Here is a 56,388-nt window from a genome sequence, read left to right as displayed (position 1 = left end):
CCAAGGGCGACCTCGGGCCCGCGATCCCGGCGGTCGAACGGATCGGCGGCGTCGACGTGCTGGCCCGCACCGGGCCCAGCCCCGACGTGCTGCTGGTCGCCGTCGGCCCGATGGCCGCCGCCTGCCTGGACGCCGCCGCGCTGCTGGCCGCCGACGGGATCACCGCCACCGTGGTCGACCCGCGCTGGGTCAAGCCGGTCGACCCCGCCCTCGTCGCGCTGGCCGCCGCGCACCGGATGGTGGTCACCGTCGAGGACAACGGCCGGGCCGGCGGCGTCGGCGCGGCCGTCGCCCAGGCCATGCGGGACGCCGAGGTCGACACCCCGCTGCGCGACCTGGGCGTCCCGCAGGAGTTCCTGGCGCACGCCTCGCGCGGTGAGATCCTCGAGGAGATCGGGCTCACCGGCACCGGCGTCGCCGCCCAGACCGCCGCCTACGCCCGCCGCCTGCTGCCCGGCACGCGGAGCGGCGCCCAGGAGTACCGGCCCAGGGTGCCGCGCAAGTGACCGATTGGAGCGAACCAGCGTGACCCAGGCCGAACCGCTCGACCTCGCCGCCCTGCTCGACGCCCGGGGCGGCGAGCGCTACGAGCTGCACGCCCGCTACCTCAACCCGCAGCTGCCCCGGATGCTGCACACCATCGGCTTCGACCGGTACTACGAACGCGCCAAAGGCCCGTACTTCTACGACGCCGAGGGCAACGAGTACCTCGACATGCTCGCCGGGTTCGGCATCTTCGCGCTCGGCCGGCACCACCCCGCCGTCCGGTCCGCGATCGAGCAGGTGATGGAGCTGGAGACGGCCGACCTGACCCGCTTCGACTGCTCCCCGCTGCCCGGCCTGCTCGCCGAGCAGCTGATCGCCCACGCGCCCGGCCTGGACCGGGTGTTCTTCGGCAACAGCGGCACCGAGGCGGTCGAGACGGCGCTCAAGTTCGCCCGGTACGCCACCGGGAAGCGCCGCGTCCTGTACTGCGACCACGCCTTCCACGGCCTGACCGCCGGCTCGCTGTCCGTCAACGGCGAGGGCGGCTTCCGCAAGGGCTTCGACCCGCTGCTGCCCGACACCCCGATCCCGCTCGGCGACCTGGCCGCGCTGACGAAGGAGCTCAGGAAGGGCGACGTCGCGGCGCTGATCGTCGAGCCGATCCAGGGCAAGGGCGTGCTCGCCCCGCCGCCCGGCTGGCTGGCCGCCGCCCAGGCGCTGCTGCACGAGCACAAGGCGCTGCTGATCTGCGACGAGGTGCAGACCGGCGTCGGCCGCACCGGCACCTTCTTCGCCTACCAGGCCGAGGAGGGCGTCCACCCCGACCTGGTGTGCGCCGCCAAGGCGCTCTCCGGCGGGTACGTGCCGATCGGGGCGACGCTCGGCAAGTCGTGGATCTTCGAGAAGGTGTACTCCTCGATGGACCGGGTGCTGGTCCACTCCGCCAGCTTCGGCTCCAACGCCCAGGCGATGGCGGCTGGCCTGGCCACCCTGCACGTGATGCGGCAGGAGGGCGTGGTGGAGAACGCCGCGAAGGTCGGCGAGCTGTTCCGGACCAGGCTCGCGGCGCTGACCGAGCGGTACGAGCTGCTCGCCGAGGTGCGCGGGCGCGGGCTGATGATCGGCATCGAGTTCGGCCGCCCCAAGTCGCTCAAGCTGCGCACCGGCTGGACGGCGCTGCAGGCCGCCCGCAAGGGCCTGTTCGCGCAGATGGTGGTCGTCCCGCTGCTCCAGCGGCACCGGATCCTCACCCAGGTCTCCGGCGACCACCTGGAGGTGATCAAGCTGATCCCGCCGCTGATCGTCACCGAGAAGGAGGTCGACCGCTTCGTCGACGCCTTCACCGAGGTGATGGACGACGCCCACCGCGGCAGCGGCCTGATGTGGGACTTCGGGCGGACCCTGGTCAAGCAGGCGGTCGGCTCGCGCTGACCGGGCCCCCGGCGCCGGCCTGACGGCGCCGGGGGCTCACAGCTCGGTGCGGCGGCGGCGCACCACGACCCACAGGTCCGCCGCCGCCACCAGGGTCAGCACCCCGCAGCCCCCCGCGAACACCACCAGCGTCCCGCTGCTGGGCGCGCCGTGCGGGGAGGCCAGCGCGGCCCACACCGCGAACCCGGCCGTGCACAGCGCGAAGAACGGCACGAACAGCACCGACAGCAGGAACCGCAGCTTCAGGTCACTGCGCGCGGTGACCGGCTCGCTCCCGCTCCGCCACACCTTCGGCGTCCTGGCCCGCCGCATACGCAACCGCCTCCCTCGTACCCTTCCAGGGTAGGACCCCTCGCGGGGCACCACCCTTTCGGGAACGGGGAGGCGGGACGATGGACGACCGGCTGGACGACTACCCGGGGCTGCCGGTGGAACCGGCCCGGGCGCTGGCCGCCGAACGCGGCTGGCGCACCGTGCGGGTGCTGGCGCCGGAGGTGCTGCTGACCATGGAGTACCGCTCGGACCGGCTCAACCTGACGGTGTGCGACGGCGTGGTGGAGCGCGCCTGGGCGGGCTGAGCGGAGGACGGCAGCGGGTGCGGCGGCCACGCCGGGCGGGCCGCCGCCGCCGGGCGGGGCCGGGGCGCGGCGGCCGGGCGGGCGAAGCGGCCCTCCCGGTGCCAGGCGGCCAGCACCCGCCGGTCCAGCGCGGCGACGGCCGGCTCGGCCAGCGGCAGCGAGAGCAGCACCAGTGCGCCCGCCGCCCAGCCCGCGAACACGTCCGAGATCCAGTGGGTGCCCAGGTAGACGGTGGTCAGCCCGATCGAGGCCGCGGTGAGCCCGGCCAGCACGGTGCCGGTGCGCCGCCAGCGGGTGGCCAGGTAGGCCAGCACGCCCCAGGTGACCACGGCGTTCGCGGTGTGGCCCGAGGGGAAGATGCTGCCGCCGGAGAACAGCTCGGGCGAGCCCACGTAGTGCGCGTAGTGCGGGCCCAGCCGGCCGGTCAGGATCTTCACCCCGCCGACCGTGACGTTCAGCAGGAGCAGCGCCATCCCCATCACCAGCAGCGGCCGGGCGGAGTGCGAGCGGTAGCAGCGCCAGCCCAGCCACAGGCAGGCCGCGATCGCGGTCGGGCCGCGCTGTCCGGCGATCACCCAGATGTCGAGGTACGGCAGTGCCCCGGGCCACTGCCGGTACGGCCGCAGCTGCTGGAGGGACCAGTCCAGGTCGACCAGCGGGGAGTCGTACAGGATGGCCAGGACCACCACCAGGTAGAGCACCCCGACCAGGCCGAAGAGCAGGGCGTGCCGCCGACTGATCGACGGGAGCGCGGAATCGGTCGTTCCGGTGAGGGAACCGTGTCCGGATCGGACCGGAACCGTGCGCGGTGCGGTCGATATCGGTTGCTCGGGGGATTCGGGCTTGGCTGGCACGGCCTCGACATTACCGGTCGGCCCGGAGAGACCCGGGCTATTCGGCCGATCTGTCACCCGGCGGTGACGTGTCGTCCCCGGTTTCTCCATAGCGGCAGTTCAACCCCCGGGGCCGCGGCGGGGGAAAGGGGCGGAGGGTGGGGGAAATCACGCTCCCCGGCGCTCCGGAGCGCCGCATTCCGGCAGTTTCTCCAATAGGCCAGAGGGTAGTGCGGGAACGAATGAGGCGGCCGATTTCCCGTGACCCAGGTCACTTCCGGGTCGCTTCCGGGAAATCGGCCGCCGATTCGAACGGGCGGCGCCGGGCTCAGGGCAGCAGCCGCTCGACGGCCGCCGCGCCCTGCTCCTCCAGCTGCTTCTTGGCCTTCGCGAGCAGCTCCGGGGTGGGGGTGCGCCCCGAGGCCATCACCAGGTCCTCGGGGTCGACCGGGTGCTCGGCCCCGGTGTGCAGCAGGTTGTCGGGCGTCGGCGTGGACTCGCTGTCCGTGGAATCGGTCATCAAGATCCTCCGTGGGTGGAGCGCCGGAGGGACCGGCCCGGCCCCTCCGGCGGGGCGCGCCCGCCGCCGGGCCGGCGGCGGGAGGTCTGCCATCGAGTCTGGACCCGGGCCCCGGACGGCGCACCACGAACGCGCCGCGGGCGTGTCGCACGCCGCCCGTCCGGCCGTCCGGCTAGTCGAGCGGGCCGCCCGCGACGTAGATGACCTGGCCGGAGACGAAGCCGGCGCCCTCGGAAGCCAGGAAGGAGATGGTGTGCGCGATGTCGTCCGGCACGCCGACCCGCTGGACCGGGATGGCGGAGGCGGCGGCCTGCTTGAACGCCTCGAACTCCATGCCGACCCGGGCCGCGGTGGCCGCGGTCATGTCGGTGGCGATGAAGCCGGGGGCGACCGCGTTGGCGGTGATGCCGAACTTGCCGAGCTCGATCGCCAGGGTCTTGGTGAAGCCCTGGAGGCCGGCCTTGGCGGCCGAGTAGTTGGCCTGGCCGCGGTTGCCCTGGGCGGAGGAGGAGGAGAGGTTGACGATCCGGCCGAAACCGGCCGCCACCATGTGCTTCTGCACCGCGCGGGTCATCAGGAAGGCGCCCTTGAGGTGGACGTTCATCACGGTGTCCCAGTCCGACTCGGACATCTTGAACAGCAGGTTGTCGCGGAGCACGCCCGCGTTGTTCACCAGCACCACCGGGGTGCCCAGCTCGGCGGCGATCCGGTCCACCGCGGCCTGCACCTGCTCCGCGTCCGAGACGTCCGCGCCGACGGCCAGCGCGCGGCCGCCCGCGGCCTCGATCGCCTCGACGGTGTCCTTGGCGGCGTCCTCCGCCAGGTCGACCACGGCGACGGCGTAACCGTCCGCTGCCAGTCGGAGCGCGGTGGCCGCTCCGATCCCACGGGCCGCACCCGTCACGACGGCCACCCGCACCGGAGCGTCGGCGGTCACGGACGTGCTCTGCTCGGTCATCTTCGTACTCGTCTCTCTCGAAGTCGGACGACGGGACCGGCGCGGGCCGGTGACCCGTGGATGAGAAATAAAGGAGGTGCGCACAGCGCAGCCCGGCAACCTTACCGACGGGTAGGGTTTCCGACCAGGGGCAGCGCCGCAGGTGACGGAGGGTGAGGGCGGAAAGCGGCCGAGCGGGTGAACCGGATTGGTCGTGGACCCGACATACGGGGGAAATATGCCAACTTCACCGAACCTGCGACTACTCTGCGCCCCTACCTGCCAGTCCAGGCCGACCGTTTGTATAGTGTGCGCCAGCAGCCACCGGCTGCACGGCCGGCGCGTCCTCACTCACAGCGGGATGCTCACTCGCCGTTACTGCCCCGCTCGGGTGTCCCACACACACCCGGGCGTGACACCGGGACGGATTTCATGGTGCTGGGGGAGATCCCGACAACCCGCGTGCCCGGCCGACTGCAGCAGTCGCCCGGTCACCTCATCCGCGTGGCCCAGCAGGTGCACACCCGCTTGTGGTCCGAATACGTCGGTACCGAGCTGACGGCCCCGCAGTTCGCGGTGCTGCTGGTACTGGCCCTGGAGCCCGGAGCCGACCAGCGCACGGTCGGCGAACGGGCCTCGCTCGACAAGGCGACCATGGCCGAGATGGTCGCCCGGCTGGTCCGGCGGGGCCTGGTGCTCCGCCGCCGGGACCCGGCCGACGGCCGGCGCAAGCTGCTGGCCCTCTCGCAGAACGGCGCTCAGGCCGTGCGCGAGGCGACCGGCGGCGTGGTCCGGGTCCAGCGGACCCTGTTCGAGCCGCTCAGCCCCGAGGAGCAGCTGGAGATCGTCCGGGTGATGGCCCGGATAGCCCGGCTGGAGCCCTCCGCGGTCGCCGTGATGGGGGACGCCCGGCCCACGCTGGACGCCCAGCGGGCCATCGGCTACCTGATCCGGGTCGCCCAGCAGGTGCACACCAAGCTCTGGTCGGAGAAGGTCGGCACCGAGCTGACGGCACCTCAGTACGCGGTGCTGGACGCGCTGGAGACCGAGCCGGGCGCCGACCAGCGCACGGTCGGCGAACTGGCCTCGCTGGACAAGGCGACGATGGCCGAGATGGTCAGCCGGCTGGTCCGGCGCGGCCTGGTGCTGCGCCGCCGCGACCCCTCGGACGGTCGGCGCAACCTGCTCTCGCTCTCCCCGACCGGCCAGGAGCTGCTGCACCGCTCCACCGCCGGGGTCCGCGAGGTCCAGGAGGCGCTGCTCTCCCCGCTGGAGCCGCAGGAGCACGCGCAGGCGCTCGCCCTGCTCGCGAAGGCGGCCCGGCTGTAACGATTCTGCAAAGCGTCGCCCGGTCGTTCGGGCGGCGACCGCGCCCCGGCCGGTAACGCGGCACCGCCCGGGACGTGTCGGAAGGGGCCGACACCCTCGGGTGTCGGCCCCTTCCGACGTTCACGGACCCGCTCCTTGCTGACTCTGCGTCAGCGGACGGGGCGTCAGTTCCAGTCGAAGGCGGCCGGGTCCGGGCCGATCCGCTGCCCGGTGGCGATCCCGTCGATCGCGGCCAGGTCCTCGGCGTCCAGCTCGAAGCCCGTGACGTCCAGGTTCTCCCGGATCCGGGCGGGGGTGACCGACTTCGGGATGGCGATCACGCCGGACTGCAGGTGCCAGCGCAGCACCACCTGGGCCGCGGTGCGGCCGTGCTTGGCGGCGACGGCCAGCAGGGCGGGCTCGGCCAGCAGGTCCTTGCCCTGGCCCAGCGGGCTCCACGCCTCGGTGGCGATGCCGTGCTCGGCGTGCAGGGCGCGCAGCTCGGCCTGCGGGAAGTAGGGGTGCAGCTCGATCTGGTTGAGCACCGGCTTCACCTCGGCCTCCTTGAGCAGCAGCTCCAAGTCCGCCACCCGGAAGTTCGAGACGCCGATCGCGCGGACCCGGCCCTCGGCGTGCAGCTGCTCGAAGGCGCGCCAGATGTTCAGGAAGGTGTTGCCGTGCATCGGGCGCGGCCAGTGGATCAGGTACAGGTCCAGCCGGTCGAGGCCGAGGCGGCCGAGCGACTCGTCGAAGGCGCGCAGCACCCGGCCCCGGCCCTGCTCGCCGGACCAGTCGACGGTGCCGGAGTTCCACAGCTTGGTGGTCACGAACAGCTCGTCGCGGGCCACGCCGGACTCGGCGATCGCCTGGCCGGTGCCCGTCTCGTTCTCGTAGATCGCGGCGGTGTCGATCGAGCGGTAGCCGGCCTCCAGCGCGGTGCGCACCGCCGGGACGGCCTCCTCGTCCGGCACCTGCCAGACGCCGAAGCCGAGCTGCGGGATGCGCACGCCGTTGTTCAGTGCGATCGAGGGGACCGCGGGGACCGCCTCGGCCGAGGGGGTCGAGGAGGTCGAGGTGGTCGGGGGTACTGCGGGGGTGCTGGTCACGGAAGGAGTGCCCTTCGGTTGCGGTTGGCTTCTGCTTCTCTGCTTCCGGAGCGGTGGCAACGGCGGTGAACTCCGGCTTATTCCCCGCACCGGAGAGTTCCCCGGAACGGATGAAAGTGGACGGGGCCGACGGCCGGATCGGGCCGATCCGCCGGAAAACCTGTTGCGTGCGTCACAGCGGGACGGCCAGGCTCACCGCATGTGACGAGCTGACCACGCCTTCCGCCGCGCACCTCCGACGCGCCGGAGCCCGCACCGGGCCCGGCCGACCGACGCCGCCCGCCCGTGTTCCCCCGGCCGGACGTCCTCCCTCCCTCCTGCTCCCCGCTTCTGGCCTGCTGTCCCGCCGCGTCCCGTCCGGGCGCTCCCCTGCCCGTCCCGTCCCCGTAACGGAGCGACCATGCCGCTCGTCCCCCTTCCGCTGCCCGATCCCGGCAGCCCGGACCTCAGCTCACCGCTCGGCTTCCTGCGCTGGCTCGGCCGGGCCCAGCGCCGGGGCCAGTTGCTCGCCACGCTGTGGTGCACCCTGGAGCTCGGCTCGATGGCCGCGCTGCCCGTCGCGGTCGGCCGCGGCGTCCAGGCCGTCGTCGACCGGGACACCCGCGCCCTGCTGACGGCCGGGCTGCTCGCCCTACTGCTGTCCGCCACGCAGACCGCGATGACGGTGCTGGTGCACCGCCAGGTGGTGTGGAACTGGATCCACGCCGCCTCCCAGGTCCGCCAGTTGGTGGCCCGCCAGGCCTCCGCGCTGGGCGGCGGCCTGAGCCGGCGGATCGCCACCGGCGAGATCGTCGCCGTCTCCAGCGGCGACGTCGAGAAGATCGGCTGGTACGTCGAACTCACCGCCCGGCTGCGCGGCGCGGTGCTGGCCTGGCTCGGCGTCAGCGCCGTGGTGCTGTGGCGCCAGCCCGGCCTCGGGCTGGCCGTGCTGCTCGGGGTGCCCGTGCTGGCCGTCGCAGTGTGGCCGCTGCTCGGGCCGTTCGAGCGGCGCTACACCGAGCAGCGGGCGCTCGGCGGCCGGGCCTCCGAGCTGGCCGCCGACACGGTGGCCGGGCTGCGGGTGCTGCGCGGCATCGGCGGCGAGGAGCTGTTCCTGCGCCGCTACCGGGCCGCCTCCCAGCGGGTCCGGGCCGCCGCCGTCCGCACCGCCCGGACCTGGGCGGTGATGCAGGCCCAGGAGGTGCTGCTGCCCGGCCTGTTCGTCATCGGCGTCACCTGGTACGGCGCCCGGCTGGCCCTCGACGGGTCGATCGGCGTCGGCGAGCTGATCGCCGTCTACGGGGCCACCGCCTTCCTCGCCGCCCCGCTGCGGGTGATCGGCGAGGCCGCGCACGCCTGGAGCGTCGCCCGGGTCTCCGCCGGGCGGGCGGTCAAGGTGCTCTCGCTGACCCGCGAGGGCGGGGCGGCCGGGGGTGAGGGTGGCGGATCGTCAGATCGGGTCTTCGCGGACGGCGTTGACGTTCCGGGTGGGGACGGCTCTGGCGGGGCGGCCGAGGGCAATGGTGACGAGACGTCAGATCCCGTCTTCGCGGACGGTGTTGAAGGCGCTGACGTGCCGGGTGCGGACGGTTCCGGCGGGGCAGTGGACGCGGACGGTGCGGGGGTGGCGGTCGGCTCGTCCGGGGTGGCGGAGCTGGTGCGCCGGGCCGCGCGGTCGGACCTGCACGACCCGGTCAGCGGGCTGACCGTCCGGGCCGGTCGGCTGACCGCCGTGGTCTGCGGGGACCCGGACGCGGCGGGGGAGTTGGCGGCCCGGCTCGGCGGGCGGCCGGTGCTCGCCGAGGGCGAGCGGGCCAAGCCCTCCGTCCGGCTCGGCGGGGTCGCCCTGGACGGGGTGCCGCTGGCCGCCGCCCGGGCGGCGGTGCTGGTCCACGACAAGGAGCCGGTGCTGCTCTCCGGCACCCTGGCCGACCTGTTCGACGTCCCCCGCTCCGGCCGGGTCGGACCCGCCGAGGCGCTGGCCGCCGCCCGCGCGCAGGACGCGCTGGAGGCACTGGTCGAGGGCTCGCCCGAATGCGCGGACGACCCGATGGCGGCCCGGATCACCGAGCGCGGCCGCTCGCTCTCCGGCGGCCAGCGCCAGCGCCTCGCGCTGGCCCGCGCGCTGGTGGCCGACCCGCCGGTGCTGGTGCTCGACGAGCCGACCAGCGCCGTCGACGCCCACACCGAGGCGCGGATCGCCGCGGGCCTGCGCGAACTGCGGGCCGGGCGCACCACGGTGGTCTTCGCCACCAGCCCGCTGCTGCTCGACCAGGCCGACACCGTCCTGCTGCTCCAGCGGGGTCGGGTCGCCGCCACCGGCACCCACCGCGAGCTGATGGCCGTCGAGCCGCGCTACCGGGCCGTCGTCACCCGGGACGAGAGCGCGCCGCCGGAGACCGGCGCGCCGGAGCCGGTGGGCGCATCGGAGCCGGTGGGGCCGGGCGGTCCGGCGGGGTCGGCCGAGGTGCCGGTGGGCTCGGTGCTGCCGGGGGGTGCGGAGTGAGCGGGCACCCGTCCGGCCCCCGGCCCGGCCCGGCCCGGCGGCCGGCCGCCGTCCGGACGTCCAGCCGATCCGCAGTCGTAGCTGTGGCCGCAGCCGTGGCCGTAGTCGTCGCCGCAGCCGCGGTCGAAACCGAAGGAGCACGCCGTGAAGCCCCCGAAGATCCACGAGCAGGGGCCGGCCACCACGCTGCCGGTCGGCTCCACCGCGGCCGTGCGGGCGTACGGGCGGATGCTGCTGCGGCGGCACCGCGGGGGCCTGGCGGCGGTGGTGGCGCTGCACGGGACGGCGACGGTGGCGGGGCTGGTCGGGCCGGCGGTGCTCGGGTCGCTGGTGCAGTCGCTGTCGGCGGGGAGCGGCGGCGGGCGGATCGCCGCCGCGATCGGGTGGTACCTAGCCGCGCTGGTGGTGCAGTCGGTGTTCACCGGGCTGTCGCTGCTGCGCGGCAGCGTGCTCGGCGAGGAGGCGTTGGCCGAACTGCGGGAGGACTTCCTGGTCCGCTCGGTGGCGCTGCCGCTCGGCGTGCTGGAGCGGGCCGGCACCGGGGACCTGGTCTCCCGGGGCACCACCGACATCGACCGGCTGGCCCGCTCGGTCCGCGACGCGGTGCCCGAACTGGTGGTCGCGGTGGTCTCGGTGGTGCTGGTGCTCGGCGCGCTGCTGGTCACCTCGCCGCTGCTGGCCGCCACCGCCGTGCTCGGCCTGCCGCTGCTGTTCTTCACCTCCCGGTGGTACTTCCGCCGGGCCCCGCAGTCGTACCGAAACGAGTCGGCCGGGTACGCGGCGGTCAACACCGTGCTCGCCGAGACGGTCGACGCCGGGCGGACGGTCGAGGCGCTGCGGCTCGGCGACCGCCGGGTGCAACTGACCGACCGGAAGATCCGCGAGTGGGTCTCCTGGGAGCGGTACACGCTGTGGCTGCGCAGCGTCTGGTTCCCCACCGTGGACGGCACCTACGCGCTGGCCGTGCTCGGCACCCTGGTGCTGGGCGGGCTGTTCGCCCTGCACGGCTGGGTCAGCCCGGGCCGGCTGACCACCGGCGTGCTGTACGCCCAGGCGCTGGTGCACCCGGTCTCCCGGATCCTGCGCTGGTACGACGAGTTGCAGGTCGGGCAGACCTCGCTGGCCCGGCTGGTCGGCGTCCACGAGGTCGCCGAGCCGGAGACCGACGCGGCGCTGCGCCCGGACGGCCGCCGGGTCGAGGCCCGGGAGGTCAGCTTCGGCTACCACGAGGGGGCGGACGTGCTGCGCGACATCACGCTGGACGTCGAGCCGGGCAGCCGGGTGGCCCTGGTCGGGCCGTCGGGGGCGGGCAAGTCGACGCTGGGCCGGCTGCTGGCGGGCATCTACGCGCCGGGCCGGGGCCTGGTCACGCTCGGCGGGGCCCAGCTGTCGCGGATGCCGGCCGAGCGGGTGCGCACCGAGGTCGCGCTGGTCAACCAGGAGCACCACGTCTTCGTCGGCACCCTGCGGGACAACCTGCACCTGGCCCGGGCGGAGGCCGACGACACCGAACTGCGGGCCGCGCTGGCCGCGGTCGACGCCGAGGAGTGGGTGGACGCGCTGCCGGACGGGCTGGACACCGAGGTCGGCTCCGGCGGCGCCGCGCTGACGCCCGCCCAGGCCCAGCAACTGGCGCTGGCCCGGCTGGTGCTGGCCGACCCGCACACCCTGGTGCTGGACGAGGCCACCTCGCTGCTCGACCCACGGGCGGCCCGGCACCTGGAGCGCTCGCTCTCCCGAGTGCTGGCCGGGCGCACCGTGGTGGCGATCGCCCACCGCCTGCACACCGCGCACGACGCCGACGTGATCGCGGTGGTCGAGCAGGGCCGGATCACCGAGTACGGGCCGCACCCGGAGCTGGTGGCCTCCGGCGGGCCGTACGCGGCGCTCTGGCGGTCCTGGCGCGACGAGAGGTAGCGGCCCGAGGAGACCCGAGGAGAGGTGACGGCCCGACGGGAGGGGCGGCGGTCCGGTGGGCGGGCCCCGCCGCCGCACCACCCGTCCGCCGCCCCGGAGGGGGTGTGGCGCGGACGGGTGAATGGGCGGGTGAATGGCGGCCGGCGGCGGGGTGGCGCGGTGGTCGGTGGGCGGGGCGGGCGCAGACTGCGGGGGTGACCAAGACATCAGGTGGTTCTCCGTCAGGCACCCAGCGCAACGAGATCGCGGGGATTCCGACCCGGTACATCGGGATCGGCGTCATCGTGGTGCTGGCGATCTGGTTCCTGTTCGCCAACCTGGAGAAGGTGAGGATCCAGTTCTGGGTGTTCACCGTCACCTGCCCGCTGTGGATCGCACTGCTGGCGACGCTGCTGGCCGGGACGGCGCTGGGCTGGCTGCTGAAGGGGCGGCGCGCCAGGTGACGGCCCCGGGGGAGGGCGCCGGGGCGGCACCGGGAGGAGTGCCGGCAGGGGGGCCGGGCGGCCTGGTGGGGGAGCCGCTGATCGAACTGCGCGGGGTGAACAAGCACTTCGGGCAGCTGCACGTGCTCCAGGACATCGACCTGGTGGTGGGCCGGGGCGAGGTCGTGGTGGTGATCGGCCCCTCCGGGTCGGGCAAGTCCACGCTGTGCCGGGCGATCAACCGGCTGGAGACGGTGGAGAGCGGCAGCATCCTGATCGAGGGGCAGCCGCTGCCCGCGGAGGGCAAGGGCCTGGCGAAGCTGCGCGCCGAGGTGGGGATGGTGTTCCAGTCCTTCAACCTGTTCGCGCACAAGACGGTGCTGCAGAACGTGACGCTGGCCCAGGTCAAGGTCCGCAAGCGCGGGAAGGCCGAGGCGGAGGCCAAGGGCCGCCAACTGCTGGAGCGGGTCGGGCTGGAGGCGCACGCGGCCAAGTACCCGGCGCAGCTGTCCGGCGGCCAGCAGCAGCGGGTGGCGATCGCCCGGGCGCTGGCGATGGACCCGAAGGCGCTGCTGTTCGACGAGCCGACCTCCGCGCTCGACCCCGAGATGATCAACGAGGTGCTGGAGGTGATGCGCTCGCTGGCCGCCGAGGGCATGACGATGGTGGTGGTGACCCACGAGATGGGCTTCGCCCGGTCGGCCGCCAACCGCGTGGTGTTCATGGCGGACGGCCGGATCGTCGAGGACCGCGTCCCCGAGGAGTTCTTCGCCGACCCGCGCAGCGAGCGGGCCCGGGACTTCCTCTCCAAGATCCTGAAGCACTGAGGTGGTCCGGGTGAGGAGACGCCTCGTGCCCCTGCTCGCGGTGCTCGCGGTGCTCGCGGTGCTGGCGGGCCTGTCCGGCTGCGGCAAGGAGGGCACCCCGCCGCCGAAGGGCCCGCAGGCCGGCGCGCTGCCCAGCTACCAGGTGCGCGGCGGCGACGCCGTCACCGGCTCGCCGACCCTGGACGCGGCCCGCGCCCGCGGCCACCTGGTGGTGGGCGCCAAGGAGGACCAGCCGTACCTGGGGCAGAAGAACCCGGCGACCGGCGCGTACTCCGGCTTCGACATCGAGATCGCCAAGATGGTCGGCGCCGACCTGGGCTTCGCCCCGGAGCAGATCGAGTTCCGCACCATCGCCTCCGCCAACCGCGAGACGGCGCTGCAGAACGGACAGGTCGACTACTACGTGGGCACCTACACCATCAACGACAACCGCAAGAAGCTGGTCGGCTTCGCCGGGCCGTACTTCACCGCCGGGCAGTCCCTGCTGGTCCGCAAGGACGAGACCGGGATCGACGGGCCGCAGGACCTGGCCGGGCGGAAGGTCTGCTCGGCCGCCGGGGCGACCCCGTACCAGCGGATCCAGCAGGACTACCCGAAGGCCAAGCTGATCGGCTACGACACCTACTCGGCCTGCGTGGACAACCTGATCACCGGCCAGGTCGACGCGGTGACCACCGACAACGCGATCCTGCAGGGCTACGCGGCGAAGGTCCCGGAGGAGTTGAAGATCGCCGGGCAGCCGTTCTCCACCGAGCCGTACGGCATCGGCGTGCCGAAGAACGACACCGCGCTGCGCCTGGCGCTGGACGACGCGCTGGAGCGGCACGAGCAGAACGGCGACTGGAAGAAGGCGTACGAGGCGACGCTCGGCCTGTCCGGGGTGCCCGCGCCCGAGCCGCCGGCCGTCGACCGGTACCAGTAGAGGGAGGAGGACAGGTGAACGTCCTGACCGACAACTGGTCCACGTACTGGCACGGGTTCCTCGGCACGCTGTGGCTGACCCTGGTGAGCGCGGCGCTGTCGCTGGTGCTCGGGGTGGTGGTCGCGGGCTTCCGGGTGTCGCCGGTCAAGCCGCTGCGGGCGTTCGGCACCGGGTGGGTGACGGTGCTGCGCAACACGCCGCTGACGCTGCTGTTCTTCATCGTGGTGCTGGGCCTGCCCCGGTTCGACATCACGCTGCCGTTCTTCACCTTCGCGGTGCTCGCGCTGGGCTGCTACACCTCGGCGTTCGTCTGCGAGACGCTGCGCTCCGGGGTGAACACGGTGCCGGTCGGGCAGGGCGAGGCGGCCCGCAGCCTGGGCCTGACCTTCACCCAGACGCTGGGCCTGGTGATCCTGCCGCAGGCGTACCGGGCGGTGGTCGCCCCGCTGGGCAGCGTGATGATCGCGCTGGCCAAGAACACCGCGATCGCCGGGTCGTTCAGCGTGGTCGAACTGCTCGGCACCTACCGGACCCTCAACGAGCTGGGCTACAGCATCGTCTGGACCTTCGTCTGGATCGCGCTCGGGTACCTGGTCCTGACGCTGGCGATCAGCGCCCTGTTCAACCTGCTGGAACGACGGGTGGCGGTGTCCCGATGACGGTGGAGTCCTCCGCGCTGTACGACGTCCCCGGCCCGAAGGCGCTGGCCCGGCACCGGCTGTACGGGTGGCTGGCGCTGCTGCTGATCGTCGCGGTGATCGGCTGGGTGGTCTACATGCTGTTCCACACCCAGCAGTTCACGTACCAGAAGTGGATGCCCTTCGAGTACAAGGGCGTTCAGGAACTGCTGCTGCGCGGCCTGGCCAACACCCTGAAGGCCTTCGGCTGGACGGCCCTGTTCGCGCTGCCCTTCGGCGCGCTGTTCGCCGCCGGCCGGCTCTCCGAGCACCGGGTGGTGCGCTGGGTCTCCACCGTGGTGGTGGAGTTCTTCCGGGCGATGCCGCTGCTGGTGATGATCTTCTTCATCTTCGTCGCGCTCAAGGCGCCGCCGATGTGGGCGCTGGTCGCCGGGCTGACGCTGTACAACGGCTCGGTGCTGGCCGAGGTGTTCCGGGCCGGGGTGCTCGCGGTGCCCAGGGGGCAGCGGGAGGCGGCGTACGCGCTGGGGCTGCGCAAGACCCAGGTGATGGCGTACGTGCTGGTGCCGCAGGCGAACCGGGCGATGCTGCCGACCATCGTCAGCCAGCTGGTGGTGGCGCTCAAGGACACCTCGCTCGGGTTCCTGATCACCTACGAGGAGTTCCTGCACGCCGGGAAGCTGATCGCCACCAACCTCGACTACGACCTGCCGTTCATCCCGGTGGTCATGGTGATCGCCCCGGTCTACATCGGGATGTGTCTGCTGCTCTCCTGGTTCGCCAAGTGGCTGGAGCGGCGCGGGCGGCGCAGCCCGAAGGTGAAGGGCGGTGCGCCGGTCGCGCCGGCCGGGTTCACGCCCGATCCGCAGGGGTAGCCCACGGTGACCGGCCGGGTCGGTTAGGGTCAGTGGGTCAACGACCGGTGCCGACCTTCCCAGGAGTTGCCGCATGTCCGTGCTGCCCAGCCGCCAGGGCCTGTCCGAGGCCGAAGTGCTCGACCGGCGGGAGAGCGCGAGCGGCGAGGTGGTGCTGCGGCGGCGCGGGGAGCACTGCGAGGTCATCGTGAACGGCTGCTTCCTGATGGACACCGTCGACGGCCGCTCCGAACGGCTGCTGGTGCGGGCCGCGTTGGACGGGCTGGCGGCGGTGGAGCGCCCCAGCGTGCTGATCGGCGGGCTGGGCGTCGGCTTCTCGCTGGCGCACGCCGCCGCCGAGCCGCGCTGGGCGCGGATCGCGGTGGTCGAGCGCGAGGCGGCGATCATCGACTGGCACCGCACCGGCCCGCTCGGCGCGTTCTCCGCCGGGGCGCTGGACGACCCCCGGGTGGAGGTGCTGCACACCGACCTGGTCGAGTACCTCGGGCGGGACGGGGAGCGCTACGACGCGCTCTGCCTCGACGTCGACAACGGCCCCGACTGGACGGTCGGCACCGAGAACGGCCGCCTGTACGCCCCGGCCGGGCTGGCCTCCGCCGCCGCCCGGCTCAACCCCGGCGGGGTGCTGGCGGTGTGGAGCGCCCAGCCGTCCGCCGCCTTCGAACGGGCGCTGCGGGAGGCCGGGTTCACCGGCGTACGGACCGAGGAGGTGCCGGTCGAGCGCGGCGTGCCCGATGTGGTGCACCTGGCATGCCGCGCCTGACTATCCGTCAATTGATGCGCTAGTTGAGCCCGTTGGCGATGGCGGTCATCAACTCGCTGTTGGCGGTGTCGCCGTCGAAGGGCCAGACCAGCGCCCCGGCGAGGCCCTACTCCTTGATCCAGTTGGCCTTCCGGGTGATCTCGGTCGGGTCGTCGTAGGTGTAGAGCACGGTGCCGTTGTGGGGGTAGGAGCGGCCGGCCACCGGGCCCCGGTAGAGGGTGTAACCACCTGTCGTGGCAAGCTACTTGAGCTTGTGTGGTAGTTCTCGTGGCTGCCTGGCGCGGGGCCGGTCGCGGGCTGGAGCAGGCCGTTGGTGCTGCCGCGCGGCACGCCCGTCCAGCCGCGGCCGTAGAACGGGACGCCCAGCGTCAGTTCCGACTTCGGGGCGCTGCCGTTCACGTACGCGTTGATGGCGATCTCGGAGCTGAAGCACCGGTCCGGGGCGGAGGGGTCGCCGGCGGCGAAGTCGAACGCCCCGAACGGGCCCGGGGCGTCGATGCCCGCGGTGCTCTTCGCCGGGTCGGTGGGCAGGAAGGCGCTCAGCGTGTAGTGCTTGCCGGTGCTCGCGCCGAGGGCGTCCAGCTGGCGGCGGAACTCCTGGGTTAGCAGGTGTAGTCGGCCTTGTCGGCGGGCCGGACGACGTTGCCGAGGTGGCCCTCCGAGTTCGGCCGCTCCCAGTCCAGGTCGATGCAGGAGGAGACCGGCGCCTTGCGCGAGGTGTCGGTGGCCGCCGCGTCGGAGAACCACTTGCTGTAGGACCAACCGCCCAACGAGATCCGCACCTTGAGGTGCGGGTGCTTGGCCTTGAGCTGCGGAGCTGGTTGAAGTTGCCGGCCAGCTGCTGGTCCCAGGTGTCGGTCGTGCCCGCCACCGAGGTGGCCGCGTCCCAGCCGCGCCCGAAGTCCGCCCAGGCGTCACCCGCGCCGTCGCCCGCGTTCGGGTCGGAGTCGTTGCCCGCCGCCTTGTTGGTGGGGAAGCACTGTTTGGTGGACGGGTGGATGTGGGCGAACGCGTAGTTCAGGTGGTCGAGTTTCGCGGCGCTGCCCGAGGTGTCCAGCTTCTTCAGGCTGTAGCCGCGCGCGTACACCGACCACTGGGTGAAGTAGCCGATGGTCAGGCCGGAGACCGTCGCCGCGGTGGCGGGGCGGGGACGGACGGGGCCACGGTGTCCGGCGGCGGGACGATGGTGAGCGTCACCGGGGCGGAGGCCGCCCAGCGGTTGGCCGAGGGGTCGAACGCGACCACCGTGCAGGTGTGCGGGCCGTCCGCCAGGCCGGTGAGCGTCACCGCCGTGCCGTCGCCCGTCGCCGTGGACAGCTTGGCCGCGCCCTCGTACACGTCGTACCCGGCGACCTTGACGTCGTCGGTGGACGCCGTCCAGGAGAGCGTGGCCCGGCCCGTGCCGGACTGGGACGCGGTGACGTCGGCCGGGATCGTCGGCGGCCGGGTGTCGCCGCCACCGCCGTCGCACGGGCCGGCCGTTCAGCTTGCAGTTCCGCAGCTCGGCGTACGGGCCCGAGTAGGCCACGTTGAAGCCGAAGTCGTAGGAGGTACCGGGGGCGATCTGCAGCTGCCAGCTCGGGTTCTTCACCGTGACGTGCGAGGCCGCGCCGGTGTACGTGGCGTTCCACCGCGCGCCGAGGGTGCGGTTCGCGGGGAGGTCGAACTCCGGCGTCCAGCCGTTGATGGCGGCGCTGCCAGCGGTGGTGACGGTGTAGCCGCCGCCGTAACCCGTGCCTCGGTTCTGGTCCTGGTCCTGGTGGAAGACCGCGGTGGGCTCGGCCGCGTGCGCGGCCCCGGCCGGTAGGGACACCGTCGGCAGCGGGGCGAGGAGGCTGTCGGCGGCGAGGAGGGGGAGGCGGTACCGACGTCTGCGCATGAAGGGGCTCCTGCCCGGGAGCGGCGCCGCGCGGGGCGCGCGCGGCACCGCTCCACTGCCGGTGGGGGAGGAGAGGTGCGCGTGCAGGTGCGGACGGCAGGCCGCGACCCGGCCGGAGCCCCGGCGGGCGGGCGCGGGAGGGGACTCCTCGGCCGTCGGGGAGCCCGGGAGGTCCTGTGTCATTGGAGGGTAGGGATCAGGTAATGGAATGGCAATGGGTCTGTACCATGCCGAAGTTTCCGCAAGGGGACGGGAGTCGGGGGTTTGAGCGGCGGGTCCTCCGGCGGCGCGGTCGCGGGGGAGGACGGGCAGGACGCGGGCGGGGGCGGGGAGTGCGTGAGGGTGATGTGTGTGACACGCGTTCCCATCGAGCCGGTGGGTGCGGCATGATCATTGGCATGCTCGAACGTGAGATCGAACTGTTGGCACAACTCCTGGCGGAGTTCGAGGCCCTGCGGTTCCCCCCGGGCTGGCACGACCGGGAACCCGGCGGCACGTGCCTCCTCACCCTCGCCACCACCCTCACCGCCTGCACCGCCGCCGCCCTCGACGGCCCGCTCGCCCCCCGCCACCGTGAGCACCTGAGCCAGCGCCTCGCCCTCCTCTCCGACCTGCTGCCCGCCGTCGCCGCCGACTCGTACGCCACCGGCTACTTCGTCGCGCTCTACCGGATGGCCTCGCTCGCCGAGGAAGTCGACGACCGGCGGGCGGTGGAGACCGGCTGACGGGTTGGCAGGCTGACCGGCTGACGGGGCGGCGGGTCGGCGGGTCGGCGGAAAGGCGAACGGCGAGCCGGGGACCGGCTCGCCGTTCGGTGGGGCGGGTGCGGGATCAGCCGAAGGGGCTGCTCGCGGGCGGGGGCGGCGGGGTCTGGGCCGGCGGCTGGGCCGGGGCGTTGGCGCGCGGAGCCGCTGCGGCGAAGGGGTTGAAGTCCGGCGGCGGGACCTTGACCAGGCGGCCCTTGGTCGGGTCGGCCTCCTCCGGCTCCTCGGCGGGGGCTTCGGCGGCGGTGGTGCTGCCGGGAGCAGCTGCGGCGAAGGGGTTGAAGTCCGGCGGCGGGACGTTGACCAGCCGCCCCTTGGTCGGGTCCGCCGGCTCCGCCGGGGCGGCCGGGGCCGGGACCACGGGCGGGGCGCTCGGACGCGGCGGGATGTTCGCGGCCGGGGCACTCGGAGACGGCGTGGCCACGGTGCCGAACGGGTCGGACGGCTCGGAGGAGAGCGTCGTCCCGAACGGGTCGGCGCTGGCCGGACGCGGGGCGGGCGCCACCGGGGCAGGGGCGGGAGCCGGAGCCGCAGGGGCGGCCGGGGCGCTGGGGGCTGCGGAGGCGAAGGGGTTGAAGTCGGCCGGGGGGACCTTGACGAGGCGGCCCTTGGTCGGGTCGGCTTCCTCCCGCTCTTCGGTGGCGGGGGCCGGTGTGGCGGGGGCGGTGGTTGCGGCGAAGGGGTTGAAGTCGGGCGGCGGGACGTTGACGAGTCGGCCCTTGGTGGGGTCGGCCTGTTCCGGTTCGGGGGTCGGTTCCGGTGCGGCGGGTGCGGGGGTCGGGGCGCCGAAGGGGTCGCTGCCCGCGAACGGGTCGGCGGCGGGAGCCGGAGCCGCGGGGGCGGCCGGGGCGGCGGGGGCCGCGGAGGCGAAGGGGTTGAAGTCCGGGGGCGGGACGTTGACCAGGCGGCCCTTGGTCGGGTCGGCTTCCTCCGGCTCCTCGGCGGCCGGGGCCTGGGTCGCGGGGGCGGTGGTTGCAGCGAAGGGGTTGAAGTCGGGCGGCGGGACGTTGACGAGTCGGCCCTTGGTGGGGTCGGCTTGTTCCGGTTCGGGGGTCGGTTCCGGTGCGGCGGGTGCGGGGGCCGGGGCGCCGAAGGGGTCGCTGCCCGCGAACGGGTCGGAGGTGGCAGCCGGAGCCGCGGGGGCGGCCGGGGCGCTGGGGGCCGCGGAAGCGAAGGGGTTGAAGTCCGGGGGCGGGACGTTGACCAGGCGTCCCTTGGTCGGGTCCGCCTCCTCCCGCTCCTCGGCGGCCGGGGCGGCGGCGGGCGCGGCGAACGCGTCCGTGGAGGCCAGCACCGGGGAGGCGGTGGTCTGGGCGGGCAGGTCGCCCGGGGCCGGCGTGCCGAACGGGTTGAAGTCGGAGGGCGGTACCCGTACCGCCGTCCCCGACGGGCTGTCGGGCTGTTCGGGCGCGGCGACCGGCGTCGGGGCCTGCACCGGAGGGGACACCGGCGGGGCCGTCGGCGCGGTCGGGGCGGGGGTCGGGGCGGCGGCCTGCGCGGGCACCGTCGCGGGTGCGGGCGTGGCCGGCGGCTGGGCCGGGACGGTCCGGCCCACCGGGACCGGCGTCGGGGCCACCGCCACGCCGTCCCAGGCGAGTTGGACCGTGCAGAGCAGGTCCGCGAAGACCTCGGTGTACACGTCCCAGTCCTCGGTGTCCGAGGTGGTCAGCTGGACGGTCAGCACGGTGGCCCCGTCCGGCATCGGCAGGAACGCCTCGACCGCGGTGCTCACCACCCGGCCGCTCGGGCTCCCGTCCCGCAGCTCCTTCAGCGCGGGGACGGCCCGGGTCTCCACCAGCAGCGCGGCCGGGCCGGACGGCAGCAGCACCGTCCACACCTCGGCGTACGGGCGCTCGGTGGACAGGTCCACCGCCAGGTCCTGGATCGGCTGGGCGCACTGGACGGTCGACACCACCAGCGACACCCGGGAGCGCCGGCCGTTCACCAGCAGGGCGCCGACACCCGCGTACGCGACGTCCGCCGCCGCGAACCGCTCGGCCAGCATCGCCGCGACCACCGCGAAGTCGTTGCGCTCGGCCGGGGTGCCGCCCGAGAACACCTCCTCGGCGGTCTCCGCCAGGTGCGCGGAGAGCGCGTTGCCCGAGCCGCGGACGGTCAGGGTGTGGAACGCGGGCGGCACCACCAGCCGGGCCTCCACCCCCGAGCCGGTCGGCAGCTCGTCGGGCGCCACCGTCGTCCTCGGCTCCGCGAGCGCGGCGAGCGCCCGGGTGAACCCGGCCACGCCCTCCTCGTCCAGCCCGACCGGCTCGGCGGACAGCCGCAGCGCCGAGGCCGCCGACACGTCGGTCAGCCCGAGCGCCGACGCCCCGTAGCGCTGGGCCAGCACCGGGACGGCCTCGCGGCCGGCGGCGGCGTTCGGACGGCGGTTGCCGGACACCTCGACGACGGTGCCGAGCCGGGGCACGGCGAGCAGGCCGGGGCCGATCTGGCTGATCCGCAGGCCGAACAGGGCCTTGGCGGCGGGGTGTTCGGAGCGGCGGAACGCGGTGAGCGCGTCGGCCTGGTAGTGGGTGGCGCGGCTGCCGAGAAGTGCGGCGCACGCCGCGTCCAGCGTGGCCGTGATCCGGTCTGCGGCGGCGAAGCCGTCCTGCGTCATTCGCCGAGCCCCCTCGTTCTCGGGTGTGGACAGTTCAGCCAATTCTTATCAGACCGCGACGGCGCGGACGGTGGGTTGGCCGGGGGCGACGGGAGGTCAGGGGGCGGGCGGGGCGGCGAGCCGGAACAGGGACTCGGTGAGGGCGGGGGCGGCGAAGGTCGCGGCGAGGTCGCGGAGCAGCCGGGCGGTCGGGCCGTCGGGGCGTTCGGTGGCGAAGAACTCGCCGAGCAGGGCGGCCAGTTCCGGGTCGCGGGTGGCGGTGACGGCGAGCGCCGCGACCAGCTCCTGGACCAGCTGGAGCTGGAGCGTCTCGACCGGGACGGGCCTGTCGGAGAGCCAGTCCAGCGAGCTGATCTCGGCGTTGGCGATCCAGGCCCGGACGGTCCGGCGCAGGGCCGGGCTGGGCGCCGGGACGCCGAGGTGCAGCAGGATCTGCTCCTGCGCGGCCCGCCGGACCTGGTCGATGACGGCGTCCGCGTCCGGGCTGGCGGCGACCGAGCCGCCGCGCAGCAGGGCGGTGAAACCGGCCGCGTGGGACTGCACGAAGTCGAGGTAGCGGCCCATGACGCGGTACAGCCGCTCGGAGAGCGGGCCCTCGCCGGGCTCCTCGAACCGCCCGGCCAGCTCGCGCCCGGCCCGGCGCAGCGCCTCCTCGTACAGGGCCTGCTTGCCCGGGAAGTAGTGGTACACCAGCGGGCGGGAGGCGCCCGCGGCGGCGGCGATGTCGTCGATCGAGACGTCCTCGGGCGCGCGGTCCGAGAACAGTTGGAGCGCCACCGCGATCAGCTGCTCGCGGCGCTCGTCGACGCTCAGCCGCCGCCGGGGCGCGCGGGCGGCGGGACGCTGTTCCTCCGCGAGGGGGGCCGCGGGCGGCGTACGGGAAGCCATGCGGCCCACCCTAGTTCTTCGGGCCCGGCGGGTGGGCGACGAGGGCCCGGGGAGCGGCCGGAGCGTCGGCAGCGCCACCGGGGCGGCGGGCCGGGACGGGCGGCGGTCAAGCGGTGGCGCGCCGCTCCAGGTAGCGGCGGTACGCCTCGCGGCCGTCCGGGACGAACTCCCAGCCGGTGAGCCGTTCGGCGAGCTGCTCCTCGGTGAGCCAGTCGTACCAGGCGACCTCGGACTCCTGGGGGTGCACCGGGCCGTCCCACTCGGCCTCGTGGACGTCGGACCACCAGCTGTAGCGGTCGCCGTCGGTGTAGAGGAAGCGGAACAGCGGGCGGGTGCGGATGCCGGTGACGCCGAGCTCCTCCTCGGCCTCCCGGACGGCGGCCTCGGGGTAGCTCTCGCCGGCGCCGACCACGCCGCCGACGAAGCAGTCGTGGGCGCCGGGGGCGAACGCCTTGGTGTCGGTGCGGCGGTGGGTGAAGATCCGGCCCCGCGGGTCGCGGACCAGGACGAAGACGCAGCGGTGGATCAGGCCGTCGCGGTAGACCTCGGAACGGGGGGCGGTGCGCAGCACCCGGTCCTGTTCGTCGACCACGTCGAGGATCTCGTCGGGGTGGGTGGCGGGGCCGGTGAAGGGGCCGGCGTCGGAGTCGGTGGCCGGACCGGTGGCGGGAGTGTCCATGTCCGCCATTGTGGCGTGCTCCGGCGGTCCGCGGCGGTGTCACCCGAAAGAGTTGGTATGCGCAGTGATCGGCCCGGGAATGACCCGGTCGGAACGTCAGGAACCCCTCCGAGGAGCAGAGTTGAAGAACCGCGCCGCCGCCCTGTCCGTCGCCGCCGCCCTGGTCGCGCTCGGCACCGCGCTGCCCGCCTCGGCCGCCCCGGCCCCGGCCCCGGCCCGGGTCGGGGCCGCCGTCGAGTCGGTCCGTTCGGGCCTGGACTGCACCACCTGGATCCACCACAACGACCCGCTGTACGGAGGCGTCGACTGCACCAACAACACCGGCTCCCCGGTCACCTTCCACGCCGACATCGTCTGCGGCTGGGCGCCGGACGTGACGGGCAACTCGGTGACGGCCCTGCCGGGCCGGACCGAGGAGTCCTCCGGCCACTGCGCCGTCTACTCCTCGGGCATCGGGCACATCGGGTGGACGGTGGAGTGACGCGGGAGCGACCCGGAGGAGCCCGGAGGACCGCGAAGTGATCGCGGGGGAGCGCGGTTGTCTAGGGTGGGAGGGTGGAGAACCAGCAGATCCAGGGGTTCGCGGCGGCCGGGTTCGAGCCGGTCCGGGAGGCTTTCGCGGGCAACTTCCGGGAGTACGGGGAGTTGGGCGCGGCCTTCGCGCTGTACCTCGACGGGCGGAAGGTGGTCGACCTGTGGGGCGGGGACGCCCGGCCGGAGGTCGGGGCCCGGCCGGCCCCGGCGGTCGGCTGGGGGGAGGGGACGGCGCAGGTGCTGCGGTCCGTCACCAAGGGGCTGACCGCCTCCGCCGCGCTGCACCTCGCGCAGCGCGGGCTGCTCGACCTGGACGCGCCGGTGGCCTCGTACTGGCCGGAGTTCGCGCAGGCCGGGAAGGGGCGGGTGCCGGTGCGCTGGCTGCTCTCGCACCAGGCCGGGCTGCCCGCGCTGGACGTGCCGCTGCGGGTCGAGGACGTGCTGGCCTGGGAGCCGGCCGCCGCGGCCGTCGCCGCCCAGGCCCCCGCCTGGGAGCCCGGCACCGCGCACGGGTACCACCCGCTGACCTTCGGCTGGCTGGTCGGCGAGGTGGTCCGGCGGGCCGGGGGCCGCAGCGTGGGCCGGTACTTCGCGGAGGAGATCGCCGCCCCGCTCGGCCTGGACCTGTGGATCGGCCTGCCCCCCGCCGCGGCCGGCCGGGTCGGCCGGCTGGTCGACCTGCCCGCGCCGGAGGCGGCCCGGCTCGCGCCCGGCGGGATGCGGATGCGCCCCAAGCAGTCCGTACTGGACGCCTACCGGGACCCGCACTCGCTGACCGCCCGCTCGTTCGGCGCGGTGCGCAGCAGCGTGGACCTGAACGACCCGGCGGTGCAGGCGGTCGAGGTGCCGGGCGCGGGCGGGATCGGCACCGCCCGTTCGCTGGCCCGGTTCTACGCGGCGCTGATCGGCGCCGCCGACCGGGCCGACGCGCCCGGGCAGCGGCTGCCCGCGCTGTTCGAGCCCGGCACGCTGGCCGAGGCGGCCGGTCCCTCGGTGCAGGGCCCGGACCGGGTGCTGATCGTCAACACCGCCTTCGGCCAGGGCTTCTTCCGGCACGGCGGCACCTCGCCGATGGCCTCCCCGGCGAGCTTCGGCCACCCGGGCCGGGGCGGTTCGCTGGGCTTCGCCGACCCGGAGCTGGGCATCGGCTTCGGCTACGTCACCAACGGCATGCAGCCGGGCGTCACCGGGGACGTCCGCTCCCGGGCGCTGATCGCCGCCGTCCGGCGGTGCCTGGCGGAGCGGGGCTGAGACCGGCGCCCGGGAGCGGACGAAACGGACGGCGCGGGGCCGGGTCGGGCGTCAGGCCTGGCCGGTCTCGAAGCGGCTGACCCGGCCGTCCGGGGCGACGGTGAAGCGCCAGGCGGTGCGCATCTCGCCCCAGGTGTCGTTGCGGTAGTCGGCGACCACGGCGCGTCCGCCGGACTTCTCGGTCTGCACCTCGATGTGCCCGTGCGAGGAGAAGATCTCCCGGTCCACCCAGTCCGCCAGGTCGCGCTCCGAGCCGTCGTCGGACATCGTGGCGTCCTCGGTCAGGGCGGCGAAGAAGGCGTCCCGGTCACCGGAGTTGACGGCGCCGAGCAGGCGGCGGACGGCCGGGTCGGAGAGTTTGTCGACGGCGATGGTCATGGCGGATGGCTCCTTGACGGTGGATCTGGTCCTGCCTCGACGGGACCACGGCGGGCCGCCGTCCGCCAGCCGCCTTGGGCCACCCGGAGCCCGGGCCGGTCCGCCGACCGCGTGGCGTGCCGCGCCCCTCCGGCATCCGTGTGGTCTGATCCCGACATGCGCGACACGAGGGACACCGGGAATTCGCCCACCGAAGGAGGCCCCTGATGGGACCGGCCGAACTGCTCGTCCTGACCTTCCCGGAGGCGGCTGTCGGCGCCGAGGCGGCCGACGTGCTGGCCCGGCTGCGGGACGCGGCCGGGGTCCGGGTGATCGACTCGCTGGCGGTCGTCCGGGACGCCGAGGGCGAGGCCACCTACGGGGAGCTGACCGACTTCGAACACCTGCGGGGCGTCGCGGGCCCGGACGGGGCGGAACTGCCGCTGATCGGGCCGGAGGACGCCCAGGAGGCGGCCGAACTGCTGGAGCCCGGCAGCGCGGCGCTGATCGTGCTGGTCGAGCACCTGTGGGCCGAGGAGGCCGCCGCGGCGCTGCGCGCGGTCGGCGGCCGGATCGCCTCCGGGGTGCGCATCCCGCCGGAGAACATCGAAGAGGCCGTCCGCGCCGCCGAGGCGCGCGTCGCGGCGGGAGAGTGAGGACGGCGTGTTCCGACCGATGAGGCCGATCCGGCCGGTCCGGGTGGTCCGCCCGGTGGGCCGTCCGCTGGCCCGCGGGCTGGTGGTGGGCGGCGCCGCGTACGCCGCGGGCCGGGCCGGGGCCCGGCGGGCCGCCGACGAGCGGGGCCAGGACGAGGCGATCGCCGAGCTGCGGGCCGAGCAGGACCGGGCCCCGCAGCAGCAGGCCGCGCCGGCACCCGTGCCCGCCGCTCCCGCCGCTGCCGCTCCCGCCCCCGGCGGCGAGGACGTGGCGGACCAGCTGACCCGGTTGGCGCAGCTGGTGCAGCAGGGGCTGCTCACCCCGGAGGAGTTCGCCGCGGCGAAGGCCAGGCTGCTGGCCTGAGCGGCGCGTCACGGCTTGCACGGTGCCCGGAGCGCCGGGAGCGCCCGGAGCGGTCCGTCGGGGCCGGCCGTCACCACAGCTGGTCCCACCACCAGGCGATCTCGGGGTAGGGCGGCGGGGTGAGCCGGCCGTCGGCGGGCCGTTCGGCGCGTTCGGCGGTCGGGAGCGTCCCGGGGGCGCGCTCGGTGTAGCGGGCGGAGGTGAAGCCCCACTCCAGGTTCCCGCTCACCAGGTTGGACAACTGCTGGATGTAGCGCCGCAGTTCGGCCCCGGCCCGGCGGGAGGTGCGGTCGGCGAGGCGGAGGAACAGGCACATGGTGCGGTCGTGCAGGGCGGCGGCCTCCAGCAGGGCCTGCTCCCGGCCGCAGCCCAGGTGCCGCTGGAGCGCGTCCACGATGTTGCTCTCCAGCGCGCCGTGATCGTCCTCGCGGCGGAAGGAGTAGACGTCGGCCGAGACCAGCACCAGGAACTTGGCGGCCTCGGTCAGCGCGTGCACCCGGGGCGAGTCCAGCTGGGACTGCGGGACGGCGGTGCGCTCGCAGACCTCGATGATCTCGATGCAGGAGCGGCTGCCGCGGTCCAGCGGGCCGATGGTCAGGTACTCGGAGAGCGTCATCGGCCGGCGCTCGGTGCGGTAGGCGACGATGGCGGCGGCGCCCATGAAGGACTCCAGCTGGCTGTCCGCCCAGCGCTTGACCGACAGCGCGGGGGCCCAGTCGCGGGCCCGGGCGAACACGTCGCGCACCGAGGCGACGTAGAGGTCGGTCTCGTCCGGGTGGGAATTCGGCGAATTGATAACAGCCAGTAGTGTGGCTGCTATGGTGAGTACACGGGAGGGGTCCCGGCTGAGCCTGCCGGTGTCCCACTCGTCGTCCAGCGTGAGCATGCTGCACAGCCACTGCGAGACCAGTTCCAGCCCGGTGGTGCCGTCCGCGTCCTTGGCTATCCGGCAGACGAACTCGTGCGCGCCGATGGCGAGGAGACGGCGCCGCCGTTCCGCGTCCGCGGCGAAGCCCATCGTTTCGAGCCAGAGTTCGGTGCTCTTGCCGACGGCTTCGTGATCGGGGTGCAGGCCGGACGGGATGGGGCAGAAGAGCGGGGGTATTGCAGCCAACGTGTCTCCAGTGCAGCCTGTTTCCGGTGCGCCGCCGATCAGGGTGCGCGGTCCCGGCGATGGCCTTCCCCGGCGAAGATCGACTACACCTTTGTGGTCTGAAAGTTATCCGATCGGATCGTCAGATGTCATGGCTGGTAAGGGATTTGCCCCGGGCATCGCCGTCTAACCCTGCGTCAGGTACCCCTGCCTGCGCGAACGCCGCCCGCGCGGCCCGCGACGGCGCTAAGGTCGGGAACGGAGTGCCGGACGGCGAGGCGGAGGGACGGACGTGGCCGAAGAGCAGAACGGGCCGCAGGAGTGGGAGGCCGCCGCGGACGCGGTCGGTCAGCGGCTTTGGGAGCGCGATCAGGAACTGCGTTCCGTCGATCAGGCCGTGGACAGGTTGTGCCGCGAATTCGCCGCGGGCGGACTGAAGATCGGCGAGCTGCTGGTCTTCTCCGGCTCGCCCGGCATCGGCAAGACCTCGATGCTGGAGCAGGTCCGCCGGATCGCCGGTGCCCGCCAGGACTCGACCGTGCTGTTCGCCCGGGGCAGCGAGCGCCAGCGCCGGGAGCCGTTCCGGGTGCTGCGGCAACTGCTCCTGCCGGTGCTCAGCGACCTGGACGAGGCCGAGGTCGAGGAGGTGTTCGGCAGCTGGCACAACATCGTGGCCCCGGCCATCGGGCTGGCCCCGCCGTCCGACGAGGTCGAGCGGATCGACCCGCAGAGCGTCCGCGACGGACTGGACTTCGTCATCACCCAGCTCGCGCCCCGGCGCGCCCCGCTGGTGGTGATCGTCGACGACCTGCACGCCGTCGACCAGGAGTCGCTGACCTGGCTGGCGTCCTTCGCGGTGCGCGCCCGCGAACTGCCCGTGCTGCTGGTCTTCGCCTACCGGCACGAGTTCGAGGACGAGGCCCGCGCGCTGGCCCAGCAGATCCACGAACGGGCCGCCCGCAAGCACGAGTTGCTGCCGCTCAACCCGGTCTCGGTGGCCGCCATCGTGCACGGCGAGTTCGCCGAGGCCGACGACGCGTTCTGCCGCCAGGTCTGGGCGGTCACCGCCGGCGCCCCGTACGACACGGTGGCGCTGCTGCGCGAGGTCCGCGACCAGAACCTCGAACCGGTCGAGGAGAACTCGCCCCGGCTGCGCGACCTGGCCGCGGCCGCCCGCGGCGAGGGCCGGGACTACTGGCTCGACAAGCTCGGCACCACCGTGCTGCGCTTCGCCTGGGCCGCCGCGCTGCTCGGCACCGAGATCAAGGAGGAGCTGGCCGCCACGATCTGCGGGCAGGGCCCCGCGCAGGCCGCCGAGTCGATCCAGGTGCTGCGCCGGATGCGGGTCCTCACCAGCCAGCCCAACGGCAGGCTGGAGTTCGTCCACCCGCTGATCGCCACCTCGATCTACCAGTCGATCCCGCCCGCCGTCCGCACCGGCATGCACGGCATGGCCGCCACCGCGATCGAGAACAGCGGCGGCTCGCTGCTCTCCTCCTCCCGCCACCTGCTGGAGACCCACCCCGGCGAGGGCGACGACGTCATCGTGCGCAAACTGCGCCGGGCCGCCGCCGAGAACCTGGCCATCGGCGCCCCCGAGGCCGCCCGCCGCTGTCTGGAGCGCGCCCTGAACGAGCCGCCGGACGAGGAGGACCAGGCCGAGGTGCTGTACGAGCTGGCCTGCGCCAGCCTGCTCACCGACCCCGGCGCCACCGCCAACCAACTGCGCCGCGCCATCGACATGGAGGACGGCCTCAGCCCCGACCTGCGGGTCGAGGCGGTGTTCCGGCTCTCCGAGGTGATCGCCCACGGCGGCGACCTGAGCGCGGCCGCCGCGCTCTGCCTGGACGAGTCGGAGCGCGCCCCCGAGGGCCCCGGCCGGGTCCGGCTGCTGGTCGCCCACCTGCTCTACACCGCCCTGCAACGCGACGAGGAGGACGGGCCCGGGCGCGCCGCGCGGGTCCGCCGGCTGGTCGCCGAGGTCGACCCGGACAGCGAGGTGGCCCGCCCGGTCCGCGCGCTGTACGCCTGGGACCTCACGCTCCAGGGCGGCAGCGCCACCGAGGCGCTGCGGGCCGCCGAGGACGCCCTGGTCGACGGCCGGCTGCCGCGCGGCCTCGGCTGGACCAACACCACCTGGAACTTCGAACTGCCCGCGCTGCTCGGCCTGTGCTTCGCCTACAACGACGAACTCGCCCGCGCCGAGAAGCTGTTCAGCTCCGCCATCCTGGAGTTCGAGATCGCCGGGTGGAGCGGCGCGCACCGCGGGTTCGCCTACTTCCTGATGGGCTACGCCCGGCTGCGCCGCGGCTTCCTCCCGGAGGCCGAGGACTTCCTGCGCCGGGGCCTGCGGATCGCCGACCGGATGGGCGCCGGCCTGCCGCTGACCTGGAACCTGGTCGGCGCGCTGATCGACACCCTGCTGGCCCGCGGCCGCGACCACGAGGCGTGGGAGATCGCGGTCAAGTACCGCTTCCTGCCGCCCTACCACCAGACCGCGCTGCTGCTGCCCGACGTGGCCACCATCTACGGCAAGCTGCTGATCTCCCGCGGCGACTACGGGATGGCCGTCGAGGTGCTCGCCGAGACCGGCACCCGGCTGGACAAGCGCGGCTGGCGCTCCACCGTGCACGCCCCGTGGGCCGGCTACCTGGCGGTGGCGATGGCGCACCAGGACCTGCCGTCCGCCCGCAAGAACGGCGAGGACGCGGTGGAGCGGGCCAAGGTGTCCGGTTCGCCGTCCGCGATCGGCACCGCGCTGCGGCTGGCCGCCAGCGTCTGGGAGGGCGCGCACGCCGTCGAGCTGCTCCAGGAGGCGGTCGGCTGGCTGGGCCGCTCCCCGGCCAGCTACGAGCACGCGCACGCCCTGGTCGACCTGGGCGCGGCGCTGGTGCAGGTCGGCCGCAGCCTGGAGGCCGCGGAACACCTGTACCAGGGCATGGAGCTGGCCAAGCACTGCGGCGCGGACGGGCTGGAGGTGCGGGCCCGCAACGTGCTCTCCTCGGCCGGGCTGCAGCCGAGCCGCCCGCTGGCCCCGGCCAAGGACACCCTCAACCCGCACGAGCTGGAGGTGGCCCGGCTCGCGGTCCGGCCGCTGCCGCCGCAGCGGATCGCCGAGGAGCTGGGCATCCCGCTGGGGATCGTCAAGCAGCGGCTGGCCGCCGTGCACCGCAAGCTCGGCACCGGCCCGGAGGGGCTCGCGGACGCCCTCGGGCTGCCCGCCGACGGCCCCGGGCAGCCCGACTGACGGTTCGGCCGATCCTGTCGGCGCGCGGGGCGGGTCGCCGGTCCGCGCGCCGGGTCGGGCTACGCTGACCGGGCAGGGTGATCACGAACTGAGGAGCAGTCCCATGACCGCGTCGGCCGCGCCCACCGAGGTGCACCGGGCACCGTACGACCACTCCGGCGCCGGGATGGGGCTGGAGCGCTGGACGCTGCGGTCCGGCCCGGTCGAGGCGACCGTGATCACCCTCGGCGCCGCGCTGCACACCCTGACCGCCCCGGACCGCTCCGGCAACCCGGCCCAACTGCTGCTCACCAGCCGGGACGTGGGCACCCTGCTCGGCCCGGCCAAGCACTACGGGGCCACCGTCGGCCGGTACGCCAACCGGATCGCGGACAGCCGGATCACCGTCGACGGCGAGGACCACCCGCTGCTGCCCACCGGCGGCGGCGTGACCCTGCACGGCGGCCCCGACTCCTTCGCGCACCGGGTGTGGGACGCCGAGGAGATCCCCGGCGGGGTGCGGATGCACCTGCACTCGCCCGACGGCGACCAGGGCTTCCCGGGCGCGCTGGACGTCTGGGTCGACTTCACGCTCGCCGGCTCCGAGCTGACCGTCTCCTACCGGGCGGTGACCACCAAGCCGACGGTGGTCAACCTGACCAACCACGCCTACGTCAACCTGGCCGGCGAGGGCCGCGGCGACGTGCTGGGCCACCTGCTGACCCTCGACGCGGACGCGTACACGCCGGTGGACGAGCGGCAGATCCCGTACGGCCCGTACGAGCCGGTGGCGGGCACCCCGTTCGACTTCACCACCGCCCGGCCGATCGGCGCGGGCATCGCCGAGGAGCACCCGCAGCTGAAGTCCTCCCGCGGCTACGACCACAACTGGGTGCTGCGCGAGCGCCCCGCGGACGGGCCGCCGGTGCGGGCCGCGCTGCTGGCGGACCCGGGCAGCGGGCGCACCCTGGAGGTGCTGACCACCGAGCCGGGCCTCCAGGTGTACACCGCGAACGGCTTCGACGGCTCGGTCACCGGCCCGTCCGGCACGGCCTACGGCCCGTACGCCGGGGTGGCGCTGGAGACCCAGCACCACCCGGACTCGCCGCACCAGCCGTCCTACCCGTCGACCGAGCTGCGGCCGGGGCAGGAGTTCCGCTCGACCACCGTGCTGCGGCTGGGCACCGACGGCTGACCGTCCGAGCCTCGAGAAGGCCCCCGGGAGCGCTGCTCCCGGGGGCCTTCTCCGTACGTCCGGGGGCCGGCCGACTGCAAGGAGTTTCCGCAAGGCGACGGATGGTCAAGACGCGCGGCGGCAACTCTAAGGACACGTGGACGTAACGATCCCCGTCGCCTTGCAGAAACTTGCTGCAAGGACTTTCAGTCCCGGTTGCCGCGCTGTTACGTTCCTGCTCAAGCCCGACGGCCGCAACGGCGCAGTCGGCTCGGGACAGCCATTATGCGCGGTCCTCCTCCCTCTCGGGCACCCCCACCTTTCAAGGAGTTTCCATGCGGCGTGGCATCGCGGCCTCCGCTCTCGTTGCGGCTCTCGCAGTCACCATGGCGGCTTGCAGCAGCAGCGGCTCCGGCTCGGACGCCAAGGGCGACGGCGGACCGGTCACCATCACCTACTGGGATACCTCGAACGCCACCAACGAGGCGCCCAACTACCAGGAACTGGTCAAGAAGTTCGAGGCCGCGAACCCGAACGTCAAGGTCAACTTCGTCAACGTGCCGTTCGACACCGCGCAGAACAAGCTGCAGACCGCGATGGGCGCCAAGGGCGCCCCGGACGTCTTCCGCTCCGAGGTCGGCTGGACCTCCGCCTTCGCCAAGGCCGGCTACCTGGAGCCGCTGGACGGCACCCCCGCGCTGACCGACGCCTCCGTCTTCCAGCCCTCGCTGATCCAGCAGGCCAAGTACGCCGGCAAGACCTACGGCGTCCCGCTGGTCACCGACACCCTGGCCCTGATGTACAACAAGGAGCTCTTCGCCAAGGCCGGCATCACCGCCGCCCCCGCCACCTGGGACGAGCTCAAGGCCGACGCCGCCCAGCTGAAGGAGAAGGCCGGCGTCGACGGCTTCTGGCTGAAGGCCGCGGACGGCTACTACGCGATGCCGTTCCTGTACGGCGAGGGCACCAACATGGTGGACGCCGCCGGCAAGAAGATCACCGTCAACTCGGCCGAGGCCGTCAAGGCGGTCGACACCTACAAGTCGATGTTCACCTCGCCCGGCACGGTCAAGGCCGACGTCACCACCGACGCCTACGCGCACATGATGGACGCCTTCAACAGCGGCAAGGTCGCGGCGATCATCCAGGGCCCGTGGGAGGTCACCAACGTCTACAAGGGCGCCGCGTTCGCCGACCCGAAGAACCTCGGCATCGCCGCCGTCCCGAACGGCTCCACCGGCAAGGGCGGCGCCCCCACCGGCGGCCACAACGTCTCCGTCTACGCCGGCTCCGACGCCGCCCACAAGGCCGCCGCCGAGAAGCTCGCCGCGTTCCTCACCTCCGCCGAGAGCCAGACCTTCCTCGCGCTGAAGAACGGCACCCTGCCCACCCGCAGCGACGCCTACACCGCCGAGGTCAAGGCCAACCCCGGCATCGCGGACTTCCAGGCGATCCTGACCTCCGCCCAGCCGCGCCCCGAACTGCCCGAGTACGCCTCGCTGTTCGGCTCCTTCGGCACCAACCTCGGCAAGATCGTCCAGGACCAGAGCGACACCAAGGCCGGCCTGGACGCCACCGCCACCGACTACGCGAAGCTCCTCCCGGACTTCACCAAGTAGGAGATCGGCCGCCCGGCCCACACCTGACGGTGGGCCGGGCGGACCCGTCCAGACCCCCAGCCGTCGCCGAGGCAGGCGGCGGACCTCCCGGAGAAGGTGTCAACCCATGGCAGTTGCGGTCGTACAGCGCATCAGGCTGTCGTACTCGAAGTACTGGTACGCGTACGCGATGATCGCGCCGGTCGTGATCGTCCTGGGGGTGCTGGTCGGCTACCCGCTGGTGCGCGGCATCTACCTGACCCTGACCAACGCCACCAGCCTCAACGTCGGCCGGCAGATCGGCGTCAACCACATCCCCGACAGCTTCGACTTCGTCGGGCTGGACAACTACGCGGACGTGCTGTGGGGGCCGACCGCGTACGATCGCTTCTGGTCGCACTTCATCTGGACGGTGGCCTGGACCGCGATCTGCGTCGTCCTGCACTACACCATCGGCCTGGCCCTGGCGATGCTGCTCAACCGGAAGATGCGCGGCCGCGGCCTGTACCGGCTGGTGCTGATCCTGCCCTGGGCGGTGCCGACCTTCGTCACCGTCTTCTCCTGGCGGCTGATGCTCGCCGACGGCGGCGCCGTCAACGGACTGCTGTCCTTCCTGCACCTGCCCGAACCCGCCTGGCTCTCCGACCCGCTGGCGCAGAAGGCCGCCGCGATCATGGTCAACACCTGGGTCGGCGTGCCGTTCATGATGATCTCGCTGCTCGGCGGGCTCCAGTCGATCCCCGGCGAGCTGTACGAGGCCGCCGAGATGGACGGCGCCAGCCCCTGGCAGCGCTTCCGCCACGTCACCCTGCCCGGCCTGCGGACCGTCTCCTCCACCGTCGTGCTGCTCGGCGTGATCTGGACCTTCAACCAGTTCGCGGTCATCTTCCTGCTGTTCGGCTCCGGCGCCCCCGACGCGCAGATCCTGGTCACCTGGGCCTACCGCCTCGGCTTCGGCCAACAGCCCTCCGACTACGCGCAGTCCGCGACCTACGGGATCCTGCTGCTGTCGATCCTGGTCGTCTTCACCAGCTTCTACCGCCGCTGGCTGGCCCGGAACGAGAAGGCCAACGGATGAGCACCGAGACCGCCCACCAGACCGAGGAACCCGACCAGGCAGGCAGCCCCATGACACTCACCGCCGACCGCCCCGCCGCCGACGCGGCCCCCGCGAAGCGCCCCGCCAAGGTCCGGCGGCGCGGCCAGTCCTCCCCGCTGGCCGCCGCGCTCGCGCACGGCGCCCTGACCGTCGCCAGCCTGATCGCGCTCTTCCCGGTGCTGTACATCGCGTACATCTCGCTCGGGCCGGACGACAACGACTACCTGCACCCGGCGAAGATCTTCGACAAGATGACCTTCGCCAACTACGGCAAGGTGATCGACGACACCGGGTTCTTCACCTGGTTCGGCAACTCGGCGATCGTGGCCGCCGGCACCACCGTGATCGGCGTGCTGATCGCCGCCTCCACCGGCTACGCGGTCTCCCGGATGCGCTTCCCCGGCTACCGCCAGCTGATGTGGACCCTGCTGGTCACCCAGATGTTCCCGATCGCGGTGCTGATCGTGCCGATGTACTACATCCTGTCGAACCTCGGCATGCTGGACAGCTACACCGGCCTGATCCTGGTCTACTCGGCCACCACCGTGCCCTACTGCGCCTGGCTGCTGAAGGGCTACTTCGACACCATCCCGGTGGAGATCGACGAGGCCGGCCGGGTCGACGGGCTCTCCCCGATCGGCACCTTCTGGCGGCTGATCCTGCCGCTGGCCCGCCCGGGCCTGGCGGTGGCGGCGTTCTACTCCTTCCTCACCGCCTGGGGCGAGGTCGCCTACGCCTCGACCTTCATGCTCTCGTCCGACAAGTACACCCTGGCGGTCGGCCTGTCCTCGTTCGTCAGCGAGCACGACCACCAGTGGCAGCTGATGGCCGCCACCTCGGTGCTCATCGCCATCCCCGCCGCGGTCGTCTTCTACCTGGTGCAGCGCCACCTGGTCACCGGCCTGACGGCCGGCGCCGCGAAGTCCTGAGCACCGCCACCTCCCACGCCACTTCCACCGCCTCCAAGGGATGACCGTCCAATGACCCAGAACCTGGCCGACGCCTCCGGGCCCGCCGTTCCCGCCGCCGTTCCCGCCGCCCGGACGACTGCCGCGAACGACGCCGCCAGAGACGGCTGGTGGCGGGACGCGGTCATCTACCAGGTGTACCCGCGCAGCTTCGCCGACGGCAACGGCGACGGCATGGGCGACCTGCCCGGCATCCGCGCCCGGCTGCCCTACCTGCGCGACCTGGGCGTGGACGCGGTCTGGCTCTCGCCGTTCTACGCCTCCCCGCAGGCCGACGCCGGCTACGACGTGGCCGACTACCGGGCCGTCGACCCGATGTTCGGCACCCTGCTGGACGCCGACGCGCTGATCCGCGACGCCCACGAGCTGGGCCTGCGGATCATCGTCGACCTCGTCCCCAACCACTCCTCGGACCAGCACGAGTGGTTCCAGCGCGCGCTGCGCGAGGGCCCCGGCTCCCCGCTGCGCGAGCGCTACCACTTCCGCCCCGGCCAGGGCGCGGACGGCGAACTGCCGCCCAACGACTGGGAGTCCATCTTCGGCGGCCCGGCCTGGACCCGCACCGCGAACCCGGACGGCACCCCCGGCGACTGGTACCTGCACCTGTTCGCCCCCGAGCAGCCCGACTTCAACTGGGACAGCCCGGCGGTCGCCGACGAGTTCCGCTCCATCCTGCGGTTCTGGCTCGACATGGGCGTCGACGGCTTCCGGATCGACGTCGCCCACGGCCTGGTCAAGGCCCCCGGCCTGCCCGACCTCGGCAGCCACGACCAGCTCAAGCTGCTCGGCAACGACGTCATGCCGTTCTTCGACCAGGACGGCGTGCACGCCATCTACCGCAGCTGGCGGCAGATCCTCGACGAGTACCCCGGCGACCGGATCGGCGTCGCCGAGGCCTGGACCCCGACCGTCCAGCGCACCGCCAACTACGTCCGCCCCGACGAGCTGCACCAGGCGTTCAACTTCCAGTACCTGGGCACCGGTTGGGACGCCGCCGCGCTGCGCGAGGTGATCGACGTCTCGCTCGACTCGATGCGCCCGGTGCAGGCCCCCACCACCTGGGTGCTCTCCAACCACGACGTCACCCGGCACGCCACCCGGTTCGCCAACCCGCCCGGCCTGGGCACCCAGATCCGCACCCCCGGCGACCGCGCCCTCGGCCTGCGCCGGGCCCGCGCCGCCACCCTGCTGATGCTCGCGCTGCCCGGCTCCGCCTACCTCTACCAGGGCGAGGAACTCGGCCTGCCCGACGTCACCGACCTGCCCGACGAGGTCCGCCAGGACCCGTCCTTCTTCCGGCAGGCCGGCCAGGACGGCTACCGCGACGGCTGCCGCGTCCCGATCCCGTGGTCCGGCACCGAGGCCCCCTACGGCTTCGGCCCCAACCCCGGCGGCCCCAGCTGGCTGCCGCAGCCCGCCGAGTGGGCCGGCCTGTCGGTCGAGGTCCAGACCGGCGACCCGACCTCGACCCTGGAGCTGTACCGCTCCGCGCTCGCCGTCCGCCGCGCCCAGCCCGCGCTCGGCGCCGGCGACCAGGTCGGCTGGCTGCCCGCCCCCGAGGGCGTGCTGGCCTTCCGGCGCGACTCGGCCCGGGGCTCCTTCGTGTGCACGGTGAACACCACCGGCGAGGGCGTCCGGATCCCCGCCCCCGGCCGCCTGCTGCTCGCCTCCGCCGAGACCGGCCCTGCGGAGAACGGCGTAGAACTCCCGGCCGACAGCACCGCGTGGTGGGCGGTCTGACGTGGTTGCAATAGGCTCTGGGATCGTGACTACGGCGCGACTCTCCGACATCGCGGCGCAGGCGGGGGTCAGCGAAGCCACCGTCAGCCGCGTACTCAACGGCAAGGCGGGCGTCTCCGCGACCACCAGGCAGACCGTGCTGGCCGCGCTCGACGTCCTCGGCTACGAGCGGCCCACCCGGCTGCGCCAGCGCAGCGCCGGGCTGATCGGCCTGATCACCCCGGAGCTCAGCAACCCGATCTTCCCGGCCCTGGCCCAGGTCATCGAACAGGTGCTCAGCCGGCACGGCTACACGCCGGTGCTCTGCACCCAGACCCCGGGCGGCTCCACCGAGGACGAACTCGTCGAGATGCTGGTGGAGCGCGGCGTCGCCGGCATCGTCTTCGTCTCCGGCCTCCACGCCGACACCACCGCCGACCACGACCGGTACGCCAAACTCACCGGCCGCCAGGTCCCGTTCGTGCTGATCAACGGCTACAGCGACAAGATCGCCGCGCCGTTCATCTCCCCGGACGACCGGGCCGCCATGTGGATGGCCGTCCAGCACCTGGTCGAACTCGGCCACGAGAAGATCGGCCTCGCGGTCGGCCAGCAGCGGTACGTGCCGGTGCTCCGCAAGATCGAGGGCTTCACGGCCGCCGTCCGGCAGCTCACCGGGCGCACCGAGGCACAGGCCGGGGAACTCGTCCACCACACCCTGTTCAGCGTGGAGGGCGGGCACGCCGCCGCCCAGGCGCTGCTCGACAAGGGCTGCACCGCGATCGTCTGCGGCTCCGACATGATGGCGCTCGGCGCGATCCGGGCGGTGCGCCAACGCGGGCTGTCGGTGCCGCAGGACGTCTCGGTGGTCGGCTTCGACGACTCCCCGTTGATAGCGTTCACCGAACCGCCGCTCACCACCGTCCGGCAGCCGGTCGAGGCGATGGCCACCGCCGCCGTCGACGCCCTGCTGGAGGAGGTCGGCGGGAACCCGGCGCAGCGCTCCGAGTTCATGTTCCAGCCCGAGCTGGTGATGCGCGGCTCCACCGGGTCGGGCCCGCGCAACGGCTGAGGCGCCCCGCACGGCTGGAGGCGCCCCGCACGGCGCGGCCCCCGGGAGGACCACCTCCCGGGGGCCGTCCGCTACGCGTAGAGCTGCTCGACGTCGCGGCGGTAGGCGGCGCCGACGGCCTGGCGGCGCACCTTCAGCGAGGGCGTCAGCAGGCCGCGCTCCTCGGTGAAGTCGCCCGCCACCACCCGCGCCCGCCGGATCGACTCGGCGCGCGAGACCGTCGCGTTGACGCCCCGCACCGCCTCGGCGAGCGCCGCCAGCACCGCCGGGTGCACCGGGACGGCGCTGCCGACGTCCACGCCGCCCGACGCGGCGGGCGCGGCGGGTGCGGCGGGCGGGTCGAGCGCGAGGAAGCGCTCCACCGCCTCGGCGTCCAGGGTGAGCAGCGCGCCCACGTACGGGCGGCCGTTGCCGACCACCAGGGCCTGGCTGATCAGCGGGTGGCCGCGCAGCCGGTCCTCCAGCGGGCCGGGGGAGACGTTCTTGCCGCCGGAGGTCACCAGGACCTCCTTCTTGCGGCCGGTGACGGTCAGGTAGCCGTCCTCGTCCAGCCGGCCCAGGTCGCCGGTGGCGAACCACTGCGGCCGTCGGGGCCGCGGCGCGCCCAACTCGTAGTAGCCGTCGAAGAGCTGACCGCCGGACAGGAACACCTCGCCGTCCTCGGCGATCCGCACCGCGCTGCCCGGCACCGGCTGCCCGACCGTGCCCGGACGCGGCCGCAGCGGCGGGTTCACCGTGGACGGGCCGCTGCTCTCGGTCAGCCCGTAGCCCTCGTGCACCAGCACGCCCGCGCCCGCGAAGAACAGCAGCAGCTCCGGGTCGATCGAGGAGCCGCCGCTGATCGCGTACCGCACCCGGCCGCCCATCGCCGCCCGCACCCGCCGGTACACCAGCGCGTCGTACAGGCCGTGCGCCAGGCGCAGCGGGAGCGGCACCGGGCGGCCGCCGGCCAGCGCGTCCAGCTCGGCCCGGGCGTGGCGCACCGCCACCGCGGCCGCCCGGTCGAACACCTTCACCGCGCCCTTCGCCTGCGCCTCGGCCCGGCCCAACTGGTGGATCTTCTCGAACAGGTAGGGGACGCCGACCAGGAAGGTCGCGCCGAAGGAGGCCAGGTCCGGTCGCAGGTCGGCCGGTTTCAGGGAGGGGCTGTGGCCGATCCGGACCCGGCCGTACACGCAGGTCACCTGGATCATCCGGCCCAGCACGTGCGCCAGCGGCAGGAACAGCAGGGTGCACGGCGCCCGGCCGGTCGCCTCCTCGAAGACCGGCCCCAGCAGGGCGTGGCAGTTCGCCGCCTCGGTGAGGAAGTTGGCGTGGGTGAGCAGGCAGCCCTTGGGGCGGCCAGTGGTGCCCGAGGTGTAGATCAGCGTCGCCTCGTCCGCCGGGCCCCGGGCCCTCCGGCGGCGGTCCAGCTCCTCGGCGGGGACGGGGCGGCCGAGGGCGGTGAGCTCGCCGACGGCGTCCTCGTCCAGCCGCCACAGCGGGACCGTGCCGCCGGTGCGGGCGATCGCGACGGTCAGCACCTCGGCGGTTCCGGCGTCCTCCGCGAGCGCCAGCACCGCCCCCGAGTCCCGGACGATCCACTCCGCCTGCTCCACCGAGGAGGTCGGGTACACCGGCACCACGCACGCGCCGGCCGCCCAGGCGGCGAAGTCCAGCAGCGTCCACTCGTACCTGGTCCGCGACATCAGCACGATCCGCGCGCCGGGGCCCACCCCGACCGCGACCAGGCCGCGGGCCACCGCCGCGACCCGGTCCGCGAACTCCCGCGCCGTCACGTCCCGCCAGGAGCCGTCCGGTTGACGGCGCGTCAGCACCACCGCCTCCGGTGCGGCCTCCGCGTTGCGGAACGGCAGGTCGCCCAGGCTCCCGTCCTCGGGCGGTGGCACCAGGTACGGGGACCGGGCCTCGACGACCCGCCCGCCGGTGCGGAGCACCTCGACGGATGGGCGGGCGGCGCGGGCGGCCCGGGCGAGGGGGTGTGCCATGAGCGAACTCCCTTGGGTGGGGTGGGGGTTCGCCCAGGGTAGGTACTCGCCGGTAAACTTACTAGACGGTAAGTTACTTGACAGTCACGGAGGTTGCGGGCTCCGGGGCGCCCCGGTCGCCCGCCGGGGGGTCAGCCCTCTGCCGCGGCGGGGGCCCGGGGAGGAGGCGCTCGCCGTCCCGGCGGCCGGCGGCGCCGACGCGCACCATCACCTCCAGGGCCGGGTCCGCGTCCGGCGTGATCGTCGTCTTCGCCACGGTGCTGCTCCCCGGGCGTCGGTCGTCGGTCGTCGGGCCTTCTCGGGCCGAGGACAGGCCGCTGCCCCCGGGGCCGACCAGGGTCCCCGGGGGCAGCGGCGGTCGTGCCCGCGATCAGACGCGGCCCGCGAAGTCGGGGGCCCAGTTGGCGACGGTCTCGGTGCGGACGCCGGCGCTCGGGTTCGCGGCCTCGACGTACTTGCCGTCGCCGACGTACAGGGCGACGTGGTAGACGCCCGAGTTCGAGCCGTTGTTCGACCAGAACAGCAGGTCGCCCGGCTGCAGGCTGTCCAGCGAGACGCGGGTCGAGTAGTCCGCCTGGTCGGCGGCGACGCGCGGCAGGCTGATGCCGGCCTGGCGGAACGCGGCCTGGGTCAGGCCAGAGCAGTCCCAGCCGCCGTTGCCGGTGCCGCCGTAGACGTACGCCTGGCCGACCTTGGACAGCGCGAAGTCGATCGCGGCGGCCTTGGAACCGGTCGCCTTGGCGGCGGTGGTGGTGGTGCCGGCGGTCGTGGTCGCCGCGGTGGTGGCGGTCGACGCGGTGGCGGTCTGCGTCGAGCCGGTCGACGACTTCGCCGGGGCGCCGGACGGCTTGGCGGAGGAGCGGTTGTTCGTCCAGGACGAGCCCTGGGCGGCGGAGGACTTGGTGGCGGACTTGGTGGCGGAGGGCTTGGTGGCCGGCGCCGACTGCTGCGCGGTGGCGGACCCGCCGAGGGAGAGCTGCTGACCCGGGTAGATCATGTCCGGACCCTCGGTGAGGACCGAGCGGTTCAGGTCGTACAGCTTCTGCCAGCCGCCGTCGACGTGCTGGTTCTGCGCGATCGCGGACAGCCAGTCGCCCGCCGCGACGGTGTAGGTGCCGGCGGCCCGGTCGGTGGTGGCGGCCGGGGCGCTCTGCTCGGCCTGCGGCTGGGCCTGCGACGTGCCCTGCGACGTGCCCTGCGACCAGCCGTGCTGGGACTTGCCCTTGCCGCCGGACTGCGGCTGCGACTGCTGGGCCTGCGGCTGCTGGGTCTGCGACTGCTGGGTCTGGGCCGGGGCCTGGGTCTGCGCGGAGCCGGAGGTGTTCACCTCGGGGGCGGCGCCGCCCTTGGTGAGGCCGGCCTGGATCGAGCACACCGGCCAGGCGCCGGGGCCCTGCGAGGCCAGCACCTTCTCGGCGACGGAGATCTGCTGGTCCTTGGTGGCCAGGTCGGCGCGCGAGGCGTACGCGGTGCCGCCGAACTCCGCCCAGGTGGAGGCGGTGAACTGGAGGCCGCCGTAGAAGCCGTTGCCGGTGTTGATCGACCAGTTGCCGCTGGACTCGCACTGCGCGACCTTGTCCCAGGTCGAGACGGTGGCCGCGGAGGCGACGCCACCGGTCAGGCAGGGGATCGTGAGTCCGATGCCGACGACACCGGTGGTGGCGATCAGGCGGCGGGCGCGCTTGGCGCTGATGGGCAGCATGAAGAAGCGTTCCTCTCCCACGCCTGCGAGGTGAGCTGTCGGATTCGGGCTGGAGTTGCCCGGCCGCGCGCACCGTGTGGTGCGCCCGGCTTCACCCCAAGCCCCGTGCGGTCCTTCGACCGCCCGGGGCGACTTACCTGGTTCCCCCGCCCCTGCCGTGGTGCGTTGTGCATGAGCCGGCCCACCCGGCGGCAGGACTCGGCGTCCCGGGTGAGCTGGGTCCGTGTGTCCACGAACGTGGGCAGGAGATTAAGCGGAATTCAGCGGAATCCGCAAATGCCGGTGACGGGCGTCACAGGGCTCGGAATGGGCGATCAAGGAATGTCCGGCGAACTCCCGGACGGGTGGCGGAACCTGGCCGGGCGTCAGCCGATAAGCGATCTTGTGTCCGTTTTATGGCTCTATGTCGAGTTGTGGGTGAATATTCATGTTTGGCGGCATTCGGCGTGGGTCATTTGCCTGGTTGGGGCGGTATGTCCATCCGGTGGGTGCCGTGCGGGGCGCCCCGACGTGGGCGTCGAACAGGTGGCTGACCGTACGTCAGAATGCTTAAGCGAAAGGGAACCGGCCGCTTTCCGGCGGTCGTTCCGCCTATGCTTCCCCCGACGAATCTGGGTCGCGGGCCCCGGAAAGGCGGTCGTGGTGGAACAGCAGCGGAACGGCGAGCAACCCCCGGCGCGGCACCGGCGCCCGCCGGTCGGGCGGCGCAGGATGCTGACCTGGCTGGCGGTCGGGACGGCGACGGCGCTCGGCGGGGGAGTGGTCCTGCGGCAGTCCCTGGCGGGGGCCGACGAGCCCGCCGCCCGGCCCGGGCCGCTCGGCGTCGGCACCGGCGCGCCGCCCGGCCACCAGCACGGCACCGCCGCCCCGCCGCCCGCGTCCGGCAGCCCGCAGCCCTCCGTGCCGCCCCCGGTGCTGGACGGCGGCGGCCGCAAGTGGTCGGACGCCAAGGGCTGGGGCGGCAAGCCGCCGGGCCCCGGCAGCGCGGTGCGGATCACCGACAAGGTGGTGCTGGACGCCGACGCCGAGGTCGGCTCGCTGCTGGTGGAGCGGAGCGGCTCGCTGGTCTTCGCCGCGGACCGGACGCTGACCCTGGCCAGCGCGGGCAACGTCGAGGTGCGCGGCGTCCTGGCGCTGGCCCCCGACGCCGCGCACACCCACACCCTGCGCTTCCCGCACGTCGACGAGCGCCGCTTCGCGGGCGGCGGCATGACCGTCGTCGACAGCGACACCGGCCTGTGGGTCACCGGCCAGGGCTACCTGCGCCTGGACGGCGCCCCCCGCACCGCCTGGACCCGGGCCGCCACCGACCTCGGGCCCGGCGACACCGCGCTGAAGCTGGCCGCCGCCCCCGAGGGCTGGCAGCCCGGCGACGAACTGGCCGTCACCCCCACCGCGCCGCCCGACACCGAGGACTTCTCCACCGCGTACGACCTGGTGACCGTCGCGCGGGTCGACGGCGCCACCGTCACCCTGACCGCCCCGCTGCGGCACGCCCACCCCCGGGTGGCGCTCGGCGGCGGCGCGACCTTCGGCGCGGAGGTGCTCAACCTCAGCCGCAACGTCCGGGTCGAGGGCACCGCGCAGGGCCGGGCGCACGTCCACCTCACCTCCAGCCGCCCGCCCGACGTCCGGCACGCCGCGCTGCGCTGGCTCGGCCCGCGCGCCGACGGCAAGGACACCTGGGAGGGGAAGCCGGTCACCGAAGCGGTGCTGGGCCGGTACGGGCTGCACTTCCACATGCTGCTGGACACCTCGCGCGGCACCGTGGTCGAGGGCGTGGTGGTCCGCGACACCGGCAGCCACGCCTTCGTGCCGCACGCCAGCCACGGCATCACCTTCCGCGGCTGCATCTCCCACGAGACCTGGGAGGACGCCTACTGGTGGGACGGCCCGATCGACACCCGCACCCCGCAGGGCCCGTCCGACGACATCGCCTACGAGGGCTGCGTCGCCTCCCGCACCGTCTTCGAGCCCGACCCGCGCGGCTACCGGCTCACCGGGTTCAGCCTCGGCGCCGGGACGGGCTCCTCGGCCCGGGACTGCGTGGCCGTCGGCGTCCAGGGCGCCACCGGCGCGTCCGGCTACGAGTGGCCGGAGACCAGCGAGGGCGTCTGGACCTTCGAACGCTGCCTGGCGCACAACAACCTGGAGAACGGCGTCTTCGTCTGGCTGAACGCCGAGCACCACCACACCGTCACCCAGTACGCGGCCTACCACAACGGCGGCTGGGGCATCGAGCACGGCGCCTACCTGAACGACTTCGACTACACCGCCTCGGTGCTGTACGGCAACGCCGCGGGCGGCGTCGCGGTGCACGCGCTGGGCCGCGACCGGGGCACCGTCCTCGACGGGCTGCTGATCGACGCCGCCGGGCAGTCCGACTACGCGGTGACCACACTCAAGCACCAACTCGCCGGGGAGCCGGTCACCCTGAGCCGCAGCCGGCTGACCGGCTACCGCAAGGCCGGGGTGGCGTTCCGGGCCACCGACGACGGGAAGCCCGACGACATCGCGGTGCTGGACTGCGAGTTCGGCGGCCCGGCGGGCAGCGAGCTGTGGCTCGACCCGGAGTCGCCCGACCCGACCCGCATCCTGTTCCGCCCGGCCGGGCAGGCGCAGACCGTCGCGCTCGGCAAGGGCGGGGGAGGCGGGGGCAGCGGTGGTGGCGGCGGGAGCGGGGGGCAGGGAGCGGCGGGCGGCCGGTGGAACGCCGTCACCGCGCCGGCCGAGGCGCCCGTCCCGCCGCGCCCGGTGGCCCTGCCCGCGCTCGCCTTCACCGACAGCGCGCCGCGGACCGGGCGGATCACGGCGGGCTGAACCGGCGCGCGGGCCGGGCGCCGCGGGCACCGCCGCAGGCTGCCGACGGCTCGGCCCGCAGGTCGGTGCTGTGCCGGGGCCGCCGTCCCGGTCGCGGAGCGGGGGAGTGGCGGGCCGCAGGCCGGTGGCGGGGAAGCGCGACGGGCGGGAGCGCGTCGATTCGCTGCTCCCGCCCGTCGCGGTCCGTGGGCCGGGGTCAGCGCGCGGCGTGCGCCCCCGAGCTGGTGCGCTGCTGCTCGGCCGCGGCCTCGGCCGCCTCCAGCTGCTCCTGGGTCGGCTCGGGGAGCGCGGCCAGGTAGGCGGAGGCGATCAGCTGGCCCACCGTCGGGTAGGCGCCGATCGGGGCGGCGCTCGCGCAGCCGGTCTCCTCGGCGGCGGTGGCCAGCAGTTCGGGGTCGGCCTCCGGGCCGATCACCAGCGGGGCCAGCGCCGGGCGCTCGGAGCCGGTGGCCCGCAGGTGCGCGACGGCCGCGGCGACCGAACCCGGCACGTCCAGCGCGGCCGGGACCACGGGGACCGCCAGCCGGGAGGCCAGCAGCACGCCGGTGATGCCGGCCGAGGCCGCCGCCTCCTCGCCGCCGACCGTGGTCAGCACCACGCCGTCGGCGGCGGTGGCGATGGCGAACAGCCGGGCCCGGTCGGCCCGGGCCAGCCCGGCCTCGGACAGCCGCACGTGCACGGCCTCGGCCAGCAGCGGGTGCGGGCCCAGCGGGTCCAGCACCCGGGCGCCGGTCTCGGCGGCCAGCTTGTGCAGTTCGGGCAGGAAGTCGTGCGGCCCGGGCACCAGCGGGACCACCAGCGGTGCGGGCAGGCCCGCCTCGGCGGCGGCCGCCAGCAGGTCGGCGACCGTCGGCGCGCCCTCACCGCCCAGGTAGGCCGCCGTCACCTCGATGCCCGACTGCTCGGTGCGGACGATGGACAGCAGCTCCTCGACGACCGGGCGGCTCTCCGGCCCGGCGGCGGCCGGGACCGCCAGCACCAGGGCGGGCGAACCGGGCATGATCTCGGGGCGCTCGGGACGGCGGTGGCGCCCCCGCGCACGGGAGCCTGGCGTACGGACGGGCAGTGGCGCGCCCGGGATGGCTGCGGTGCTCATGCGCCAGATCGTAGGACATGTGCCCGCGCGCGTTGCAGCCGGATGCCGACAGCGGGCGGCTTTCCGTCCGGAAGTGACAGTGATCACAGGGTGAATCGTGACTGCCTGTGAACCGCGTGAAAGGTGGTGATGATCGACAACGCGCTGGCGAGTGTGTGCGGACGGTCATGGAGTGACTGGCGTTTCGCCCGGCTGTGTCCGCTTACGCACCGTCAATTACGCTGCTGTGAAGGGATGGTGTCGGCATCGGCACGTTCCTTTGCACAGGAAATTTCCCATGCTGATGCACGTGCAGGAGAGCTATCATCACGTCAAGTGAGGCGTTCGCCGGGCTATGGGGAGAAAACAATGCGTGAGGCGTACAACGGCATGGCGGCGACGGACCTGGACGGGGTGGTCTGGCAGAAGAGCCGTCACAGCAACTCGAAGGGCAACTGCGTGGAATTCGCCGCGCTGCCGAACGGCGACGTGGCGATGCGCAACTCGCGCTTCCCGCAGGGGCCGGCGCTGGTCTACACCCGGGACGAGATCACCGCGATGCTGCTCGGCGTCAAGGACGGGGAGTTCGACCACCTGGGCGGCACGCCCTGACCGAGGGCCGACCCCCGTGTGTCCGGGCCGTCGTGGGGCTTCCCACGACGGCCTTCGTGCTTCTCCGGTCCCTTCCGGTTCCCGGTCCCTTGCGGTCCCTTCCGTTCTCCCCGGGCGCGACCGGCCCCGGGCGTGCCGCCGTCACCGCGCCGCGGGCGGGTGCGGGGCGGGTGGTGGCGGCGGTTGCTGAACGCGGGGCCGCGAGACTCGCGGGCGGACGGGTGGGAGCGTCAGGCGGAGCGGCGGTGCCGGCCGGCGTTCGACAGCTGCTCCGGGCCCGGCAGCTCCGTGCGGGCGTCGAACAGCGCCCAGACCACCTTCCCAGCGCCGGCCAGCGGGTGCCAGCCCCAGGAGCGGGAGAAGGAGTCCACCAGGTGCAGGCCGCGGCCGGACTCGGCCACGAAGTCGGCCTCCCGGGCGATCGGTCCGGTACTGGACGGGTCGCTGACCGCGCAGACCACCTGCGGCGCGCGGTGCACCAGGCTGATCCGGATCGGCAGCGACCCGGCCGCCGGCTGCGGAGCGCCCTGCGCGGGCACCAGGGAGGGCTCGCTCTGGCCGAGCGCGTGCCGCAGCGCGTTGGTCACCAACTCCGAGGCCACCAGGGCCACGTCGTCGAAGATGTCCCCGAGCCCCCACGCGTCCAGCGACCGTCTGGTGAACTCCCGCGCGGTGCGCACGGCTTCGAAGCGGGGAGCGAGGGTGCAGCTGACCACATGAGGGTCGGTCGCCAGGACCGTACCGGTGCTCATGAAGAGCTCCTCCCATAAGGGGGCGGACACGGCGGGACCCACCGGGGTCATGCCGGTCACCTCCGACTCGCTCGGCCGCCGGACCGTCGGCCGACCGGTCCGCACACGCAAGTACCCAGCGACGCACGGGCGTTGCCGGGAAGGTGTGCGGATTCGCGCATGGGGTCGACGCGGTGCCCGCGGGATTGCCAGGGCGTGCAAGTGCACGTGCACCATGGTCCTCTGCGCTCACGGCAGATGCAAGAGTCGATTCACGTGCAGTCGTGCGATTGGCATATGCATGGCCCGGATGCACGTGCAAGATGGACCCCGGAGTGGCCGAAGCGACAACCTGCTGTGCCACTACCGGCACTCAGTGCGCCCGACTGATGGCAGACTGTGCAACTGGTCCGTCCACGTGGAGGTTTGGTCAGATGACCACAGTTCAGCCCGGCGGGGGCTCGATGGTGCGCCGCATCCTCCTCGGCTCGCAGCTGCGTCGGCTCCGCGAGGGATGCGCCATCACCCGGGAGGACGCCGGCTACGCGATCCGCGCCTCGGAGTCCAAGATCAGCCGGATGGAACTCGGCCGGGTCTCCTTCAAGGAGCGCGACGTCGCCGACCTGCTCAGCCTCTACGGGCTCGCCGCCGGCCCCGACCGGGAAGCCCTGCTGGCGCTGGTCCGCGAGGCCAACAAGTCCGGCTGGTGGCACAGTTACAACGACGTGCTGCCCAACTGGTTCCAGACCTACATCGGTCTGGAGGAGGCCGCCGCCCTCATCCGCACCTACGAGGTGCAGTTCGTCCCCGGCCTGCTCCAGTGCGAGGAGTACGCCCGGGCGATCTTCGCCCAGAACCGGCCCACCCTGGACGAGGCCGAGATCGGCCGCCGGGTCACCCTGCGCGCCCGCCGCCAGAAGCTGATCACCGACGGGCGCGGCCCCAAGTTCTGGGCCGTCATCGACGAGGCCGCGCTGCGCCGCCCGGTCGGCGGCCCCGAGGTGATGCGGGCCCAGCTGGAGCACCTGGTGGAACTGGCCCAACTCCCCAGCGTGGTGGTCCAGGTGATGCCGTTCCGGTTCGGCGCGCACGCCGGTGAGAGCGGCGCCTTCTCGGTGCTGCGCTTCCCCGAGCAGGACCTGCCCGACGTGGTCTACCTGGAGCAGCTCACCAGCGCCCTCTACCTGGACAAGCGCGACGACGTCGACGAGTACCTCCAGGTGATGGAGCGGCTGTGCGTGGACAGCCTCACCCCGCAGCAGACCCTCGACCTGCTGCAGTCCATCCTCAAGAACCAGTAGGGGCCGCCGGTCCGTCTGCCGTTCCGCCCGTGGGTCCGCCTGCTCGTCCCGCCTGCCGGGGCCCGGGTGGTGCGCGGGTGGCGCCGACGGCGCGCGGATGGCGCGGGCGCGGGCCAACCCCCTTGAGCAGTGCGTCGGTTGGGTCTCGGAGCGGCTGGGTGCATTGACCGTGGCCCGGCCAACTGCCATGGTGTCTGCTCCGAAGCCCGCGCCGCCCGCCCGAACCGTTCGGGCCCGGCCGGGGGCGGACCGCGCGCACCGGCTCCACCAACACGGGGGTTTGGTGGAGCCGGCTCCCGAGGACGATCCGACGGGCGGCGGCCGGAGTGCTCGGGGCGGCGAGGGGTCGACCGCCCGGCGCCTCCTCAGCGCTCCGACAGCAGCGCCTCCGACGCGGAGGTCTCCGCCGGGCGCGCCGCCTGTGCCGCGGGGTAGACGTAGTCGGGCACCGGGGCCGGATCGGCGGCCGGGCCGCGGCGACCGGCCCGGACCGCGCCCGTCAGCGCGATCAGCAGGCCGAGCGCCGTGGTGCCCGTCACCAGCAGCAACGCGGGTCGGTAGCCGGCCAGTTGGGCGTGCGCGTCGGTGCCGCCGGCGCTGCCCGCGGTGAGCACCGCGGTGGTGACGGCCAGCACGATCGCGCCGCCGACCTGGAGCGCGGTGTTCACCAGGCCCGAGGCCAGGCCCTGTTCGTCGTCCGCCACGCCCGAGGTGGCCGCCACGTTGATCGAGGGGAAGGCCAGCGCGAAGCCCGCGCCGATCAGCAGCATGCTCGGCAGCACCAGGCCGAGGAAGCCGCTGTGCTCGTCCAGCCGGAGGAACAGCGCGTACCCGAGGGCCATCGAGGCCACGCCGACCGGCAGCACCCGGGCCGGGCCGTACCTGTCCAGCAGCCGGCCGACGGCGCCCGCCGAGAAGGCCACCACCGCGCCGCCGGGCAGCAGCCCGAGCGCCGTCTCCAGCGCGGACCAGCTCAGCAACCGCTGGAGGTACAGCGTGGCCACGAACTGGAAGCCCGCGTAACTGCCCATCAGCGTCAGCGCCGTGAGGTTCGCCCGGCGGACGCCCGCGTCGCGGAAGATGCCGAGCCGGACCAGCGGGTGGGCGGTGCGCGCCTCGATGGCCAGGAAGGCCGCGGCCAGCGCCGCCACCAGCAGCAGCGACCCGATCGTGCGCACCGACAGCCAACCCGCGCCCTGGGCCTCCGTCACCGTGAAGACCAGCAGCAGCACGGCCGCGGTGCCGGTGACCGCACCCGCCAGGTCGTACCCGCCGGAGGCGCGGTGCCCGTCGTGCCGCCGGGGCAGCAGCTTGACGCCGGCGACCAGCGCGATCAGGGCGACCGGGACGGGCATCAGGAACGTCAGCCGCCAGCCCGCCGACGTCAGCAGGCCGCTGATCACCAGGCCGAGCGAGAAGCCGGCGGCCGAGCAGGTGGTGTAGATGGACAGCGCGCGGTTGCGGGCCGGGCCCTCCGGGAACGTGGTCGTGATGATGGACAGGCCGGCCGGGGCGGTGAACGCGGCGCTGACGCCCTTGAGGAAGCGGGCGCCGATCAGCAGCGGCCCGCTGTCCACCAGGCCGCCGAGCAGCGAGGCGGCGGCGAAGACGGCCAGGGCCACCAGGAACACCCGGCGGCGGCCGAGCAGGTCGGCCGCGCGGCCGCCGAGCAGCAGCAGCCCGCCGTAGCCGAGGACGTAGCCGCTCACCACCCACTGCAGGGCGGAGTCGGACAGGTGCAGGTCGGCGCCGATGGAGGGCAGGGCGACGCCGACCATCGAGACGTCGAGCGCGTCGAGGAACATCGCGGCGCACAGCACCACCAGGGCGCCCCAGAGGCGCGGGCTCCAGTGGGTCTGGTCGGTCGCGGGCGGATGGTCGGCCGCAGGCGTGCGGGTCACCGTCGTGTCGGTCATGGCACAGAACGGTACATGCATGTGCATGAGATGCAAGCGCATTTAATGTGGCCGCAACAGATGCGCGTGCATGTGCTACCCTGGCGGCGTGACCGACTTCGACCCAGACCACGATCCGTCCGCGGAGACGGCGCTCAGCGAGCAGTGGCGCGCCCTGCTGGCCCGGCACGCGGCCACCTCCTGCGCCATCGACCGCGAGCTGGGCGAGGCGTACGGGCTCGGCGTCAGCGAGTTCGAACTGCTGGAGCGGCTGCGGGAGTTCGAGCGGGAGAAGCCCGGCCTCGGCGAGCGCGCGCAGACCCTGGCCGGCACCGTCCACCTCAGCCAGAGCGCGTTCTCCCGGCTGGTCGCCCGGATGGAGAAGGCCGGCCTGGTCCAGCGCACGCACTGCGTCGACGACCGGCGCGGCATCTACATCGCGCTCACCGACGAGGGCCGCGAGCGCTACCGCCTGGCCCGCCCGGTGCACCGCCGGATCCTCGCCGAGACGCTCGCCCCCGAGGACTGACGGCCCGTCGGCGGCGTCCGGCGGGCTTCAAGGCGCCGGGCTTCAAGGCGCCGGGCGTCGGGGCGGCGCCGATGAGCCGTCAACGGCCGTGCCGCGCGAGGGGGCCGGGCCGCGGCCCGGTCAGAGCAGCGCCGACAGCCCCGGCGCCACCGCCAGTGCCGCCGCGCCCAGCGGGGCGGCCAGCGCCGCCAGCGTCCAGCCCAGCCGGGCCGGCACCGGCAGCCGGGGCTCGCCCAGCAGCAGCCGGTCCACCCGGGCGGGGGACTGCGCGAGCTGGGCCGGCGGGCAGGAGGCGAACACCTCGCTGTTCAGCTCCGCCAGCGCCAGCGCCGTGGTCACCCGCCCGTGCCGCCGGGCCGCCCGGTCGTCCGCCGCCAGCTCCACCAGCACCGCCACCTGGTCCCGGAACGCGGAGAACACCCCCACCCCCGGGAACCCCGTCGCCAGCGCCTGCGCGCACTGCCCCAGCCAGTGGTGCCGGGCCCGGACGTGACCGCGCTCGTGGCTCAGCACCGCCGCCAGCTCCCGGTCCGACAACTGCTGCAGCGCCCCCGTCGTCACCACCAGCCGGGCCCGCGGCCCCGGCAGCGACCAGGCCTGCGGCCGGACGTTCTCCAGCACCACCAGCGGCTCCCGCCCCCGCCCCCGGCGTCGACGCGGCAGCAGCGAAATCGGCAACTCCGGCGCGCGCCGCACCAGTTGGGCGTGCCGGTGACCGCGCTCCGCCCGCGCCGACCGGACCTCCCGGGCCAGCGACACCGCCGTCCACAGCCCGCCCGCCGCCAGCACCGCCGCGGACAGCCGCCCCCACCCCTCGCGGCCCGCCAGCTCGTACGCGCCCTCCACCCCGGCCGGGGCGCCGGAGAACACCACGTCCCGCCAGGCCGGCAGCGCCGCCGCGCTCGCCAGCAGCAGGCTCAGCACGCAGCACAGCAGCACCGCGACCACCAGCATCTGCCACACCAGCAGGGCCAGCACCGGTTCGCGCTCCGGCCAGCGGGCCCGGGCCAGGCGGCTGGGCGCCACGGTGGCGAGCAGCAGTCCGAGCAGCAGCAGGCTCAGCAGTGCCGTCATGGCAAGGTCTCCCCGAGGGAGGGGTTCGAGGCGCGGCGGTGCGCTTCCCCCCAACCTATGCCGCCGCACGCCCGGGCGGAACGGCCGGGTCGGTCCAGTGACCAAGGCCACGCCCCGCCACCGCCCCGGCCCCGCCCGACGCCCCGTCAGTCGCGCACCTGTACGGCAGGGGAACGCGCGGAGGGGAAGACGGAGGCGGAACCGCAGGGGAGCCGGCGGAGGAACGCGCGGAGGGGCCGGACCGCCCGGGCGCCCGTGCTCACATCGACAGCAGCATCGCGAACATCCCGATCCCCATCGCCGCCCGGCAGGCCCGCGGCAGCGGCGCCGCCACCGCCACCGCCGGGCCGCCCGCCACCGCCACCGCGCCGCCCGCGGTCAGCACCCGGCTGCCCTCCCACAGCGCGTAGAGCCCGAAGTACACCAGCAGCGCCCCCGTGAGCAGGGGCAGACCGCCCGGCTGCCCGTGGTGCCCGGCGTGCCCGCCCGCCGACCCGCCGCCGCCCGCCATCGCCAGCGCCATGTACGCCATCGCCAGCGCCCCGATCCCGTGGTGCAGCCGGTGCACCCGCAGCCCCGCGCCGCGCCCGGCCAGCGCGCCGACCAGCAGCACCGCCGCCAGCAGCGCGTACGGCCAGCCCCAGAACACCCCCGGCAGCAGCGCCATCCCGGCCATGCCCAGACCCATCGCGGCCTCCAGCACGTCCGACTCCCGGCGGGCCAGGTGGTGCCGCCCGCCGCAGGCCGGACCGGTGCTCCAGCGGCGCACCCGCCACCCGCAGTAACCGCCGCTGCTCGCGGCCAGTGCCGCCAGCAGCCAGCTCACCAGCGCCGGACCGTGCATCGCGTCCCCCTCCGTGCCGGACCCGCCGGACGTCCCGGCGCCCTCCACTCCACCAGCGCCGGACGGTGCGCCGCTTCCTCTCCCGTGCCGGATCCGCCGGATGCCGCCGCCCCCCACGATCACCGACCCCGCCCGGGTGCAGCAGGGCGTGAACGGGGGCGCACCGAGGCGCGAGCGGGCCCGTGACCGGCGTGGGTGCCCCGGTGGCGGGCCGGTGGGGGCCGGGGCATGGTCGGGGCAGGTCGGCCGCCCCGGTCCGGCCGGCGTCGCATCTGTCCGTTTTCATCCACCGCGGCGGGAACGGCGGGCGGCGGTACTACGAACTGGAGCGTCTACCGTCAGACCGGTCTTGAGCCGGAGAACCTTTCGCATTTAACGTGGTCCTGTCGAAATAACTCCTGTCGAAGTGAGCCTGTGATGCAGAATCTTTCGTCGACGCTCGCGCTCGCGGGCGACGCCCACGCCGCGGACCCGGTCGCCCACCCGGCCTGGACCCGCCTCAAGAACGCCGTCGAGGCCCTCCGACCGCTGCAGTCCAAGGACGGCTCGATCGACCTCTCCGCCGTGCCGCGCCCCACGGTCGACCCGCTGGTCGAGACCGTCCGCGCGGCCGTCGCCGAGCTCGCCCCGCTCTTCCCGCACGACGCCGCCTACCTGGACGCCGTCCGGACCGACCTCGCCAAGTGGGCCGACACCGGCTACCGCGAGCCCGACTTCCTCGACTCGCTGCTGGCCTTCCGCCCGAACGAGCACCGCGTCGACGGCACCGGCCACCTGGTCGTCTTCCCGATGTACACCCAGAACGGCAACCCGGACCGCAACCTGGAAGCCGTCCTGCTCAAGGTCGTCTGGCCCGACTGGATCGCCGAACTGGAGCGCACCCGCTTCGACAACCCCGGCTACCTCGGCATCGCCTTCGAGGACTTCACCGCCGGCTACGACACCAACTCCGCCGTGCTCTTCCCCGAGACCGTGGCCGTCCGCGAAGCGCCGGAACGTTTCACCTGGGGCGGCATCTTCTGCGACCGCGAAGCCGCCCGCTTCCGCGCCGTCACCACCAGCGCCGTCCGCCAGCTCGACCTCGACATCCCCGCCGACGCCGCCGAGCTGCTCCGGGACCAGGACCGCACCCAGCAGACCTTCGTCCTGTGGGACCTGGTCCACGACCGCACCCACAGCCACGGCGACCTGCCGTTCGACCCCTTCATGATCAAGCAGCGCAGCCCGTTCTGGATGTACGGCCTCGAAGAGCTCCGCTGCGACCTCAACACCTTCAAGGAGTCGGTCGAACTGGAGGCCGAGGGCCACCCCCAGGGCCGCGACGTCCAGTACGCGATCCTCTTCGACCGCCTGTTCCGCTTCCCGGTCACCGGCGACCGGGTCCGCAACTACGACGGCATGGGCGGCCAGCTGCTCTTCGCCTACCTGCACAAGCACGACGCCCTGCGCTGGCGCGACAACCGCCTCACCATCGACTGGGACCGGGTCGCCGCCACCACCAACGCGCTCTGCGCCGAGATCGAGACGCTCTACCGGGACGGCATCGACCGTCCCAAGACCGCCCACTGGATCGCCGCCTACCAGCTGGTCTCCCGCTACCTCACCCCGCACCCCGCCTCCACCTGGGCCAAGGGCCCCGAGGCGCTCCCGCTCGACCTCGCCGACGACAAAGCCCTGCGCAAGGCGCTGTGCGACGCCGTCCACCCCGACGAGTTCCCGCTCAGCATGTTCTACGAGGCCCTGTCCAAGAAACTCCGCCGCGTGATCGCCGACACCAAGGGCATCACCGGCACCAGCACCCAGGAGGTCGCCGCATGAGCACCCGCCCCCTCGACGGCAAGGTGATCGCCGTCGCCGGAGCCAGCGGCCCGGCCGGCCAGGCCGCCCTGCGCCGCCTCGCCGCCGACGGCGCCACCGTCATCGGCGCCGACATCGACCAGCACCGCCTGGACGCCGCCCTCGCCGCCGTCCGCACCGCCGTCCCCGACGCCAAGGCGCACAGCCAGGTCATCGACCTGCTCGACCCGCAGGAGGTCCACGACTGGGCCGACCACCTGGAGGCCGAGCACGGCCACGTCGACGGCCTGCTCCACCTGGTCGGCGGCTGGCGCGGCAGCAAGACCTTCTTCGAGTCCCGGATCGACGACTGGGACTTCCTGCACGACACCGTCGTCCGCACCCTCCAGCACACCTCGCTGGCCTTCCAGCCCGCCCTGCTCCGCAGCCCCGCCGGCCGCTACGCCATGGTCTCCGCCGCCGCCGCGCACAAGCCCACCGCGGGCGGCGCCGCGTACGCCGCCGCCAAGGCCGCCACCGAGGCGTGGACCCTGGCGATGGCCGACTCCTTCCGCAAGGAGACCACCGCCCCCGACGGCGACCCCACCGCGGCGGCCGTCATCCTGGTCATCAAGGCCCTGGTCAGCCCCGAGATGCGGGCCGAGAAGCCGGACGCCAAGTTCGCCGGCTTCACCGACACCGCCGACCTGGCCACCACCCTGGCGTCCCTCTGGGACCGCCCCGCAGCAGAACTGAACGGACAGCACCTGTGGCTGACAGCCCGATGACCACCTCCAACCCCGGTGTCCCTGGCACCCCCGACACCCCCGGCACCACCGACGCAGTGCGGCACCACGACCCCGCCGTCCGCGGCTTCGCCAGCGACAACTACGCCGGCGTCCACCCCGAGGTGCTCGCCGCGATCGCCCTGGCCAACGACGGCCACCAGGTCGCCTACGGGGAGGACGCCTACACCGAGCACCTCCAGACCGTCTTCCGCCGCCACTTCGGCGACCGCGCCGAGGCGTACCCCGTCTTCAACGGCACCGGCGCCAACGTCGTCGCCCTCCAGGCGCTGCTCCCGCGCTGGGGCGCGGTGATCGCCGCCGAGAGCGCGCACATCAACGTCGACGAGGGCGGCGCCCCCGAGAAGCTCGCCGGCATCAAGATCCACACCGTCCCCACCCCCGACGGTAAGCTCACCCCCGCCCTGATCGACCAGCAGGCCTGGGGCTGGGGCGACGAGCACCGCGCCCAACCGCTCGCCGTCTCGATCACCCAGTCCACCGAACTCGGCACCCTCTACACGGTCGACGAGATCCGGGCGATCTGCGAGCACGCCCACGAACGCGGCATGCTCGTCCACCTCGACGGCTCCCGGCTCGCCAACGCCGCCGCCTCGCTCGGCGTTCCGTTCCGCGAGTTCACCACCGACGCCGGGGTCGACGTCCTCTCCTTCGGCGGCACCAAGAACGGCCTGCTGCTCGGCGAGGTCGTGGTCGTCCTCGACCCCGAGAAGGTCCGCAACCTCAAGTACCTGCGCAAGACCTCGATGCAGCTCGCCTCGAAGATGCGCTTCGTCTCCGTCCAGTTCGAGGCACTCCTCACCGGCGACCTCTGGCTCCGCAACGCCGGCCACGCCAACGCGATGGCTCGCCGCCTCGAAGCCGCCGTCCGCGAGATCCCCGGCGTCACCGTGGTCCGCCCCGTCCAGGCCAATGCCGTCTTCGCGCTCCTCCCGCGCGAGGTCAGCGAGCGCCTCCAGAAGCGCTACCGCTTCTACTTCTGGGACGAGCACACCGGTGAAGTCCGCTGGATGGCCGCCTTCGACACCACCGAACAGGACATCGACTCCTTCGCCGCCGCGATCGCCGAGGAGATGGCCCGCCAGGTCTGACCCCCTGGAACCCCGCCCCAACTCCGCCCGCGGCCGGCCCGGGAGACACCTCCAGGGCCGGCCGCGGGCGGTTGTTTGCACCGGGCCCGGATCCGGCGTAGTGTTCACTGGTCGCTCGGCAGGGAGCACCGGACACGTGTCTGCGTGGACGGTCCCGG

The 56,388-nt window shown here is 73.8% G+C and carries 49 protein-coding genes, 1 pseudogene and 1 riboswitch (1 of these 51 only partly in view); of the genes and pseudogenes, 30 read left to right on the top strand and 20 right to left on the bottom strand.

Going from position 1 to position 56,388, the window contains the following annotated elements:
* On the top strand, positions 1-506 hold the final stretch of the coding sequence (gene dxs, locus ACIQVD_RS32295) for a 1-deoxy-D-xylulose-5-phosphate synthase (RefSeq protein WP_402292529.1). The gene continues 1,420 nt to the left of window position 1, outside the view; the window shows 506 of its 1,926 coding nt (coding positions 1,421-1,926); its start codon lies beyond the left edge, outside the window; its stop codon occupies positions 504-506.
* 19 nt (positions 507-525) lie between these two features.
* The gene (locus ACIQVD_RS32290) at positions 526-1,917 is read left to right on the top strand and encodes an aspartate aminotransferase family protein (RefSeq protein WP_400689135.1); all 1,392 of its coding nucleotides are present in this window, start codon (positions 526-528) and stop codon (positions 1,915-1,917) included.
* A 36-nt stretch (positions 1,918-1,953) separates the two neighbouring features.
* Here ACIQVD_RS32290 and ACIQVD_RS32285 read toward each other — a convergent pair whose 3' ends face one another.
* The 4 genes from ACIQVD_RS32285 to fabG all read right to left on the bottom strand — a co-directional run bounded on the left by ACIQVD_RS32285 (position 1,954) and on the right by fabG (position 4,806).
* Positions 1,954-2,205: a DUF6343 family protein gene (locus ACIQVD_RS32285; RefSeq protein WP_402292528.1), complete on the bottom strand. Its 252-nt coding sequence runs from the start codon at positions 2,203-2,205 to the stop codon at positions 1,954-1,956.
* Between the two features lie 124 nt (positions 2,206-2,329).
* Positions 2,330-3,196, bottom strand: a complete 867-nt coding sequence (locus ACIQVD_RS32280) for a phosphatase PAP2 family protein (protein WP_402292527.1) — start codon at positions 3,194-3,196, stop codon at positions 2,330-2,332.
* Positions 3,197-3,656: 460 nt separating this feature from the next.
* Positions 3,657-3,848, bottom strand: a complete 192-nt coding sequence (locus tag ACIQVD_RS32275) for a hypothetical protein (RefSeq protein ID WP_402292526.1) — start codon at positions 3,846-3,848, stop codon at positions 3,657-3,659.
* A 172-nt stretch (positions 3,849-4,020) separates the two neighbouring features.
* The gene (gene fabG / locus ACIQVD_RS32270) at positions 4,021-4,806 is read right to left on the bottom strand and encodes a 3-oxoacyl-ACP reductase FabG (protein WP_400689141.1); all 786 of its coding nucleotides are present in this window, start codon (positions 4,804-4,806) and stop codon (positions 4,021-4,023) included.
* A gap of 507 nt (positions 4,807-5,313) precedes the next feature.
* Between fabG and ACIQVD_RS32265 the strand changes: the two genes are divergently transcribed.
* Positions 5,314-6,114: a MarR family winged helix-turn-helix transcriptional regulator gene (locus tag ACIQVD_RS32265; RefSeq protein ID WP_233533620.1), complete on the top strand. Its 801-nt coding sequence runs from the start codon at positions 5,314-5,316 to the stop codon at positions 6,112-6,114.
* Between the two features lie 164 nt (positions 6,115-6,278).
* Here ACIQVD_RS32265 and ACIQVD_RS32260 read toward each other — a convergent pair whose 3' ends face one another.
* Positions 6,279-7,118: an aldo/keto reductase gene (locus ACIQVD_RS32260; RefSeq protein WP_402292533.1), complete on the bottom strand. Its 840-nt coding sequence runs from the start codon at positions 7,116-7,118 to the stop codon at positions 6,279-6,281.
* A 481-nt stretch (positions 7,119-7,599) separates the two neighbouring features.
* On the opposite strand from ACIQVD_RS32260, the gene ACIQVD_RS32255 reads away from it, so the two are divergent.
* From ACIQVD_RS32255 to ACIQVD_RS32220, 8 genes are all read left to right on the top strand, one after another.
* A complete protein-coding gene (locus ACIQVD_RS32255) occupies positions 7,600-9,684 on the top strand; it encodes an ABC transporter transmembrane domain-containing protein (protein ID WP_402292525.1) in 2,085 nt (694 codons plus the stop codon).
* 144 nt (positions 9,685-9,828) lie between these two features.
* Positions 9,829-11,601: an ABC transporter ATP-binding protein gene (locus ACIQVD_RS32250; RefSeq protein WP_402292524.1), complete on the top strand. Its 1,773-nt coding sequence runs from the start codon at positions 9,829-9,831 to the stop codon at positions 11,599-11,601.
* A 194-nt stretch (positions 11,602-11,795) separates the two neighbouring features.
* Positions 11,796-12,044 (top strand): LapA family protein, encoded by a 249-nt coding sequence (locus tag ACIQVD_RS32245; protein ID WP_100835509.1) that lies wholly within the window; start codon positions 11,796-11,798, stop codon positions 12,042-12,044.
* 62 nt (positions 12,045-12,106) lie between these two features.
* Positions 12,107-12,850, top strand: a complete 744-nt coding sequence (locus tag ACIQVD_RS32240) for an amino acid ABC transporter ATP-binding protein (RefSeq protein WP_402292532.1) — start codon at positions 12,107-12,109, stop codon at positions 12,848-12,850.
* Between the two features lie 25 nt (positions 12,851-12,875).
* The gene (locus tag ACIQVD_RS32235; protein WP_402292523.1) at positions 12,876-13,772 is read left to right on the top strand and encodes a glutamate ABC transporter substrate-binding protein; all 897 of its coding nucleotides are present in this window, start codon (positions 12,876-12,878) and stop codon (positions 13,770-13,772) included.
* A 14-nt stretch (positions 13,773-13,786) separates the two neighbouring features.
* Positions 13,787-14,431: an amino acid ABC transporter permease gene (locus ACIQVD_RS32230; protein WP_111554309.1), complete on the top strand. Its 645-nt coding sequence runs from the start codon at positions 13,787-13,789 to the stop codon at positions 14,429-14,431.
* The gene (locus ACIQVD_RS32225; protein WP_400689157.1) at positions 14,428-15,285 is read left to right on the top strand and encodes an amino acid ABC transporter permease; all 858 of its coding nucleotides are present in this window, start codon (positions 14,428-14,430) and stop codon (positions 15,283-15,285) included. The genes ACIQVD_RS32230 and ACIQVD_RS32225 overlap by 4 nt, the downstream gene beginning before the upstream one ends.
* Before the next feature lie 73 nt (positions 15,286-15,358).
* Positions 15,359-16,048: a spermidine synthase gene (locus ACIQVD_RS32220; RefSeq protein ID WP_402292522.1), complete on the top strand. Its 690-nt coding sequence runs from the start codon at positions 15,359-15,361 to the stop codon at positions 16,046-16,048.
* Between the two features lie 602 nt (positions 16,049-16,650).
* On the opposite strand, the gene ACIQVD_RS32215 is transcribed toward ACIQVD_RS32220, so the two are convergent.
* The 3 genes and pseudogenes from ACIQVD_RS32215 to ACIQVD_RS32205 form a co-directional block, all read right to left on the bottom strand.
* Positions 16,651-16,830: a hypothetical protein gene (locus ACIQVD_RS32215; RefSeq protein WP_402292521.1), complete on the bottom strand. Its 180-nt coding sequence runs from the start codon at positions 16,828-16,830 to the stop codon at positions 16,651-16,653.
* Positions 16,831-17,161: 331 nt separating this feature from the next.
* Positions 17,162-17,386 (bottom strand): hypothetical protein, encoded by a 225-nt coding sequence (locus ACIQVD_RS32210; protein ID WP_402292519.1) that lies wholly within the window; start codon positions 17,384-17,386, stop codon positions 17,162-17,164.
* A gap of 148 nt (positions 17,387-17,534) precedes the next feature.
* Positions 17,535-17,927, bottom strand: a pseudogene (locus ACIQVD_RS32205) (cellulose binding domain-containing protein); the annotation flags it as partial.
* A 398-nt stretch (positions 17,928-18,325) separates the two neighbouring features.
* On the opposite strand from ACIQVD_RS32205, the gene ACIQVD_RS32200 reads away from it, so the two are divergent.
* Positions 18,326-18,652, top strand: a complete 327-nt coding sequence (locus ACIQVD_RS32200; RefSeq protein WP_400689172.1) for a hypothetical protein — start codon at positions 18,326-18,328, stop codon at positions 18,650-18,652.
* Positions 18,653-18,758: 106 nt separating this feature from the next.
* On the opposite strand, the gene ACIQVD_RS32195 is transcribed toward ACIQVD_RS32200, so the two are convergent.
* The 3 genes from ACIQVD_RS32195 to ACIQVD_RS32185 form a co-directional block, all read right to left on the bottom strand.
* A complete protein-coding gene (locus tag ACIQVD_RS32195) occupies positions 18,759-21,308 on the bottom strand; it encodes a hypothetical protein (RefSeq protein WP_402292518.1) in 2,550 nt (849 codons plus the stop codon).
* Positions 21,309-21,404: 96 nt separating this feature from the next.
* Positions 21,405-22,196: a TetR/AcrR family transcriptional regulator gene (locus tag ACIQVD_RS32190; protein ID WP_400689178.1), complete on the bottom strand. Its 792-nt coding sequence runs from the start codon at positions 22,194-22,196 to the stop codon at positions 21,405-21,407.
* A gap of 106 nt (positions 22,197-22,302) precedes the next feature.
* Positions 22,303-22,875 (bottom strand): NUDIX hydrolase, encoded by a 573-nt coding sequence (locus ACIQVD_RS32185; RefSeq protein ID WP_402292517.1) that lies wholly within the window; start codon positions 22,873-22,875, stop codon positions 22,303-22,305.
* 121 nt (positions 22,876-22,996) lie between these two features.
* Here ACIQVD_RS32185 and ACIQVD_RS32180 point away from each other — a divergent pair, with 121 nt between their 5' ends.
* Together ACIQVD_RS32180 and ACIQVD_RS32175 are read left to right on the top strand one after the other, a co-directional pair.
* Positions 22,997-23,356, top strand: coding sequence for a hypothetical protein (locus ACIQVD_RS32180; protein ID WP_400689181.1), 360 nt, complete (start codon positions 22,997-22,999; stop codon positions 23,354-23,356).
* A 74-nt stretch (positions 23,357-23,430) separates the two neighbouring features.
* Positions 23,431-24,660: a serine hydrolase domain-containing protein gene (locus ACIQVD_RS32175; protein ID WP_402292516.1), complete on the top strand. Its 1,230-nt coding sequence runs from the start codon at positions 23,431-23,433 to the stop codon at positions 24,658-24,660.
* Positions 24,661-24,711: 51 nt separating this feature from the next.
* On the opposite strand, the gene ACIQVD_RS32170 is transcribed toward ACIQVD_RS32175, so the two are convergent.
* On the bottom strand, positions 24,712-25,038 hold the full coding sequence (locus tag ACIQVD_RS32170) for a hypothetical protein (protein ID WP_100835497.1): 327 nt from the start codon (positions 25,036-25,038) through the stop codon (positions 24,712-24,714).
* Positions 25,039-25,244: 206 nt separating this feature from the next.
* Here ACIQVD_RS32170 and ACIQVD_RS32165 point away from each other — a divergent pair, with 206 nt between their 5' ends.
* A complete protein-coding gene (locus ACIQVD_RS32165; RefSeq protein ID WP_402292515.1) occupies positions 25,245-25,673 on the top strand; it encodes a DUF6325 family protein in 429 nt (142 codons plus the stop codon).
* A 7-nt stretch (positions 25,674-25,680) separates the two neighbouring features.
* A complete protein-coding gene (locus ACIQVD_RS32160; protein WP_402292514.1) occupies positions 25,681-26,037 on the top strand; it encodes an SHOCT domain-containing protein in 357 nt (118 codons plus the stop codon).
* Between the two features lie 70 nt (positions 26,038-26,107).
* Here ACIQVD_RS32160 and ACIQVD_RS32155 read toward each other — a convergent pair whose 3' ends face one another.
* Positions 26,108-27,151, bottom strand: coding sequence for a hypothetical protein (locus tag ACIQVD_RS32155; protein ID WP_402292513.1), 1,044 nt, complete (start codon positions 27,149-27,151; stop codon positions 26,108-26,110).
* A 271-nt stretch (positions 27,152-27,422) separates the two neighbouring features.
* Between ACIQVD_RS32155 and ACIQVD_RS32150 the strand changes: the two genes are divergently transcribed.
* The 7 genes from ACIQVD_RS32150 to ACIQVD_RS32120 all read left to right on the top strand — a co-directional run bounded on the left by ACIQVD_RS32150 (position 27,423) and on the right by ACIQVD_RS32120 (position 37,986).
* On the top strand, positions 27,423-30,377 hold the full coding sequence (locus tag ACIQVD_RS32150) for an ATP-binding protein (RefSeq protein ID WP_402292512.1): 2,955 nt from the start codon (positions 27,423-27,425) through the stop codon (positions 30,375-30,377).
* A 103-nt stretch (positions 30,378-30,480) separates the two neighbouring features.
* Complete coding sequence (locus ACIQVD_RS32145) at positions 30,481-31,551, top strand: aldose epimerase family protein (RefSeq protein ID WP_400689201.1); 1,071 nt, start codon at positions 30,481-30,483, stop codon at positions 31,549-31,551.
* Between the two features lie 314 nt (positions 31,552-31,865).
* Positions 31,866-33,149, top strand: coding sequence for an extracellular solute-binding protein (locus tag ACIQVD_RS32140; protein WP_402292511.1), 1,284 nt, complete (start codon positions 31,866-31,868; stop codon positions 33,147-33,149).
* Between the two features lie 106 nt (positions 33,150-33,255).
* Positions 33,256-34,206 (top strand): carbohydrate ABC transporter permease, encoded by a 951-nt coding sequence (locus ACIQVD_RS32135; RefSeq protein WP_400689207.1) that lies wholly within the window; start codon positions 33,256-33,258, stop codon positions 34,204-34,206.
* Positions 34,203-35,156 carry a sugar ABC transporter permease gene (locus ACIQVD_RS32130; RefSeq protein WP_400689210.1) on the top strand — a complete coding sequence of 318 codons (954 nt, stop codon included), beginning with the start codon at positions 34,203-34,205 and terminating at the stop codon, positions 35,154-35,156. The genes ACIQVD_RS32135 and ACIQVD_RS32130 overlap by 4 nt, the downstream gene beginning before the upstream one ends.
* A 51-nt stretch (positions 35,157-35,207) precedes the next feature.
* Positions 35,208-36,935, top strand: a complete 1,728-nt coding sequence (locus tag ACIQVD_RS32125) for a glycoside hydrolase family 13 protein (RefSeq protein ID WP_402292510.1) — start codon at positions 35,208-35,210, stop codon at positions 36,933-36,935.
* Between the two features lie 25 nt (positions 36,936-36,960).
* Positions 36,961-37,986 (top strand): LacI family DNA-binding transcriptional regulator, encoded by a 1,026-nt coding sequence (locus ACIQVD_RS32120; RefSeq protein WP_400689216.1) that lies wholly within the window; start codon positions 36,961-36,963, stop codon positions 37,984-37,986.
* Positions 37,987-38,057: 71 nt separating this feature from the next.
* Here ACIQVD_RS32120 and ACIQVD_RS32115 read toward each other — a convergent pair whose 3' ends face one another.
* A complete protein-coding gene (locus ACIQVD_RS32115; protein WP_402292509.1) occupies positions 38,058-39,974 on the bottom strand; it encodes an AMP-dependent synthetase/ligase in 1,917 nt (638 codons plus the stop codon).
* A gap of 370 nt (positions 39,975-40,344) precedes the next feature.
* Complete coding sequence (locus ACIQVD_RS32110) at positions 40,345-41,676, bottom strand: transglycosylase family protein (protein WP_402292508.1); 1,332 nt, start codon at positions 41,674-41,676, stop codon at positions 40,345-40,347.
* 5 nt (positions 41,677-41,681) lie between these two features.
* Positions 41,682-41,851: riboswitch (cyclic di-AMP (ydaO/yuaA leader) on the bottom strand.
* 467 nt (positions 41,852-42,318) lie between these two features.
* Between ACIQVD_RS32110 and ACIQVD_RS32105 the strand changes: the two genes are divergently transcribed.
* On the top strand, positions 42,319-44,496 hold the full coding sequence (locus ACIQVD_RS32105; RefSeq protein WP_402292507.1) for a hypothetical protein: 2,178 nt from the start codon (positions 42,319-42,321) through the stop codon (positions 44,494-44,496).
* A 196-nt stretch (positions 44,497-44,692) separates the two neighbouring features.
* Here the strand turns inward: ACIQVD_RS32105 and ACIQVD_RS32100 are convergent, their stop codons facing one another.
* Complete coding sequence (locus ACIQVD_RS32100) at positions 44,693-45,592, bottom strand: sirohydrochlorin chelatase (RefSeq protein WP_282205217.1); 900 nt, start codon at positions 45,590-45,592, stop codon at positions 44,693-44,695.
* 348 nt (positions 45,593-45,940) lie between these two features.
* On the opposite strand from ACIQVD_RS32100, the gene ACIQVD_RS32095 reads away from it, so the two are divergent.
* Positions 45,941-46,183: a DUF397 domain-containing protein gene (locus ACIQVD_RS32095; RefSeq protein WP_030462206.1), complete on the top strand. Its 243-nt coding sequence runs from the start codon at positions 45,941-45,943 to the stop codon at positions 46,181-46,183.
* A 230-nt stretch (positions 46,184-46,413) separates the two neighbouring features.
* Here the strand turns inward: ACIQVD_RS32095 and ACIQVD_RS32090 are convergent, their stop codons facing one another.
* On the bottom strand, positions 46,414-46,935 hold the full coding sequence (locus ACIQVD_RS32090; protein WP_400689237.1) for an ATP-binding protein: 522 nt from the start codon (positions 46,933-46,935) through the stop codon (positions 46,414-46,416).
* Between the two features lie 413 nt (positions 46,936-47,348).
* Between ACIQVD_RS32090 and ACIQVD_RS32085 the strand changes: the two genes are divergently transcribed.
* Positions 47,349-48,215 (top strand): Scr1 family TA system antitoxin-like transcriptional regulator, encoded by an 867-nt coding sequence (locus tag ACIQVD_RS32085; protein WP_100835482.1) that lies wholly within the window; start codon positions 47,349-47,351, stop codon positions 48,213-48,215.
* A 365-nt stretch (positions 48,216-48,580) separates the two neighbouring features.
* On the opposite strand, the gene ACIQVD_RS32080 is transcribed toward ACIQVD_RS32085, so the two are convergent.
* Entirely contained in the window at positions 48,581-50,131 is a 1,551-nt protein-coding gene (locus ACIQVD_RS32080; RefSeq protein WP_402292506.1) for an MFS transporter, read from the bottom strand.
* Positions 50,132-50,219: 88 nt separating this feature from the next.
* Here ACIQVD_RS32080 and ACIQVD_RS32075 point away from each other — a divergent pair, with 88 nt between their 5' ends.
* The gene (locus tag ACIQVD_RS32075; protein WP_400689244.1) at positions 50,220-50,639 is read left to right on the top strand and encodes a MarR family winged helix-turn-helix transcriptional regulator; all 420 of its coding nucleotides are present in this window, start codon (positions 50,220-50,222) and stop codon (positions 50,637-50,639) included.
* Between the two features lie 120 nt (positions 50,640-50,759).
* Here the strand turns inward: ACIQVD_RS32075 and ACIQVD_RS32070 are convergent, their stop codons facing one another.
* Positions 50,760-51,713: a M56 family metallopeptidase gene (locus tag ACIQVD_RS32070; RefSeq protein WP_400689247.1), complete on the bottom strand. Its 954-nt coding sequence runs from the start codon at positions 51,711-51,713 to the stop codon at positions 50,760-50,762.
* Positions 51,714-51,972: 259 nt separating this feature from the next.
* Positions 51,973-52,557, bottom strand: a complete 585-nt coding sequence (locus tag ACIQVD_RS32065; protein WP_400689250.1) for a DUF5134 domain-containing protein — start codon at positions 52,555-52,557, stop codon at positions 51,973-51,975.
* 417 nt (positions 52,558-52,974) lie between these two features.
* Here ACIQVD_RS32065 and ACIQVD_RS32060 point away from each other — a divergent pair, with 417 nt between their 5' ends.
* The 3 genes from ACIQVD_RS32060 to ACIQVD_RS32050 are packed head-to-tail and all read left to right on the top strand — an operon-like array spanning position 52,975 to position 56,230.
* Complete coding sequence (locus ACIQVD_RS32060; RefSeq protein WP_400689253.1) at positions 52,975-54,375, top strand: DUF6421 family protein; 1,401 nt, start codon at positions 52,975-52,977, stop codon at positions 54,373-54,375.
* On the top strand, positions 54,372-55,121 hold the full coding sequence (locus tag ACIQVD_RS32055; protein ID WP_100835477.1) for an SDR family NAD(P)-dependent oxidoreductase: 750 nt from the start codon (positions 54,372-54,374) through the stop codon (positions 55,119-55,121). Before ACIQVD_RS32060 ends, ACIQVD_RS32055 begins: the two co-directional genes overlap by 4 nt.
* Positions 55,118-56,230 carry a threonine aldolase family protein gene (locus ACIQVD_RS32050; protein WP_402292531.1) on the top strand — a complete coding sequence of 371 codons (1,113 nt, stop codon included), beginning with the start codon at positions 55,118-55,120 and terminating at the stop codon, positions 56,228-56,230. The genes ACIQVD_RS32055 and ACIQVD_RS32050 overlap by 4 nt, the downstream gene beginning before the upstream one ends.
* The last annotated feature ends 158 nt before the right edge of the window (positions 56,231-56,388 follow it).

The sequence above is a fragment of the Kitasatospora sp. NPDC090308 genome (genome assembly GCF_044769485.1).
In the GTDB taxonomy this organism is placed as follows: domain Bacteria; phylum Actinomycetota; class Actinomycetes; order Streptomycetales; family Streptomycetaceae; genus Kitasatospora; species Kitasatospora fiedleri.
Note: the sequence above shows the minus strand (reverse complement) of the source record. Positions and strands in the feature narration are given on the sequence as shown.

What these genes read in the sequence shown, in the direction of transcription:
- ACIQVD_RS32140 (WP_402292511.1), top strand. Translation starts at nt 31,866, where the DNA reads ATGCGGCGTGGCATCGCGGCCTCCGCTCTCGTTGCGGCTCTCGCAGTC.
- ACIQVD_RS32090 (WP_400689237.1), bottom strand. Translation starts at nt 46,935, where the DNA reads ATGAGCACCGGTACGGTCCTGGCGACCGACCCTCATGTGGTCAGCTGC.
- ACIQVD_RS32085 (WP_100835482.1), top strand. Translation starts at nt 47,349, where the DNA reads ATGACCACAGTTCAGCCCGGCGGGGGCTCGATGGTGCGCCGCATCCTC.
- ACIQVD_RS32190 (WP_400689178.1), bottom strand. Translation starts at nt 22,196, where the DNA reads ATGGCTTCCCGTACGCCGCCCGCGGCCCCCCTCGCGGAGGAACAGCGT.
- ACIQVD_RS32275 (WP_402292526.1), bottom strand. Translation starts at nt 3,848, where the DNA reads ATGACCGATTCCACGGACAGCGAGTCCACGCCGACGCCCGACAACCTG.
- ACIQVD_RS32070 (WP_400689247.1), bottom strand. Translation starts at nt 51,713, where the DNA reads ATGACGGCACTGCTGAGCCTGCTGCTGCTCGGACTGCTGCTCGCCACC.
- ACIQVD_RS32055 (WP_100835477.1), top strand. Translation starts at nt 54,372, where the DNA reads ATGAGCACCCGCCCCCTCGACGGCAAGGTGATCGCCGTCGCCGGAGCC.
- ACIQVD_RS32220 (WP_402292522.1), top strand. Translation starts at nt 15,359, where the DNA reads ATGTCCGTGCTGCCCAGCCGCCAGGGCCTGTCCGAGGCCGAAGTGCTC.
- ACIQVD_RS32095 (WP_030462206.1), top strand. Translation starts at nt 45,941, where the DNA reads ATGCGTGAGGCGTACAACGGCATGGCGGCGACGGACCTGGACGGGGTG.
- fabG (WP_400689141.1), bottom strand. Translation starts at nt 4,806, where the DNA reads ATGACCGAGCAGAGCACGTCCGTGACCGCCGACGCTCCGGTGCGGGTG.
- ACIQVD_RS32225 (WP_400689157.1), top strand. Translation starts at nt 14,428, where the DNA reads ATGACGGTGGAGTCCTCCGCGCTGTACGACGTCCCCGGCCCGAAGGCG.
- ACIQVD_RS32060 (WP_400689253.1), top strand. Translation starts at nt 52,975, where the DNA reads ATGCAGAATCTTTCGTCGACGCTCGCGCTCGCGGGCGACGCCCACGCC.
- ACIQVD_RS32080 (WP_402292506.1), bottom strand. Translation starts at nt 50,131, where the DNA reads ATGACCGACACGACGGTGACCCGCACGCCTGCGGCCGACCATCCGCCC.
- ACIQVD_RS32145 (WP_400689201.1), top strand. Translation starts at nt 30,481, where the DNA reads ATGACCGCGTCGGCCGCGCCCACCGAGGTGCACCGGGCACCGTACGAC.
- ACIQVD_RS32065 (WP_400689250.1), bottom strand. Translation starts at nt 52,557, where the DNA reads ATGCACGGTCCGGCGCTGGTGAGCTGGCTGCTGGCGGCACTGGCCGCG.
- ACIQVD_RS32050 (WP_402292531.1), top strand. Translation starts at nt 55,118, where the DNA reads ATGACCACCTCCAACCCCGGTGTCCCTGGCACCCCCGACACCCCCGGC.
- ACIQVD_RS32200 (WP_400689172.1), top strand. Translation starts at nt 18,326, where the DNA reads ATGCTCGAACGTGAGATCGAACTGTTGGCACAACTCCTGGCGGAGTTC.
- ACIQVD_RS32185 (WP_402292517.1), bottom strand. Translation starts at nt 22,875, where the DNA reads ATGGACACTCCCGCCACCGGTCCGGCCACCGACTCCGACGCCGGCCCC.
- ACIQVD_RS32135 (WP_400689207.1), top strand. Translation starts at nt 33,256, where the DNA reads ATGGCAGTTGCGGTCGTACAGCGCATCAGGCTGTCGTACTCGAAGTAC.
- ACIQVD_RS32125 (WP_402292510.1), top strand. Translation starts at nt 35,208, where the DNA reads ATGACCCAGAACCTGGCCGACGCCTCCGGGCCCGCCGTTCCCGCCGCC.
- ACIQVD_RS32170 (WP_100835497.1), bottom strand. Translation starts at nt 25,038, where the DNA reads ATGACCATCGCCGTCGACAAACTCTCCGACCCGGCCGTCCGCCGCCTG.
- ACIQVD_RS32115 (WP_402292509.1), bottom strand. Translation starts at nt 39,974, where the DNA reads ATGGCACACCCCCTCGCCCGGGCCGCCCGCGCCGCCCGCCCATCCGTC.
- ACIQVD_RS32130 (WP_400689210.1), top strand. Translation starts at nt 34,203, where the DNA reads ATGAGCACCGAGACCGCCCACCAGACCGAGGAACCCGACCAGGCAGGC.
- ACIQVD_RS32100 (WP_282205217.1), bottom strand. Translation starts at nt 45,592, where the DNA reads ATGAGCACCGCAGCCATCCCGGGCGCGCCACTGCCCGTCCGTACGCCA.
- ACIQVD_RS32110 (WP_402292508.1), bottom strand. Translation starts at nt 41,676, where the DNA reads ATGCTGCCCATCAGCGCCAAGCGCGCCCGCCGCCTGATCGCCACCACC.
- ACIQVD_RS32165 (WP_402292515.1), top strand. Translation starts at nt 25,245, where the DNA reads ATGGGACCGGCCGAACTGCTCGTCCTGACCTTCCCGGAGGCGGCTGTC.
- ACIQVD_RS32255 (WP_402292525.1), top strand. Translation starts at nt 7,600, where the DNA reads ATGCCGCTCGTCCCCCTTCCGCTGCCCGATCCCGGCAGCCCGGACCTC.
- ACIQVD_RS32195 (WP_402292518.1), bottom strand. Translation starts at nt 21,308, where the DNA reads ATGACGCAGGACGGCTTCGCCGCCGCAGACCGGATCACGGCCACGCTG.